Consider the following 54,675-nt stretch of genomic DNA (forward strand, 5'->3'; position numbering starts at 1 on the left):
AGCTTGCTCTAGTATAGAAGGCCCCCTTTTAGGGGGTAATCACAAAGCCACCTTCTTCAGAAGGTGGTTTTTTACTGCTATACCAAATTTTCGTAAAACAAAATGGCTGCTTTAGCTATTGTGGCCAACGCCAACACCGAAAATACGGTAACTACGGCCACATAAGTCAGCCAGCGCAAATTGCGCCCGCCATTATCCATACATGACCTTTTGTGTTAACCGATTTGTTCTAGTCCACCCATATAAGGGCGTAATATTTCTGGGACAGTAATACTGCCATCAGCGTTTTGATAATTTTCCAAAACGGCAACCAACGTACGACCTACGGCCAATCCTGAACCATTAAGGGTATGTAACAGTTTTGGCTTTTTGTCATCATTGCTGCGATAACGTGCTTGCATGCGCCGAGCCTGGAAATCTTTCATATTGGAGCATGAAGAAATTTCCCGGTAGGTATTCTGCGCTGGTAACCATACTTCGATATCGTACGTTTTAGCAGAGCTAAATCCCATATCTCCAGTACAAAGTACGATGACACGATATGGCAAGCCTAGTTTTTGCAGTACAGTTTCAGCGTCTTTGGTCAGACTTTCCAATTCGTCCATTGAAGTTTCTGGTTTTACCAATTTCACCAATTCGACTTTTTCGAATTGATGTTGACGGATTAGGCCACGGGTATCTTTACCGTATGAACCAGCTTCGCTACGGAAACAGGCAGTTTGCGCTGTAAGCTTAACCGGCAAATCATCTTCTTCGATAATCGTGTCGCGCGCCAAGTTCGTTAGTGGGACTTCAGCCGTCGGGATCAGATGCAGACTCTGTCCTTCTTCTGTTGCTGGCTTGGTGTGGAACAGATCTTCAGCAAATTTGGGTAACTGGCCAGTTCCCAATAAGCTGGCATCGTTCACCAACAATGGCACATAAGCTTCAGTATATCCGTGTTGCTGAGTATGCAAGTCCAGCATGAACTGCGCCAAAGCACGATGCATGCGGGCAATCTGTCCTCGCATTACCACAAAGCGTGCGCCTGTTAATTTAACGGCATTTTTAAAGTCTAGACCTTTAACTTGTTCCCCCAAATCCACATGGTCTTTGATAGGAAAGTCAAATGTTTTAGGCGTGCCCCAACGGCGGATTTCGACGTTCTGAGATTCATCTGGACCTACCGGAACTGATTCATCTGGCAGGTTGGGCATGCTCATCGCTATGGCGTTCAATTCATCCAGTAACTGGGACAGCTCTTGCTTTTTGGTCTCCAATTTACCACCGAGATCATTGACTTGAGCCATGATCTCGGAAACATCTTCACCTTTGGCTTTCGCTTGTCCGATAGACTTAGACATAGCGTTACGACTAGCCTGCAACTCTTCAGTTTCTACCTGCAGAGCTTTGCGTTTTTCTTCCAGCTTGGTGAGCCGGTCAACATCAAGAATAAAACCACGGGTAGCCAGCCGCTCGGCGGTGGTGGCAAGTTCATTACGCAGATATTTAGGATCTAACATCTTTTTTGTCTTTGGTTATTAAACGCGTGAAAAAATTAGTTGCTGACCTAAGAATACCATCAAAAGACAGATCCCCAGATTCAGCACCACATTTAAAAATGCCTTGAGCCAATCTCCAGCTTGCATAAGCAGCAAGGTTTCATTTGAGAAAGTTGAAAAGGTGGTCAGTGCTCCCAGAAAACCCACACCAATCAGCGCCTTTATCTCCGGACTGACATGACTCAACTGCCCCAGTGCGAAGACGACTCCCATCAAAAAAGAGCCCAGTACATTAACAGTCAGTGTACCAAAAGGAAAACTACTGCCAAATAGCTGGATCATAAATAACGAAATAAGATTGCGCAAAACTGCACCGGTCGCACCACCAAGGGCCACCCATAAAAGATTATTCATAACGTTTTCGCTCGCTTTGCGAATCGAGTTGTTCGAGTTGCTTAAGTTTTTCTGCCATGCGTTTTTCAAAGCCACGTTCAGTAGGGAAATAAAATTTGCTGTTTTTCAGTGGTTCTGGGAAATAATTTTCACCAGCAGCGTAAGCATTCGTTTCGTCATGGGCATAACGGTACTCTTTCCCCGCCCCCATCTCTTCAAGCAATTTTGTCGGTGCATTACGTAGATGCATAGGCACCGCTTCACCACCGGTTTCTCTTGCCAACTGCCGCGCGGCCTTGAAGGCGGTATACACTGCATTAGATTTTGGCGCTAACGCTAAGTAGACAATCGCTTGCGCTATGGCTCTTTCTCCTTCAGCAGGCCCTACACGATGAAAACATTGCCAAGCATTCAATGCTACGGTCATCGCCGTCGGGTCCGCATTGCCCACATCTTCCGAGGCGATGGCTAAAAGTCGACGACCAACATACAGGGGGTCACATCCGCCTTCCAGCATCCTGCAATACCAATACAGTGCAGCATCAGGCGCAGAACCCCTTATCGATTTATGGACGGCGGAGATCAGGTCATAATATTGGTCGCCATTTTTGTCAAATCGCGCTAATTGCTGGCCGGAAACCTGAACGAGTAGTTCTTCTGAAAATTCCTGCCCATCTGCCAGCATATCGCTCATCAGCTCCAGCAGATTCAACGCCTTACGACCATCGCCATCAGCAACATTTGCCAACTGTGACAACACCCGTTCAGGCATCTTTAATTGGCGTTTGCCAAGCCCTCGCTCGTTATCCTGTAGCGCTCGTTGGACTAACTCTGCGATTTCAGATTCTGCCAACTTATTGATGAGATAAACCCTTACGCGAGATAACAAGGCGTTGTTAATCTCAAACGAGGGATTTTCGGTTGTCGCCCCGACAAAAATTACCGTACCATCCTCAATAAAAGGTAAAAAGGCATCCTGCTGACTTTTGTTGAAGCGATGTACTTCATCAACAAACAACAAGGTGCGCTGCCCACGCGATTGTGCAACATTTTGAGCATGCTCAATCGCTGCTCGTATCTCCTTTACACCTGAGGACACGGCAGAAATTCTTTCGACATGCGCATTGGCATAATGTGCGATTAATTCTGCCAGCGTTGTTTTCCCAGTACCTGGCGGTCCCCAAAACATCATAGAGTGGGCCTTGCCTGCTTCAAGCGCTTTCCGTAAAGGTTGGCCTACCCCTAACAGATGTTTTTGACCGATATATTCTGCCAAGGTAATTGGCCGCATTCTTGCCGCCAATGGCCGAAAATCTGGAGCAAAATCAAAGCTCAGGCTGGACATAAATTATTGTCCGTCATGAGGACGCTGATCATCAACGGAAACACCATCTGGCGGCGTAAACGAAAACATCTCATTATCTTCTTTTGCCAAAGGTAATTGTGCTGACAGCGCAAAATGACTCTTGTTTCCTTGGGTATCATCGAGGCTGAGACTGGCCAGCTTATTGCCGTTAAAACAGACTTGCACCTGTTGTACACCGGTGTCTGCTGTTTTAGGGATGATATTAAAGCACTGATCTTTTTCACGGATGGTAAATTTTGACCAGGTTGATTTGTCTCGGTGTACCAGTAAAGTGATGGGCGATGCAGCGATGGCATCTTTAAGTCCCAATACACTGACCTCTTCAGCAAAGGGGTTATAGATCCAGACATCTTTGCCATCCGCGACAATCAAAGATTCGTCAGGTGCGGTCAGATGCCAATAAAAGCGATTAGGCTGCGCCAACGCGAGAGTTCCGGTACCGGACTGAATTTGCTTGCCGTTGATATCAGTCACTGTTTGCGAAAAATCAGCCCTAATTGCAGGATTTGCATCCAATTTAGCCTTTAAAGCTTGCTCTGGTGTCTGTGCATATGCCTGCATACAACTCAACAGCAATGCAGACAGTAATAATATTTTCATCAATACCTCTTAAATGCGGTTATCTTGGCGATGGCGGAGCAAGAACTTCACGATTACCATTATGCCCTTGAGCGCTGACAACGCCCTGCATCTCCATCTGCTCAATAATTCGGGCCGCGCGGTTATAACCTATCTTGAATTTACGTTGGACGCTGGAGATAGACCCACGACGGGTTTCGGTAACAAACGCAACCGCTTCGTCATAAAGTTCATCAAATTCTTCGTCACCACCTTCCGGCGCTTCACCTGGCAGTAATACCTGCTCGCCGTCGCTGGAACCTTGAAGAATATCCTCAATATACTGTGGCTTACCACGAGCATGCCAGTCAGCAACGACATTGTGGACTTCATCATCTCCGATAAATGCGCCATGGACACGAATTGGCACGCCAGTGCCTGGAGGCAGATACAACATATCCCCCATCCCTAGTAGGGTTTCGGCCCCTTGCTGATCTAAGATGGTGCGTGAATCAATCCGCGAAGACACCTGAAAGGCGATTCGCGTCGGAATATTGGCCTTGATCAGACCGGTAATCACATCGACAGAAGGTCGTTGTGTAGCCAGGATCAGATGGATACCTGCAGCACGGGCTTTTTGCGCGATACGAGCGATAAGCTCTTCCACCTTTTTACCAACAATCATCATCATGTCGGCAAATTCATCCACGACGACGACAATTGACGGTAGCTTGTCTAACTCACTTGGCGCATCTTCCATGCTCTGCCCTTCGCGCCATAGCGGATCAAGCAGCGGTTCGCCTGCGGCCTTAGCGTCAGCCACTTTGGCGTTATAACCTTTTAAGTTACGTACACCTACTGCCGACATCAATTTGTAGCGTCGTTCCATTTCGCCAACACACCAACGTAAGGCATTAGCGGCTTCTTTCATGTCGGTCACGACTTCACACAACAGATGTGGAATGCCTTCGTAAACTGAAAGCTCCAGCATTTTGGGGTCAATCATAATAAAACGGACGTCGTCGGGCCCAGACTTATACAGCAAGCTGGTAATCATGACGTTAACACCAACGGACTTACCTGAACCGGTAGTACCCGCGACTAGCAGATGGGGCATCTTAGCCAAATCAACGACGACAGGTTCCCCAGCAATGTCCTGTCCCAGTACCATAGAGAGCGTAGATTTATTGTCTTTAAACGCCTGAGAATCGAGTACGTCGCGTAAGAAAACCGTTTCACGGAATTTGTTGGGCAGTTCGAGACCGACATAGGCTTTTCCAGGTATCACCTCAACAACGCGAACACTTTCGGCTAACAACGATCGAGCCAAATCTTTTGAAAGGTTGGAGATTTTCGATGCCTTGATCCCGGGAGCCAACTCTAATTCAAAACGGGTAATCACTGGTCCGGGAAAAACGCCCACAACCTTTGCTTCAATATTAAAATCGGCGAGTTTTACTTCTACCAGTCGCGCAACCTGCTGCAGTTCATCCTCTGAAATGGGATTTTTTTTGCGGTCGGGCACATTCAACAAAGCGATACTTGGTAGCGGTTCCAAAGGACGACTAGGCGCACCACTTTCTTGCCCTGGTAATATGATAATGCCATTTTCTACTCTTGCGCCCTGGTATTTGAGCTTCTGACGTTTTGCCTGAACCACACTCGCATTGTCATTAGCGGGCGCTTCTGTGGTGAAAATATCCTCTTCGTCATCCTGATTATGCTCAACAAAATGAATCACCGGTTCCACCCGATCACTGGCGTCTTCCGCAATAACATCCGGCTGAGTCTTTCTACGAAAACGCGATAATAACTTTTTCGGTTCGGTATAAGGTTCATCGTCATTATCTTCAGCGTCATCGACATCGCTAACATCAGCGGTTTCTTGCTGGCGCCGCTGCCGATATTTATCCACTACCGACATAAATCCCTGAGTGTCTGCCGTCTCAGTGGGACGCTGGAATAATTTCGGTAAATGCCAAACTTTTTTAAGAAACCACAAGGTGCCGAGGCCCAGCATTTCAGCAATGGTAATCCAGCTGATGCCCGTCATTAGTGTAAAGCCCGCGCCGACGAAGCAAAGTAACAGTAACGTAGTACCCAATTGATTGAAGTAAGGCAGCATTCCTTGCCAAATGACATCGCCAGCCACGCCGCCGGCAGAAAACTCATAGATATCGTTGGCATTCATGCTGACGAGAGCCGCCATGCTAAGTAGCATCAGAATAAAGCCGACCAATCGTAACCCGACTGAAAAGTAGTCAACATCACTTAAGCGGTGTGCCCGTTTAAACAATAACCATCCGGTAGCGGCAATGACGATCGGCAGAATAAACGCGGTATAACCAAAGAAATAAAAAAGAATGTCGGCAACCCACGCGCCGACTTTGCCAGTGAGATTCGTTACCGTGCCTTGAAAATTAGTCTGGCTCCAGCCTGGATCGCTCGGGCTGAAACTGCTGAGGGCTAATAACACATACACAGCCATCATGCAGCATAGGATGAGTCCTCCTTCCTGCAATCGTTGTAAGCCGCTGAGTGTCCTGATGCTTTTTCCCTGAGACAAGTTAAACATCCATCGTTACATATGTGAATGGCAAATAAGATACCAGAAACTGCTTAAATGTGCAGTGTCGTCAACAAGATAAGCGGGAGTCGATAACACTTTGGTACAGCAACTATTAAGCAAAAAGCTACGGTTCGGTTTGACGGGTAAAAAAACCGGGTTGCCCCGGCTTTTTCTATTATCTTCATCCGTTAATTGCGATGCGGTTGGTATGCTTAACTTCCTCCATTACCACATACGTCCTGGTATCGGATACAGATGGCAATTTTAGTAGCGTTTCCCCCAATAACTTGCGATATGCCGACATATCCGATACTCGTGTTTTTAACAAATAGTCAAAATCACCGGATACCAGATGACATTCCTGAATATCGTCCAATAATTGTACTGCACGATTGAACTTATCGAACACCTCAGGGGTATCACGGGTCAATGTGATTTCAACAAAAATCAACAGTGATGCGTCCAAATAATGGGGGTTCACAAGCGCCGTATATCCATTTATAAAACCTTGTTTTTCAAGTCTTTTAACCCTCTCAAGACAAGGGGTTGGACTAAGCCCTACGCGTTTGGATAATTCTACGTTAGAAATGCGGCCATCGTTCTGAAGTTCTACTAATATGTTACGATCAATACGATCGAGATCTTTGATGGATATTTTTTTATTATCAGCCATTTTTTTAACCTTGTTTTATTTCTAAAACAGTTTTTTATGTTGCGTATGTTAAAAGTTTAGCAGCATAAACTGCACAAGCCAGTCTATACTAGATATTCCTGACTATTTAATAGCAGGTAAGCAATTATAACAAATATCCTACGCCCGTATTCGGGAAAAATTTATGTTGAGGCTCAAAAATGAAGATTGGTGTTCCAAAAGAGATAAAAAACCATGAATACCGTGTTGGCATGGTACCGTCCTCCGTACGCGAACTGACGATGCAAGGTCATGAAGTCTACGTTGAAACAAATGCGGGTCTCGGCATTGGGTTTAGTAACGATGACTATACAGCTGCTGGTGCTGCCATCCTGGACACTGCCGCAGAGGTATTTGCCATCGCTGAAATGATTGTCAAAGTAAAAGAACCTTTAGCCGTTGAACGGGCAATGTTGCGTCATGACCAAATCCTGTTCACATATCTGCATTTAGCACCAGATCTCGCACAGACTCAGGATCTATTAAAGAGTGGTGCTGTATGCATCGCCTATGAAACAGTGACTGATGCCAAAGGTGGTCTACCATTGCTGGCACCGATGTCTGAAGTTGCAGGCCGCATGTCCATTCAAGCTGGCGCGATGGCGCTTGAAAAATCACATGGCGGCCGAGGCATGCTTTTGGGGGGGGTACCTGGTGTAGAACCTGCCAAAGTCGTGATTATCGGTGGCGGTATGGTAGGAACTAATGCTGCACAGATCGCTGTGGGTATGGGTGCTGACGTGGTTGTATTGGATCGTTCAGTTGACGCATTGCGTCGCCTTAACATGCAATTTGGCTCTGCGGTGAAAGCTGTATACTCCACAGCAGACGCTATTGAACGCCATGTTCTGGAAGCTGATTTGGTTATTGGTGGCGTGTTAATTCCCGGCGCCCAAACACCAAAATTGGTTACCAAAGAAATGGTTAAAAATATGAAACCTGGTAGTGCCATCGTTGACGTGGCCATTGACCAAGGTGGTTGTGTTGAAACTTCGCATGCAACCACGCATCAGGATCCTACCTACATTGTCGATGATGTTGTGCATTATTGTGTTGCCAACATGCCTGGTGCGGTAGCCAGAACCTCAACATTTGCACTGAATAATGCCACCCTGCCCTACATTCTCAAATTGGCGAGAATGGGCTATAAGGAAGCCCTGCTGGATGACAAGCACTTATTAGCTGGCCTCAACGTGATGCATGGTAAGCTGACTTGTAAAGAAGTCTCTGAATCTCATGGTTTGGAATACACTGCGCCTGCCAGCCTGTTACAATAGTCAGGCAGTCTCGAAATAACCTTATTAAGGAGCCTGCTGGCTCCTTTTTTTCGATTGAGGCAATCTTGAATATTCAGGGAAGGATGCTTTACCACTCTCGTCAAATTACCTACAATCGCTGACAATTTTTAAAAGGCATGGAGAAATATATGAGCCAAGCTAAACATTGTCATCTGCTTATTCTGGGTTCCGGTCCAGCCGGATACACCGCTGCGGTTTACGCTGCTCGTGCCAACCTGAAGCCTGTGATGATTACTGGGATGCAACAAGGTGGTCAGTTAACAACAACGACTGAAGTTGAAAACTGGCCGGGTGATGCCGATGATCTTACCGGTCCGTTATTGATGGAACGTATGCAAAAGCATGCCGAGAAATTCAACACTGAAATTGTCTTTGACCATATCAATTCGGTGGATCTGCAACAACGACCTTTCCGCTTGATTGGTGATAACGCCGAATATACCTGTGATGCGCTAATCATTGCTACCGGGGCTTCTGCACGTTACCTGGGGCTACCTTCAGAAGACGCATTTAAGGGCCGAGGTGTATCAGCCTGTGCTACCTGTGATGGTTTCTTCTATCGTAACCAAAAGGTTGCAGTCATCGGTGGTGGTAATACAGCCGTTGAAGAAGCGCTGTATTTGTCCAATATTGCTGCTGAAGTTCATGTTATTCATCGTCGCGATAGTTTCCGCTCTGAAAAGATCCTGATTGACCGCATGATGGACAAAGTGGCAAACGGTAACATTGTATTGCACTTAGACAGCACCCTTGATGAAGTTGTTGGCGATGAAATGGGTGTTACTGGCGTTAAATTGAAAAACGTTAAAGATGGCTCTGTGAGTAATCTAGAGGTCGCGGGTGTTTTTGTTGCTATTGGCCATAGTCCCAATACTTCGATTTTCGAGGGACAACTAGAGATGAACCACGGCTATCTGAAAGTGAACAGTGGAATAAATGGCAATGCAACACAGACCAGTATCCCAGGTGTGTTTGCGGCTGGTGACGTTATGGATCAATATTACCGTCAGGCAATTACATCAGCGGGTACGGGTTGCATGGCAGCACTTGACGCTGAACGCTATCTAGACGCCCAGAAATAGAGTTACAACCCAGATAAAAAACCGGCCAAAGCCGGTTTTTTATCTGATACCAATCATGCTGCGGAAGCCACAATTTGATTATCATCCAAATATTCCTGATTGTGTCTCAGCATATCCAGCAATTCGTCAATATAGTCATCTTGGCGTTCGGAATAATTGACCAAACCGTAGACCAGCTTTTCAGCACTTAGTGGTTCCTTTTGTGCTCGTAAATCCGCTCTGATAGATCGGAACAAGCCATAAGCCGCATTGGAATTCAAATTTCGCATATAGGAAGCTACAGAGTCTTCAACACTACTGAATACCGCGACCTCATGAACTTGCCCTTGGCCGCGGGATTGTGGCACTAAGCCACAGCCTTCTTTAAAGCACCACTGACCAAAAAAGTTAAATCCTTCTTTGGCAAAACGAGAAGCTCCCCACCCAGATTCATTTGCAGCCTGGATCAACACCATGGACTCGGGGATCACATCAACCCGTCTAAGTAAACTTCTCAAACTAGCAGCATCTATATTACGAATTGCATATTCATATTTGTCTGCCAGTTGGTGCACTCGATATACCTCAGCATCATCAAGTGTGACATTGTTTTTTAGGTGATTTTGCACCTGCAACAGAAAACGTCTCTCTTCAGCAATAATGCGGTTTTGCTTTTTGACTGAAGGACGTAAAAAATCAAAAAATGCCTGCTTTTTTGCACTGACATCGTCAAAGGAACTAAAGTCCGGAATAAAGTTTACGCCCAACCGATTTTTTTTAATCAGTGGCGTACTACTATCAGTTTGGTTTGCAATGGGGATAAAGATGACCCTAAGTGCTATAACGGCAAGGATCACCACCGTCATCGCTAACATGGACGAACCTAATCTACCTGTTCTCAAACAGCCTCCTTTGAGGGATTCCTCTCAATGAATTCGGGCTGATTATAAAACAGGCATACGGTTTCACAAAATTTAGCGTCACTTTGGTGGCTTTTTAAACATTAAAAAAGGACGGCATATACCGTCCTTTAACATATTGAATTGGATTTAATTACAATACTTTGGCAATTGCTTTACAGATAACCGGAATATTGCTCTTCGTCATACCGGCGACACTGATGCGGCCAGAACCGACGATATAGATACCAAATTCTTCCCGAAGTCTTTCCACTTGAGCTTTATTGAGGCCAGAAAAACTAAACATCCCTTTTTGACCACAGATGAAACTGAAATCTTGTTCAACCCCTTCAGCCTTTAAGGTATCAACGAACAGCTGCCGCATTTCTGCAATGCGTTGCCGCATGCCGGTAACTTCATTCACCCATAACGCCTTTAACTCTGGGTCGGAAAGTACGGTGCTAACAATTAACCCACCATGTGCCGGTGGATTTGAGTAATTGGCACGAATAGTACGTTTGACTTGGCTGAATGCCTTTTGTACGGTTGCAGCGTCTTGAGCAACAACGGTTACTGCGCCAATACGCTCGTTATAAAGACCGAAATTTTTAGAAAATGAGTTCGCGACGATAAGTTCAGGCACGACGGCGGCAACGGTGCGCAGACCTTGTGCATCTTCTTCTATGCCATCACCGAACCCTTGATAGGCAAAGTCGAACAAAGGTAATAATTGCTTGGATAAACAAAGATCCGCAACAACAGCCCACTGCTCCGCTGATAAATCGATCCCGCTTGGGTTGTGGCAGCAACCATGTAGCAACACCAACTCACCGGCTTCTGCGCTTTGCAGATCAGCCATCATTGCATCAAAATTCAATGACTGAGTTGCAGCATCGTAGTAGCCATATTCTTTAATGCTAAGCCCTGCAGCGCTGAAAATATTTTGATGATTGGCCCAAGTAGGTTTGCTGACCCAAATAGTTTTACTTGCAGTGTTATTAACCACAAATTCAGCGGCAACTCTGAGAGAACCGGTACCACCTGGAGCCTGTGCAGTAGCGGCCAATCCTTCTTTCACTATCTTGCTGTCAGCGCCAAACAGCAATTCCTGAACGACCTTGTTATAGAGCTGAACACCTTCGATACCTAAATAGGTTTTGGAGGTTTCCGTTTCTAGCATTTTTGCTTCTGCCAACTTCACGGATTTCAATACGGGCGTTTGACCCGACTCGTCTTTGTATACCCCAACACCGAGGTTAACTTTGTCTTGACGAGGATCTTTCTTAAACGCATCAGTAAGACCTAAGATGGGGTCTGCCGGGGCCTGGCTTATCTGAGAGAAAATCATGTTTGGTACCTGTGCAGTTGCTGAATTCTGGGCAATAATCGAAGACACTTATACCACTGTGTGGGTAACCGCGACAGTCCTCTCAACAAATTCTGTGAACACTTTGGGATATGAATATTCATTAGCGAAAAGCCAATGCTTCGTATTGAAGAAAATGTAGAACGAGCAATCCATTAGTCACATTTGTGCACTGTGGGGGAAATGAATTAGTTGGCGCAATAAAAAACAAAACGGGAACCAGTAAGCTACTGATTCCCGTCTATTAAATATGGCGGTGAAGGAGGGAGTCGAACCCTCGAATCATCATAAATTTCATGAACCTATTAGAATTCAGTAGGTTATGCACCTTAATTTTCAGCTATTGTACTACGATTTTGTACCACTTAAATCTTCAATGTAGGCACTTGAAGTAATGGAAGTAGTATCGGTGTATCAAGTACTCGACCACTTAATGAGTATACATGTTCTCTAGCGTATGGGTACAAGATCATAGGGGCATTGTATTCAGCCCAATGCTCTATTTTATCTATAGGAAATTGCTCCTTATCAACGCTGAACTTAGCCAGAATATGTACTCTAAGATCAAGAGGTTCTTCACTTTTGGCTTCAGGAAGTTCAGGTGTTCCCATCTCAATAATTAACGCTACATTTACTGAAGATAATTCAACATCGAATTTCCCATGGGCAACTTTGAATTTAAATTTTCCTTCCCGAGCTTCAACAGTACCACTACTTGAGTTATTTCTAATGAACAACTCTTTTATCTTGATTCCATCTATTTGAATTGGGTGAAGTTTATGTTCTGAATTCATGCAGCTAAAGGCTCATTTGCAGACTGAAAATCCCGAACATCTTCGAAAGGACTAAGTCCATTGTGAGACAAAGAATATCCGTCATGTATACATTCAAAAGTTGTATATATTTCAATAGGTTCTACAGTTTGAGAATAAAAACACAGGTCATGCTCTTGATCAGAGAATTCAACAATTTCTCTGATCGCCGTTGCAAAATTTCCTGATTTTTTCTCTTTTAGCATCGCCAAAAAAGCTTCACTAGACATTGATTGAATTCTAGCGATAACTGTTTTGGATGCTTCAATTCTAGATGTACTCATAACTTTCAATCTCCTCGTACCCATCTATTGTAATGCATGATGGATCAAGAACAACTATTGACTCTACTGATGCCCCAAAGTATAAGCCAATTTTCCCTCCGGCCCCTTTGGGTACTGCCAAATCAGCAATAACTAACTTGTATGCGATACTTTCTTCTTCACCAATTTCATCAACATAGGACTGAAAGACTGAGGAAATAACGTCCTCTTCTGTCATATCTTCAGGTAATCCATTATCGGATATCCAAATCAATGATGACTTGACTAAACCTCTGACATGTTCTTTCAGTTCTCCGTGACTTATATCCAAGACTTCTGCATCTTCTACTTGAAAACTGGATTTTATAATCGCACATTTTTTTCCGTCAGCATTTCTCGCAGCTTTAGCGTAGTTGCCTTTCCTTGACTCGCTCTGCCACCATCGAAAAGCCATAAAATTTGCGTATGTTGAATCTTGAACATAGCGCCAAAAATAACAACCCGGTCCAGCTCGACCGGGGTCGGATACGTTGAACCCTTCTTTACAAATGTCGTCCCCCCAAGATCGACATGTGCCATGAGTTCCTTTGTACAAAATGTATCCTCACTGCTTGTTATTTGGTCTGTTTAGCAAGGAAGGCTACACGATTTTGCTCTATAAGTTCAAGAACTAACTACAAAAAATCACTATCGATAACGGGTGATTATGTTTATAGAATGATTTTTAGTTATGTCCAGTTCACCCTCAGGGATGATGGATAGAAGAGTGGAAGAGGATTTCAGCATATTAGATCATTACACTCATCTAGGTTCGCTGGGCTGAAATGCGTTGAACATGGAGTGGACCTCGTTCAGTAGACATCCTATGACCAAAATGACTGCTTCAACAGGTTAACTTTCTTTTAAATTTAAACGTCACTTTAAAAGACCAAATTAAAATCCTTAATACTGGATAAGCAAGAAATGCCCATGCTCCTCCTAATACGCCCACATGATCGAAAAGAAAAGACTTCAGACCATACTCACAGTCGTACATAACCTCTCCCAATAGTAGAGTTTCCTTAAAAGCAATTGAGCTACACTTCTCCACTGTCGGAGTGGAAAACCATTCGATTAGAAGATATAGAATCCAAAATACTTCGGCAAAAACTACTACAACCACCCAAAGAGCTAAAAACCTCAGAATCATTTGCCAAGTATTCTCGAAATTCATTATGTAAATCTCTAGTTATCCGTGATTGATAATCAAGTTATTTTATTGTTGCCAAAAAGCAACCCTAGGATTGCTGTTTTGCGATTCGCTGAACACTAGAAAGTGAAATTCCAAGCCGCTTGGCTATTTCCGTCTTATGCACTTGCTGAGCAATAAGTACTCTAACCTCATCCTTTTTAAACATCGCTGTCGGAGCCCTGCCCTTATATTTCCCTTTGGACTTGGCTATAGCAATCCCTTCTGCTTGCCGTTCCAGCATCAGTTCTCGCTCAAAAGTTGCGATAGCACCGACCATCGTTAGCATCAACTTTCCTGTCGGTGTTCCTGTATCAATCCCAAGGTTCTGGATTTTCAATGTGACTTTCTTAGTGGCTAGGAACTCAGCAATTTCTAGTAGGTGGCGGGTATTCCTTGCCAGTCGGTCTAGCTTGGTAACGACGACTGAATCACCTTCACGCACAAACTCTAGCATAAGCTTGAGCTGCGAGCGGTCATCCTTAGCACCGCTGACTTTCTCCTGAAATACCTTATCGCATGTGCTCAGGGCGGCGAGCTGGGCATCTAGGCTTTGTCCTGTGGTTGATACTCGAGCATATCCAATGGTTGCCATATTGGCTCTCCTTAGTTGGTCAATAGGGTCTAGGTTCACTGACCAAACGTGTCAAAAGTCGGAAAGGGACCCATGTGACACGGTCTTAGCGTCCGTTATCACTATGTCACATGGGCTTGGTCTATTGACTTGAACAGTCAGGGCTTAGGAAATTTCCGTTCCATCGCCCTCTTCGTCCAAATCATGGTTTGGTGGTTGGTTAACCCAAGGTTCTTCGTCCGAGAGATATCGGTCGGCAAACGCCTGGATCAGAATGGGCACTATGGTCAGTAATGCAGCTTTAGCGACCTGCTTCATGAGTTCGTTGATGATGGTTCTCCTTACTTACTGGTAAACGCCCAGCACAGTACCCACCGCAATGCTGCAGTGTGACTATGACGAGCAGTGATGAATTAATCCCAGGTAATGGTTATCCGGAAGATGTTGCTGTTGAGATAGCTGCGGAAGTTGCCTTCCCACATTCGGTATATGCCGCTGAAGTTTCTCAGCGGGTAATAACCGACAAATGCCTGATACCCTTCACCGGTGGCGAAGTTGAAGTCGATATCCTTTTCCAGCTCAGGATAAGGTCGGCCAAAGAAGGCGAAGTCGGTGATATAGCTAAGTCGCCAAGGTCCATCTTTAGCTGTTGGCTGCAGCCGAATTTCCACAGGATGAAATCCACCTGATTCAGCTGAATAGCTAGGGTCACGGAAATTCAATGTGACTCCTGCCGGTTGCTCTGCAGGTATATTCGCCGCCAGCAGAGCCTCCAGCTTGCCCACCAGCATTCTCGTCACTGGCAACCAGCGTCTGGCAGACATCGCATCAATGGCGATAGCGATAGCTTTCTCTTCGCTCATAGCCAGCCCCTTTCTGCGAAAGACACCACATCAAGATGCCCCACGACTAGATGGTCTAGCGTCGACACATCAATCGTCGCTAAGGCTGTCTTTAATCGCTCTGTGATGCGTCTATCGGCGTCCGATGGCTCCGCATAACCCGATGGATGGTTATGGGCAAAGATCACCGCTGCAGCGTTCTTAGCGAGCACCAGTTTGACGACTTCCCTTGGATAGACAGATGCGGCGTCTATAGTGCCAAAGAACAGCTCCTCATAGCTCAGCAACCGATGTTGGCTATCAAGTAGAAGCACGGCAAAGACCTCACGCTCATAGCCACTCATACGAAGCCGCAAGTAATCTCTGACTAAGTCTGGCGAGGTGAAAACCTCTGTGGGGTGTTGTCGATTCTGGTAGCGGGCATCGAGTATCGCTAATGCCTCTCTGATGACCAGAGCCTCTGACTTAACGCCGTCAAAAGCTGGGTTTGATAGTTCTGACATATAAGAATCCTAAGTGTTGATTTACTTCAGGTTTCTTATGCCAAATGTCGTAGGGAAAATTGATGGTATAAGCAAGTTGAGGCCAACTTGATCCGATTAAAATAGAAATAACGGTAGTGACAAATCCTGCCCCTACCAAAACACTATCTGGAGAAAACTCATGAATGCAGAAGTCGCATTATCTTATCCCGCATTACTCGTTGATGGTCGTTTTTCGCAGCATTTGCGAGACCATCAGTACTATGAAGCCTATAAAAATGAGCTTCCGTTCTTCACCGTGGAAATTGTTCCCGATAAAAATGGGACCGACCAAAAGATGATGCACTTACAAGGTGAAATGGTGATGGGAACAGGACTATTCAGAGAGCCAGAAGCCATTAAAGCGTTTCTGATTGATAAAGGATTCATCCCCGAGTCAATCTTGTTAAGCAAAGATGGGAAACTCTACGCAACACATCCAAAGCAACACCTGCCCTATATGCACTGGATCGTCAGATTACTGATGCATTTCCAACAGTTTGGCGAGTGGTTAGCTGTGAACTACTGGTATGGCGATTACCCTGATAGATAACTTCATCCGCTTGAAATAGAAAAGGTAGCCTTTGGGCTACCTTAGCGAAACCGAATCAGCAACTACCGCATGGCCGCAGCTTGCTCTATTACTTTTTGCTGCTCTTTTGCTGCAGTTCTTAGGGCTTGTGTGAACACGGCCAGCTTTTCTTGGTAAGACGCATTGCGTACAAAATTGGCTAAGGGTGAAATTTCCTCAACATAACTTTCTCTGTTTAACTCATGAGTCAATTACGTGCTCCTTAAATTTGTTACGTTGTAGTGCCTTCATCATAGCTACCTTTAAGTTGGAATCTCCGCTTCAGCAACGCTAGTCCATGTTCCACATCGTCACGGATGCGGTCAGCCTTCCTCGGAGATCGCTAAGTTGAAGCCAAATCCAGCTTGAGATGAGCAATTACATCGGCGTCATCGACGACAAACGCTCGGCTAAAAGATGATGTAGCCATCAAACACCTCCTCGAAACATTTGTGAGTTTACCCCCGCAGCTCTTTACCAAAGCCTTTCAGCAAAATATCCAGCAGGATGTTCTGTATTGCTTTGGCGGCTTCTGGGCGAGAAAGATAGTCCATCGACATACTGTTCTGGGTGTCCATTCGCTCTATAACTGCTTGGTCAGCAGCTCCAGGGAAATCCCCTTGCATGATCGACTTGCGATCGTTGTTCTTGATCTGCGCCATAACGATCTCATTTTCGGAAATCTTCGTGGCCATACCATGCAACCAATCCAGCTTATCGCCGTCGGTGACGTCTTCGCCGAACAGGTCATTGAGCTTCGCCAGAATTTCCGAGAGAAAGTCTTTTTTATCGTGCTTAGGTTTCGCCGAGCCAAGTCCTGTGATCCCATCTAAGCCTTCGCCCTGACCTTCACGCAGTTCAAGGTCTTGGGTGCGTTTCTCTTTCAGCTTGTAATGGCTCAGCACTAATCCATCAAGGTCGATGTCATCATCATCGAGTTCCTCTTCCCGCAGCAGCGGCAACAGGTGCTTAGCAAAGGTGCTTAGCTGTTCTAAATCTGCCGCATCAAACGGCGTGATTTGCGAGGCAAACTCATAGAAACGAATGTAGCTGTTCAAGTCTTTCTTGAACATCACCATTTGGTTTTTGGCTTCCTCGGCCTCTGTCACACGTTTTTCTGCGTTCGCCTTATCAACGTCAGTCCCCGTTTGCTTAATCAGCTTGAGCTGCTGTTTGGCAGCTCTTAGGGCATCGATAGCTAACTGATAGCGTTTACGGAATCGATCTCGTGCCGGTGCCAAGTAGTGCAGCATGTAATCGGTGCCCCGTTTGGGGTCAAAGTAACACTCGGCAAAAGCTTCAACTTCACTCCAAAGGAAGATGTTTTCGTTCACCAGCTTGTGCTTCAAGTCATACACCAAGTTAGGGTCAGACACAGTCTCGAGCTCAGCAATCTCGTAGTACTTCTGGAACTCGGTCAGTACATCTTGCGGATCATTGACGAAGTCCAGTACAAAGGTACGGTCTTTACCTGGATAAGTGCGGTTAAGCCGTGACAGCGTCTGAATGCAATCTACGCCAGTCAGCTTTTTATCCACGTACATGGCACACAGTTTCGGTTGGTCAAACCCTGTTTGAAACTTATTGGCCACCAGCATCAACTGGTAGCTGTCGGTATCAAATGCCTTTCGCATGTCCTGACCATTCAAGTCAGGGTTCATGCTACGTTCGGTATGTCCAACGCTGGTATCGGGGTCAACCACTTCGCCCGAAAACGCCACCATGGCATGAATATGATGATAGCCCTGTTCTCTAACATACTTATCAAACGCCAGCTTATACTTCACCGCTTCCAAGCGGCTGCTGGTGACCACCATCGCTTTTGCTTGCTGGTTGAGTAGCTGAGCCACGTTGGCTCTGAAGTGCTCCACAATCACCTGCACTTTCTGACCAACGTTATGAGGATGCAATCGCACCCAACGATTAAGCACCTTTTTGGCTTTCTTGCTGTCCACTTCCTGCTCGGCGTCACCGTTGGCCATGGCCATGCGATAGGCCAAGCTGTAGCTGGTGTAGTTCCGCAGTACATCGAGGATAAAGCCTTCCTCAATGGCCTGCCGCATGCTGTAAACATCAAATGCTTTAGGTTTGTTGTTATCACTCAGCGGCATCATAGGGTTTTCAGGCCGACCAAACAGCTCCAACGTTTTGCCCTTTGGCGTCGCCGTAAAGGCAAAGTAGCTGATGTTATTGCTACCGCCGCGAGCTGCGAGCGTCATGTTCATTACGTCTTCAGCACTCAGCTCGTCATTCTCATCAAGCTGTTCCGCCATCAACACTTCCCGCAATTGTCTGGCGGTGCTACCGCTTTGGCTCGAATGAGCTTCATCAGCAATCACGGCAAAGGTGTTGTCCTTGAGGCTCGTAGTTTCTTGAATTGCTTTGAGCACATGTGGGAACGTCTGAATGGTGACCACAATAATTGGCGTACCGCTGGCGAGTGACGCGGCAAGTTGCGACGATTTGCTGCCCTCACCTTCATCACGGTTGATGCTACTGATCACGCCTTCAGCATGTTCAAACTGTGAGATAGTTTCCTGCAGTTGGCTATCAAGCACTGTGCGGTCGGTAATCACAATCACCGACTTAAAGAATTTATTGCCGTTAGCTTGATACAACGACGCCAATTGATGGGTTAACCAGGCTATTGAGTTGGACTTGCCTGAACCTGCAGAGTGCTGAATAAGATACTTATGTCCAGTGCCTTCTTGTTGCACTGTGTTGAGTAGCTTTTGCACCACATGCCACTGGTGATAACGCGGAAAGATCATGGTCTCTTTTTTAACGATTCGCCCAAGAGCATCTTCATCACGTTTCACTTCAAGGTGGATGTAACGCCCAAGAATTCTCAGCCAGTTATCAGGTGAAAATATTTCATCCCACAAATACTCAGTTGCAAAGCCTTCACCCGCTGCAGGAATATCATTACCCGCCCCACCGGCTGCCGTACCGCGGTTAAATGGCAAAAAGAAGGTACTATCACCGGCCAATTTGGTGGTCATTGCGACTTCAAACTGATTCACAGCAAAATGCACTAACGCACCACGGCGAAACTTAAGTAATGGCTCATCCTTAGTGCTGGTCTTAACGGGGCGATCTTTACGATACTGCTGTTTGGCGTTCTCAAGACTTTGCTTAAAGCAAGACTTCAGCTCCAATGTTGCCACTGGCAAACCATTCAAGAACAGCGTCAAGTCTAAACGACCATCGTAACCATTTGGGCTATACACCAACTCAGGTACCACACGTAAACGGTTAGCTTGATAACGAGCCATTAGCTCAGGGTTTAGACCGTGATCAGGCTTAAAGGTCGCCAGTCTCAGTCTCGCACCACGATCTTCCAGATGATTTCGCAGTAGCCACAGCGTCCCTTTGTCGCTATGGTCTAAGTGCCTGACTACCGCGTTAAACAGATGCTCATTGGTATCTTGCGGATAAATCTTGGCGAACTTACTCCAAGCGTCAGGTTGGCTTTGTTGCAGATAGTCCAACAGGTCCTCGGGATAGATAGCACGCTGTTTGTCATAGTGGGCAGAATCCCCAACGAGCCAACCTTGCTGGGCTAACTGCTTAACGATGTGATCTTGAAATGCCTTCTCGCGGGCTTTTGCTTCCATGCTCATGGATGATTAACTCTCCTGCTGTGCCAGCCAATTGAGGCCTTGTTCGGCAAAGGTAAATAACTGGTCGGTATAGCTTTGGGCGATCACGCTACGTATAATCTCTGGGTCAATGTTCAAGTAGTCATGCACCAGAGCGTTTCTCAGTCCTATTACTTTACGCCAGCCGGTTAGGCCATCCACGGGTTGCTGACCACGTTGACAGAGGATCTCGAATGCTTGATAGGCATCTTGTGGGCTGTGTCCCGCCAACGCTTTCGCCCAGTGCTTGGCTATCCCAATACACGCTTCTATCGATACCTGCAGCGTTCGTTCTGCCGCTCGATACTCTAGGTTAGATAAAGCCCGTTCACCGAGTAAGCTCTTAATCTCAGATAATTCCGCTTGGTAGCGACTAAGGCTCTGTCGCAATGAGGTGATATAAGCGTTGTCAGACATTATTCGCTAGTTCCTTGTTTGAGAGAGCCTTTAGCATTGAGACCATGGTTAGCTTGGCTTGCAGCAGAAGATGGATGAACGGCGTTTGCAGCTTGGAGATAGTCCAGCTCCATCTTTGACATAATTCGGGCTTCTTCCTGCAAACGGCGTCCGTCATCACGGCAGTAGATCACCTGGTTAGCGTTGATGATTTCAAACGCCAGTGGAATAGGCGCCAGATTAATGTCCACCAGCGATAACTTACCTTCAGGCAAACCAAGTTGCCGTTGCCAATCGAGTGCCAGCAGCTCGGCCCGCAAGCGGTTATCGAGTGAATCTGCCAGTTTCACCGGATTAAACGCCACCGCCAAATCCCAATCACTTTGCTTGCTGGCGTTGCCTTTGGCTCGTGAGCCGTAGAGCCACAGAACGGCAATGTCTGCTTGGCGCTTAGCAAGTGCCACTAATGCTGCGTTAATTGACGACATGGAATCTCCCGCTGACATTCATTGGGTCAGCATAACAACTTACCGCCGTTATCGGGAAGATTAACGCTAAGTTCATGCCGCATCACTCGCTGTTGCTTCTGCTGGTTTAACCCAACCACGCACATCGATTTTGCCAGTGACTGCTGCGGATATTAGAGCTATTCGGCGTTCTTGAAGCAACGTTAATGAATACTGTGCCTTGGATTCGACCGACTCAAAGTTCATCATCTCCTTGGTCAGACACTCTACTAATGTGTGCTGCTCTTCGACTGGAGGTATCGGAATTCGCATGTTTCTAATATCACCGATGAGCAAAACAGGCTGCATTCCAGAAGTGTTGTTATGATCAACCATTGTTCTGAAATTACTACTGGTCAACCAATAAGATGCGTACTCTGGCAAGACAGTAGCATCAAATGTAAGCTTCGCGATATTCTGATTTATGTGAAATGTATCATTTGAAGGTATCACGGCAGCATTCCCTAATGTGCCAGTACAAGGCAGAACTAAATCACCTGCGTTTAGCTTTGAGCGAGCAAGTCGATTTGATAGCTCTTTCGATATTCTCTCTGTGCCCTTTTCCAGCTCCAGTTTTCTCTCGCCAATATTATAGCCACGTAGCGCCACCACATCTCCAAGGTCATCTGTAGACCAATGATTGGTATACTCAAACCCAGTTAGTTTCGTTACCTGACATAAATATCCTAGCTTCTGGACTTTCCAATGCTCTGGAACTTGACCGAGCCACTCGACACCTGAGTCTTTCATTGGAGCGTCAGGATTGAGGCCTTTAGTGACAGCATGGGAGATCACCGCTTGTCGTTTCTCTTTGAGCAGCTCAATCAGCCGCTGTTGCTTTTCTATCAGGCAGTCGATTCTGGCGGTTTCGTAGTCGAGAAAGGCGGCTATAGTGCGTTGTTCCACCTCACTAGGTAGAAGGATTGAATTAGTACCAACCTCTTCAACCGTTATCTGTGGGATCGCTGTCTGCGTAAACCTGAAAAGATTCTTCCGATTCCCAAGCATGTAGTAAAAAGCATACTTAGCCACCAAGCGATTAGTTATGTGCTTACAGTAAATTGTTGTCTGAGTAGTTGTTGCTTTCTGATCTACAAGCTTGACCGCACCAATGGAGTTGCCACGAGCAGGTATAACTAAATCACCCACATCGAGACGGACTTGAGGTCCATTGATGTAACCAAAAAAATGATTCCCTTCAGTAGCTGAGTAAACTGGCCACAATCCATCATCAACCAACTCCTCTCTCAAAATCGTCTGCCCCATAGCAATTTTGAAAAAGCGTGTAGTCTTTGTAATTGTCCAATCTGTGGGTACTTGCCCTAGCCATTCAACACCAGATTCCTTGTACTCGGGATACGCAAGATACTTGTTGCTCATACTCTGCTCCCAAATACGGATTTTGAGTTCAGGGCAAGGCGTCGAGATGCACAGCGAACGAGCACAGCTACAACGCCGCCATTAGCACTAGAGGCCATTGGAAAAGCCATCATGAATGCACCTCACTGAGTAAGCTCATGATCTCTTTGGCAACGGCATCCAGATCGGCATCGATCTGCGCTAATGGTCGGGGCGGCTGGTACTGGTAGAAATGGCGGTTAAACGGGATTTCATAGCCGACAACGCCCACTTGTTCATCAAGTGGATCAGTCTTGCTGGTATCAATCCAGGCTTCTGGCACATGGGGTAACACTTCCCGTTTGAAGTAAGTGTTAATGTCTTCACTAAGCGGTACGTTTTCGTAGTCCCGCAATTCAGTGGCTGGCTCAGTGACACCTTTGGTTTTACAAATCTCGGCCGTTTCATCCTGCTCGCCGAGATTCGTCCACAGCAGTTTAACGACAGCGGCAGACAACTTGCTGGTGGAATTGGCGGCAAAGGTTTTGTTAAAGGCCTTCTTGAATACTTCACGAGACAGGTACTTATCATCAGGCAACGCGGCGAGAGCAGACAGCAACGCGTGTTTAAGCTCGTCATCGAGCTTGTGCCAGGCTTTTTGCTCAGTCAAACTGCTGAGTTTATCGGCATCATGGGGATAGATAGCCAGCTTCATTGGCCGCTCAACGGTAATGCGGCGATAGCCAAAGTCGGTGGTATTGAAAATCTTGGCGATCGGACTTTGCTCATAGCGGCTATACAACTCAACGATGGTGTTAATCGCATCGTCATCAAGGAACTTACGTTTGCTACCGAGGGATTTACGCATGCTGGAGTGCATGTCGCTGGCATTGATCAGCAGCACTTTGCCTTTACGCTCAGCGGGCTTGTGGTTAGACAGCACCCAGATGTAAGTGGCAATGCCGGTGTTGTAGAACATGTCGTTAGGTAAAGCGACTAACGCATCGAGCAGATCATTCTCAAGAATGTAGCGGCGGATTTCACTCTCACCACTGCCTGCACCACCGGTAAACAGCGGTGAGCCATTCAGGATAATGCCAATACGGCTACCGGCAGATTTATCGCTGACGGGCTTCATCTTGCTAATAAGGTGCAGCAAGAACAGTAACGAGCCATCAGACACCCGTGGCAAGCCTGGGCCAAAGCGACCATTAAAGCCCTGCTTTTTGTGCTCGTTGTTCACTTGGGTTTCAACTTTCTTCCAATCCACGCCGAACGGCGGGTTAGACAGACAATAATCAAAGCGTTCAAACGCCAGTTGGTCATCTGACAGGGTATTACCCAGCTTGATGTTGCTGATCTCCTGCCCTTTGATCAGCATGTCCGCTTTACAGATAGCGTAGGATTCAGGGTTCAGCTCTTGGCCAAAGGTGGCTAAGCGAGCCTGCTGGTTAATCTCGTTCAGGTATTCCATGCCCGATGACAAGAAGCCGCCCGTACCAGCGGTTGGGTCGTAGATAGAACGCACTACGCCAGGCTTAGTTAGCGCATCATCATCGCCACTAAACACCAATGAGGTGGTTAACCGCACGATATCACGCGGAGTAAAGTGCTCCCCTGCAGTCTCGTTAGAACTTTCAGCAAAACGGCGGATCAGCTCTTCAAACACTAAGCCCATGTGGTAGTTGTCTACCGCGGTTGGCGACAGGTCGACCTCACGGAATTTTTGCACCACTTGGTAAATCAAGTCGGCGTCATCAAGGGCATAGATGGTATTGACGAAACTGAAGTGCTCGAAAATCTCCCGAGCATCCTTGGAGAACGCCCGTACATAGGCATCAAGGTTATCAGCGGTGTGGGTCTCCCCCAGCACACTCAGGTTCAGCGGTGACGCGTTATAGAACTTTTGACCAGAGGCATTGAGCAGCAGTTTTTCACGAGCAACATCGGGCATCGCTTTAGTGGCTTCCGCCTGGGCTAAGACCTTATCTTTGCTGGCTTCTAACACGCACTCCAAGCGGCGTAACACCGTGAATGGCAGAATGATGCGACCGTACTGAGATTGTTTGAAATCACCGCGAAGAATATCGGCAACTGACCAGATAAAACTGGCTAAAGAACTGATGCTGGTTTGTTCCATGATGGCCCTGTTCGCTGCTTTGCTTATTCCGTGAGCAGCTCTATAAAAACAATAACTAAGAGTTGAAAGTGTACCAACAGGCCTATGGGCTGAACAGGCGTAATTTCACAGTTCCCTTATCTAGTAGACGGTATTGGGCTCGGCTCCAACACACTCTCACATTCCCCTGCCGATTTTCCCCTATAACCATTTTCCATAAATCACCGAACTACTGGGCTTAATGCTTAGCTAGAGCTATTTCTCTGCTGATTTTTCAGCAAATTTATAAAAGTGCTATAGGGAAAATAAGTAGGAATACTTTAGTGAACTTGCTGATTTTTCGGCAGAGGTGGCAAGGGAGATTGATGGTTGATGATGGAGAAAAACTCATGCATTCATATATATGCATTTAACGAATACATTGTCATATTTCTATGGATATATTTCATTCATCTTTTTTAAAGCAATAGTTCTGCACTATCTCTGATTCTGTTCCTTATGGCTGTTTTACAACGTTCAACACTAATTCAAAACGATTAAATTAATAGTGACGGTGTGATGACATGAGAGACACCGCAGGAGTTTGAGATGCACAACCAGGAAACCTTAGTGACAGAGTTACCAAGCCAACTGAGCAACATCAAAGTAGCTTATCGAATGCCCTATGAGCTGTTCAATGATCAGCTTGGTCAGACGATGTATGAGATAAGCCGTATGCCGCTGGTGGACGGTTTGTTGATGGGGGGCAAAGTGAGCTTAGCTAAGACCTTGGTGAAACGCTGTGGTTATTCATTGAGAACAGCACGGCGGCATATCAAACGACTGGAACAATCAGGGCTGCTGGTCAGCTCAAAAACGCTATCTTCTGCGGGATTGCAGGGGATTAATCTTTATCGCCGATTATTCGATTGATTGAGATCTCCTCGAGACATTTCATGGTAAGAGGATGTCATCGAGGAGAGCCCTTTGGCGGGCGAAACGGTTCAAAACAGACTAAATACCTAACACTTTTATTTTAGTCCGAGCCGAACAAGAGGAGATGTCGAAAATGACATCATTTTATTTCAACAACCCAACTTTAGACGAAATCGGATTCGAAGGCGTAAAAGCCAAGTTTGATTTACCAGAAGTAATAGCTTCACTTCTTGATAATTCAATCAAACCCACCCAAAGCGACTATTGCCAGCTTGAGGACGATGAGTGTCCTTTCTGCGGACATCAGGGCTGCTTTAAGATTTTTCACGGTGATCCAGACGATCAACACTATCACTGCTTTTCATGTGGAGAGAGTGGCGATATTTTTAACTTCCTTGTTGCCAAGGATTTAGCAAAAAATGGATATGATGCAGCCAACAAACTGCTCAACGGTGAGATTGAAGGAGCGTCTATCGTTACTACACCTCGCCCCAAGAAAGCTAAGCCTGAACCAATCATGCTGACACCAGAGCAATATCAGCGAAGACAAGCTTTGCTGAAGGCAGTTGAGGAATATTACTTTGGTCAGATGATTGATGGTGACGCTTTTCCGTTTGAACAACTGATGACAAATCGTCAGCTCAGTCAGTCAACGCTGTTGGATCACTATGTAGGTTACTCTCGGAGAGAGTTATGGCGTTATCTCGTCGCTCAGGGCTTTGAACTACAAGAGCTTTATGAATCAGGCCTTGTTATAGAGGAGATAATGGGTCCTCGGGACTATTTTCCAAAGAACGTTTACATCTTCCCTCACTATGATGAGTCGGGGGATATTTGCCGGTTTACCTTCAAATACCCGGAAAAGAGAGAGGGAAGAAATCCGTTTCAACTACCTAAACGATTTTGGCTGAACGACATTCAATTCTATGGTCAGGATTCAATGACCAGAAAAGGAGCAGTAGCACTTGTTGAAGGTGAACACGACCTACTGGCGTTATACGAGCATGGATGGCAGGGACCGATCTTAGCCACCAATGGCTCTATCGGGCAAAGCCAATTAGATTGGATAGCTGAGCACCTGCATAACCGTGATGTTGTCACCTTTTTTGATAGCGATCCCGCTGGAAAAGGGTACCGTGAGAAGTTGCAGAAACTTGGTTTGCCATCGCTGATTCAGGTGACTATTCCTGAAGGTCAAGGAAAAGATATCGATGACTATCTCCGGACAGAGAATCATCTGTCTTTGATCGAGTTAGTCAAGCAACACGGCATTGATTGCTCCAGCGTGGAGGAAATGGCCGAGAGTGAAGCGTCGGAAATCGATGAATCCGAGAATGTTAAAGTGGAAACTGCTTCATCTACCCCCGCTGTTCGTGAGCCAGCCCCCCCTTCTGCTCTGCCATCTATCTGGCAAGGCTTTGATGAAGACACATTAAACGATGTGGGCAATGCTGACCGTCTGGAAGACTTAACCAGAGGTACTCTTAAATTTGTTCCAGAATTAGGTGGTTATTACGGTTTCATTGGGAACAAATGGCAATCGACCCAAGGGAGTGAGCAAATTGCCTGTCGAAAAGTGGGTGAAAATATCATATCCCAGGCACAAGAGTTAATGAATGACGCTTTATCCAAGAAAGATGGTGCCAAGATGAAGCAGGCAGAGAAGTTACAAACATTCGGACGTAATTCACTGAACCGTAAAAAGATCGCAGATATGTTGGAGTTGTTTAAGTCCGGGAATAGTCTTTCAGCCAATGTGTTTGATGCAGACCCAATGTTGCTTGGTGTTGGGAATGGCGTCCTTGACCTTGAGAATGGCACATTGATCCCTTCACACAAAGACCTGTATATCAGCCGCTTTAGCGATGTTAGCTTCGATGCTACTGCGACCTGCCCACGTTGGTTACAGTTTATTCAAGAGATCACCTGTGGTGATAAAGCTTATGGCGAATTTCTACAACGAATTGTGGGCTATATCCTCACAGGCCGTACCGACGAGCAGGTGTTCTTCTTCCTACATGGTCATGGGTGCAACGGCAAAAGCTCCTTCATGAACGTTATTCAGCGGTTAATGGGAAATTATTACAACCAGATTAACAGTGATGTGTTGCTTCAGAGTAAAGGAAATAGTAGCGGCCCTAACCCTTCACTGGCAAAACTTCCTGGCAGCCGCTTGGTGGTTGCCAACGAACTTCCTGAAGGCTCTCGGATGGACGAAAACTTAGTTAAGTCGATTACGGGTGATGATGTGATTGTTGCTCGACAACTTTACGCCAAAGCAGAGCACGAATTCCGTCCGAAACTTAAGCTGTTTATAGTTGGCAATCATAAGCCAGTGATCAGAGATAGCAGCCCCGGGATGTGGCGTCGTATGGTCTTATTGCCATTCAATGCTAGTTTCACTAAAGAACAGCTAGATCCTCGATTAATGGACAAGCTGTATGCAGAACTTCCAGGCATTCTTAACTGGGCGTTAGCAGGTGTTGGTAACTGGTTAAATCAAGGTATTAAGTCCTCAATGCCTGCCAACATTAGAACCTCAATCAATGAATATCGTCATGAATCTGATCAGATGGCGATGTTCATTGAGGAATGCACTTGTAGCGGTGAATATGTTTACATTGATGAACTGTACGATGCTTTCAGTAATTGGGCTCAACGCGGAGGTGATTGGCAAATGAAGAGAACTATCATGACCAAACGCCTTGAGGAAAAGGGATATGCCAAAATCCGCAAACACAATAAGGCTTCATTCGCAGGGCTCCGCCTGAAAACGCCTTATGAAAATCTTCCGGACGATGAAGCTAACGGATCAGATGTATTCATTAGCGACAAAGACCATGAAGCAGCAACAAAATACCAAGTCTGAATTATCCTTTAGTGCATGAGAAAGAGGCCATTTCGGCCTCTTTTATTTTTATGGATGCCACTTGGGGATATTAATCACTGGCATTTTATTGATCGCTGCGTGCAACTCTTGGTATGAGCCATAAGTTCGCCCGACATTGCCCGCATTTGAGTGACCAGTAATGGCATTTTGCACGTCTTCTCTCATATCCGTTTTACGGGCTTCAGTGATGAAGCGATGGCGGAACGCATGTAGTGGTTCAAGCTCTTCGAAATGGGGGATGTTGCAGCTTTCAAACTGGGCTTTGAGGTATTTAGCCAACGCGGCATGATACTTCCCTTTGCTACCACTCTTAAGTAACGGGAAAAGTCTTCCGTCTGCTGGAACAGTCTTCAGGTATTCGAAGAAACCTAACTCGATAATTGATTGAGGGATCGGTACCTTGCGTGATTTATCGCGTTTTACCGATTGATCTGCTCTAGCTGCTCTAATATGGAAATACCATTCGTCCTGTTTCTCAGCATCCCGCTCAATATCGGCTACATATAACTGGGCTATCTCCTCAGCCCTAGCACCTGTGTACACAAGGATAACCGGCAACCAATAAGGAGCCTCACCATAGCGAGCTTTGATTTTGGCTGGTATTTCACAAAAAAGTGGCAATGCGAAGATAGCTGCGACATCCGTATTGGTGTAACCAGGCTCACGCATTGGTGCTTTCGGAGTGATATCGATAGACACACCGTGACAAGGATTATTCGAGATAAGATCTAACTTGACGGCCAGTTGAAAATAGCCCGATAGCAGCTTGATTTCTTTGTTTGCAGTTCGAAGTGATACCCGAGCTAGGTTTTCTGCATTAGCAATCTCAATCTGCTTTTTCATAGGCAAACTTCTGACGTGCATTTTCGGCTGGCTTGGGCATTGCGTGATTAACCCAAGCAGTGTTCGCATATCGAGTTTGCTAATTTCTCCAATGGGCCTGTTACCGAAATATTCAGATGCTCGACTGCAGGCTTTGTTTCGCTCAGCTATCCATTTACTGAGGCGATCCCCTAACTCGATCTTCTTTTGCAAGTGTACCCACTCAATTAACTGTGACAACGTAGAGTTCTTGGATATTTGGACATCTGAAGAAGCGTTAGCTTGGGAAGAAACGTCGGCATCGAGGACTGTAAATCCCATAGAAGTGAGCGATTGTTGAATCGTTGAAGTTGATTGAATTGACGTTTCGAGATTGCCAAACCGAACAGCTTCTCGCCTGAGTAGACCTTGTTTATCAACGGCGGAATTGCATAACTTAATGGCTTCTCTGGCAATCCTTTCTGCGAGGTAAAGACGTGGCTTATGCGTTGATAGTTGGCAGGATGAAAGTGCCAACGCTTCATCAACGAACGCTTCCATGTGTCTCAGAAACCTCTGTTCAACGACTGTCTGATTATCACCTGATGCATTAGTGAGTTCCAGGAGCGGGTCACTGAACCATTCAGGGACAGATTCAAGCCCTGCATCAGTTTCAAGCGTATACCGAGATAATATATCTGGCTCAGCGATACGCTGACGTTCTTTGATAAGCCATCGACTAACAATGACATCAAGATCCGCATAATTTATCGCTGATTCTCGTTCAGAATGCTCTTTGCGAAGTCGAGCCTCAGTTAATATCCCGTAGAGTTCACTAGAGACCGCTGGAGCCCTTGCTTTAGCTTCTTGATAGTCTTTGGTATAGAGACTTCGCTTTAGCTCTTTTTTTCCAACAAACGGCACGAGTTCAGAGGGAATTCCCAACCGAAGTTTCCAAACGCCAGTCTTAGGATCTTTGTATGGTTGAATCATAAAAGCCATCGCTTTGTACCACCCTTTTGTACCACCCCAAGGTGCCAAAGGTTGGTGAGCCATTGGATTAAGCTACTATAATTCCGTAGGTTTTTGATAGGTAATAAAAAACCCGACCATGAGATCGGGTTCATAAAATATGGCGGTGAAGGAGGGAGTCGAACCCTCGATACGTTTCCGTATACACACTTTCCAGGCGTGCTCCTTCGGCCACTCGGACACCTCACCACAGGATGTTTTATAGATGTTCACCCAACATCGCATTGGCATATAGTCAAGGCTGACTAGCTTGCCAACGGAGCGGTACTTTACGCAAAAGCATTTCGAGGGTCAAGCGAAAATCTAAAGCATAGTGTTATCTGGGCAATTGCTGAGCAAGTAGCTGATTTTAATCTTATGACACCTTAAATCTGCTGACTTCTTTACTCATTTTTTCGGCTTCATCAACCAGCATAACGTTAAGTTCTCGAAACTCTTCAGCGATCTGTTGCGTATTCCGATAGATATCACTGATTTTCATTGCATTACGATTCACTTCTTCGGCTACCACTGATTGTTGATGGGTCGCAGCAGCAATTTGCTCATTCATACTTTCAATCAAATCGACATGGGTTACGATCTTATGTAACTCCCTCCCCGCCTGTTGCGCTTCGAGCACACTATCGCTAGCCATTGTCTGACCTTTAGAAATTGCATTAAGTGCGTTAACCGCACCAACTTTGAGGCGTTCAATCATTCCGCGAATATCTTCGGTTGAAGATTGGGAACGCTGAGCGAGATTTCTGACTTCATCGGCAACTACCGCAAAGCCACGCCCCATATCCCCGGCTCTGGCCGCTTCAATTGCTGCATTAAGTGCCAACAAGTTAGTTTGTTCCGCAATGCCGTTAATGACCTCCAGCACACTTACAATACCATGGATATCACCATCTAGCTGCCTGAAAGCCGAGGCGGCGTCTTCAATTTCTTCCGCTAAATCTGACATCGCTTTGGCGGTTTTGAGTACTTCCTCATTACCCTTTTTAGCTTCTTGTGAAGCATTGCGGCTGGCGTCTGATACCTGTACGGCATTGTTGGCAATCTCTTGAACGGTAGAACTCATCTGCGTCATAGCAGACGCGACTTGTTCAGTTTCACTGGAGCCGGCGGCGACATCTCCATTAATCTGCGTAGAATGCTCGTCAAGTTTATCCACTACATGTCGTAGTGTTTTACTACTTGCCCGCACATTCGTAATAATTCGTTCGAAATCTGACATCATTTCGTTAAATGCGACAGCTACGGTGCCTAATTCATCGGTGCTTTTAAGATGGATACGCAACCTAAGATCAAAATCTTTTCTTGCCGTTGTCATTCCTTGATGGATTTTGCTCAGTCCTGAGCTAATTGCTTTTTGTATTGAAAAGGAAATGAATCCTGCGGTAATGACACCGGAGATAATCACGATAGCCAATATCCAACTTTCATTGAGTAATTTTTGATGTAATGCTTCTGTATTGCTGATCATCTTGTCCGATAGCATTTTTTCAAAATTACGCATGAGTTCGATACGTTTTGTCGAAGCGGTAAACCATGCTTCGGGCGATTGTGTACTGATTTCCTGCTTATTCTGGCTAAGGGCTATTGCTCGGAATTTATCTACTTCAGCGATAGCCGGTTGTTGTAGCAACGTTTGATAATCTGCCAAGGTGGAACTGTCTGTAAGTGCCATAAAACGCTTTTGGAAACTATTCTGTTCTGCAACTAACGTGACAAATCGGGTAAAAGCATTTTCTTTAAACCCCGGTTGACCAAAAGTAGAACTGAGGATTGCCCGCTCAATACCCGCGCGCTCTTTCATTTGCAGGTATGCGGAGAATGCGGCCGCATCCACTGCGATTTTTTTATCACTTCCCGCTTTCACCGTGTCATCAACGATAGAAAGCAGTAGTGCATTTAGCTGTGTGTAATAGGCAACTTCATCGGCGACACTGATGGTGAGGAAGGATACGTCACGGCGAATACTGGATAATTTATCCAATTGTGAGGTCGCTTTGCGAAGTTCATCAACAAAACTTGGTGGCAGACTGTGCTCTCTGACGAATGTACGAAAAACACTCAATTGGTTATCAGTCAGTTTTTGTTGCGAAGGTAAAGTATCTGAGAACGCCTGACCTTTTGCGCCAATAAACCCAGCGCTCATGCCGCGTTCTTTTTGCAGCTCATGAACCAGATCGCTGTTCACTTTGGCCAGTTTGCTGAGTGCAATCACATCGCTTGCACTCGCTGCCTGAGACAAAAACTGATAAACCAAGACGCAACCGAATATGGTCGCAAATAAAAACGAAGGAATAATGACGAGAAGAAATTTCAGTCGAAGCGGAAGGTTGCCAATCCATTGCCAATACATAAATGTTCCTCTGGGCTTTTTATACTGTCACAGTGACATTAAATTCAGTATAGCCAGCTTTAGCTTTATACAAGTTCATTTGTAAAAATACCCGGATTATCCGGGTATTATGTCATTTCTTAATTTCAGGCATTACCCTTAACTTGCAACTTTAGTTGGGTCGCAAATTCGAGCATACGCGTCAGTGGTATTAATGCTTTTTCCCGTAACGTTTCATCAACGTAAATTTGGTGTTGTGCAGGTTGTATATTTTCTAGCGCGTTTGCAATTGCCTTAAGACCGTTCATCGCCATCCACGGGCAATGTGCGCAACTGCGGCAAGTGGCCCCTTGGCCGCCGGTGGGCGCCTCAATCAGCAGTTTTCCAGGCACTGCCTGCTGCATTTTGTAAAATATGCCCTTGTCGGTAGCTACGATGAAAGTTGAATTTGGCAGGGACTGTGAGGCTTTGATTAATTGACTGGTTGAGCCAACTGCGTCAGCCAGTTCGACCACACTGGCCGGAGACTCTGGATGAACCAGAATAGCGGCGTCAGGATATTGTATTTTCAGTTCCCGCAACGCTTTAGCCTTAAATTCATCGTGCACCACACACTCACCTTGCCACAATAGCATGTCAGCGCCGGTCTGCTTTTGAATGTAGCTACCAAGATGGCGATCCGGTCCCCAGATGATCTTTTTACCCAGGCTATCCAGATGTTCAACGACTTCCAGCGCAATGCTTGATGTCACCACCCAATCTGCCCGAGCTTTTACCGCAGCAGAGGTGTTCGCATAAACGACTACCGTGTGTTCAGGATGAGCATCGCAAAAGGCACTGAAATCATTGACCGGACACCCCACATCTAATGAGCACGTGGCGTCTAGTGTCGGCATCAACACAGTCTTCTCCGGGCTGAGGATCTTTGCCGTCTCCCCCATGAATTTGACCCCGGCCACAATCAAGGTTTTGGCCTGATGTTCTTTGCCAAAGCGCGCCATTTCCAACGAGTCAGCAACGCAACCACCGGTTTCTTCCGCCAGCGCCTGAATTTCAGGGTCGGTGTAATAATGGGCAACCAACACTGCATCTTTTTGCTTTAATAACTGTTTGATATGTGCGCGAAAACTCGACTTTTCTGCGTCAGTCAAGGCCACAGGCTTAGGAGGAAATGGATATTGATATGAAACGGTATTTACGGCTGACCTTTGCATAACAGACAACTGGACGACAAATCGTTTGGTAAGTATACGGAAAATGACAGCATTTCGTAACTATTTTGTGACATTACGCGGGATATCCAGACCAAAGTTGTCACTATACACCAGTAAAAAGCCCCTAAAAGGGGCTTTAATCGCTTACTTCATCGCTAACAACATTTCCTGAGGTTGCTCAAGATACTGCTTCCATAAATTACAGAAGCGCGCAATAGTCCCACCATCGATTACACGGTGATCGCCAGACCAACTCACCTGCATAATCTTGCGGGCTTCGACCTCGCTTTTAGCATTAAAACGCGGCAGGATCTGCAACTTACCGAGCGCAACAATAGCCACCTCTGGCTTGTTGATTAGCGGCGTTGCGACGGTACCGCCAAGCGCACCGATATTAGAAATTGAGATGGTGCCATCTTTCAGATCTGCCGGCGCGACTCGACCACTTCTGGCAGCATCTGTGAGTCGGGTAATTTCGGCAGCGATTTCTAATATGGATTTAGCCTGCACATCCTTAACATTCGGCACCAATAAGCCCACTTTAGAATCCACCGCCATCCCAATATTGTGGCGCGTAAGATACGTGAGCTCCGTGCAATCCGCATTTACCCGACTGTTGACTACCGGGAATTGCGTCAATGCCAACGACAAGGCTTTCATAAAAAATGGCATCATGGTCAGTTTCAGCGTATCAGAAGCGTATTTCTGCTTTAGCTGCTCTCTTAACGCAACTAAATCGGTGATATCCAGTTCTTCACAATACGTAAAATGGGGAATAGTCGATACTGAGTCCATCATCTGTCGTGCCATCACCGCCTGTACGCCTTTGATTGGCACAACCTTATCCGCTACTGATGTTGACACGGTAACCGGCGTCACGACCGGGGCAGGCTCAATAACCGCTGACGGGCTCGATACTGAAGCATTTTTTACATAGCGTTCAATATCTTCTTTATATACTCGACCATGCTTACCGCTGCCGGGGACATCGGCGATATTTACATCAAGACTGCGAGCCAAGCGGCGGACTGCTGGGCTGGCCAGCGCTTTGCCCTGTTCTACTGGCGTCGTGACCACATTGCTCGCCTCGTTGGCGGTAGACGCTGCCTCAACAACCGTTTCTGCAACAGCACCTTCCGCATCAGTTTCAATAGCAAACAACGGGGCGTGTACCTTAGCCACTTGCCCTTTGTCATAATAAAGTTTTACGACTTTCCCTGACTTGATTGCCGGGATCTGGACCAGCGCTTTATCGGTCATCACATCGCAGATCGGTTGATCTTCTTCAATCAGATCCCCTTCTGCGACTAACCAATCCACCAGTTCACATTCGACGATTCCTTCACCAATATCAGGTAACAGAAAATCTTCTACGAGCTTACCGCGACTTGCGGGCATGGCTTTTGGTTCTGAGGGTTTTGTCGCCACTGCCTCAGTAAAACCTCCTTCATCCATCGTTACCGCATACAACGGTGAATGTACTTTGGCGACTTCGCCCTTAGCGTAATAAAGCTTAGCGATGACACCAGAAAATGGCGCAGGGATCTGCACCAAAGCCTTATCGGTCATGACTTCGCAAACCGGCTGATCTTCTTCGACCCGCTCGCCTTCGGCTACGAGCCATTCCATCAGTTCACACTCAACGACACCTTCGCCGATATCTGGCAGAATAAAATCCTTAATCATGCGCGACTCCTAGAAATTCACCGAGGCTTTGATAGCTTCAAAGGTTTTTAGCGCATCCGGCATATATTCCTTCTCATGGATCAATGGGTATGGCGTATCCAGACCACAGACACGGGCGATTGGGGATTCCAGATACAAGAAACATTCCTGTTGGATAGTGGCCGCAATTTCACCAGCGAATCCGCCGGTCAGTGGCGCTTCATGGTTTACGAGCAGTCGACCGGTCTTCCGTACCGATAATGCCACGGTTTCTACATCCCAGGGAGCTAAGGTGCGTAAATCAATCACTTCGCAATCAATACCTTCTTCTGCGGCCATGTCCGCTGCCTTTTCGATAGCGTCCATCTGGGCACCCCATGCCAGCAAGGTAATATCCTTACCTTCGCGAACAACTTCCGCCTGACCTAGTGGTAGTTCATAGGCATCTTCTGGCACATCATTTACTGACGCCCGATACAATCGTTTTGGTTCAAAAAACACTACGGGATTAGGATCGTGAATGGCCGATAACAATAAGCCTTTAGCCTGATAAGCATTGCGAGGCACCACCACTTTAAGACCGGCAACCTGCGTAAAATACGCTTCTGGCGATTGTGAATGGTAATGACCACCGGCAATACCGCCACCATACGGGGTACGAAATGTCAGTCCGGCCACGTTGAATTGGTTACCACTGCGATAGCGAAACTTGGCGGATTCATTCACGATCTGGTCAAATGCTGGGAAAATGTAATCAGCAAATTGGATTTCGGCTACTGGTGTCATGCCATTAGATGCCAGACCGTTGGCAAAACCGGCGATCCCCTGTTCGGTTAAAGGCGTATCGAAACAGCGATCTTTGCCAAATTTATCCTGCAACCCTGATGTAGCACGGAATACGCCACCAAAATGACCAACGTCTTCACCAAACACCAGCATCTTGTCATCGGCTGTCATTGCCAGCATCAGCGCGTTATTAATGGCTTGCAACATATTCATTTTAGCCATGCTTATAACCTCCCAGAGGTCTTGGGATAAGCTTTGGGATATTTGGCAACATGTGCTTTCAATTCTGCCAGTTGTTTTTTGAGGTTTGTGGTTGGCACGTCGTAAACATCCTCAATCATCTCATCGAGCTTGGGTGATGGTACTTTTTCTGCCACTTTCAGCGCATCTAGCACTTCCTGTCTGTAACGGCTGTGAAGTTCTGTATCATCCTCTTCGGTGAGCCAGCCTTTGTTGATCAGCCACAATTTGAAACGTTTAACCGGATCGTGCTGCTGCCAACGTGCTTCTTCATCTTTAGAACGATAGCCTGACGGATCATCTGAAGAAGAGTGCGCCCCAAGGCGGTATGTCATAGCTTCGATTAATACCGGTTCACTATGTTCTATCGCCCAAGCTCGGGCTTGCTGGGTGGCAGACAAAACCGCCAACATATCATTGCCATCAACCCGAATGGTATGCATGCCATAACCCAAACCGCGACTGGCAATACCATTGCCGGCATATTGCTCTTCGGTAGGGGTAGAAATGGCGTAACCATTGTTTCGACAGAAAAAGATTACCGGCACTTTATGGACAGAAGCCATATTCAAACCGGCGTGGAAATCGCCCTCTGATGCTGCACCCTCACCAAAATAACAGATGGCAACATTGCGTTTTCCCTGCATTTTTAACGAGTAACCGACACCGGATGCCTGGGGGATCTGCGTTGCTAATGGGGATGAAATGGTCTGAAAATGCAGTTGATTACTGCCGTAATGGATCGGCATTTGCCGACCTTTGCCCAGATCTTTTTCATTGCTGAACATCTGGTGCATAAACTGCTCAGTGGTGAACCCACGGTAACGTAATGCTGCATGTTCTCGGTATTGGGCCAGGATGATGTCTTCAGGATCGAGTGCTGCCGCACTGCCAATGACAGCAGCTTCTTCACCAGTACAAGTCATATAAAAACTGATACGTCCCTGACGCTGTGCAGCCAACATGCGTTCATCCAGCGTTCTGATAAATACACAGGCATCAAAAATTTTCCGCGACAGCGCTTCATCAATCTGGGGAAGCACGGCGTTTTCGAAGGTGGTGCCATCTGCTTGCAGTAGTTTCAGGATCGGAATAGTTAGTGAGTCCCGTTCGAGAAATGTTGCACGATGGACAACCTGTTGGGTAAACGTTGCGTTGCTCATGATGTGCTCTTTTATTTTGATTAGGCGGGCTTACTCCCGCCATTGATTTCTATGCTCGTCCAGCACACTAGGGTAACTTTAAGCGGCTGGCAATCTCTGTGATCTGGCTATCATCAACTTTGATTATTATGACGCGTATATCTAGCTTTACATATTACGCAAGCGTGATGGCATCATCGGCGATAACGCACAACGCGGCACGTTGGCCGATCGGTACCTGTGCATTAGGAAAGACTATCGCTTCGCCGGCATATTCTGCCGTTATTGGTTGATTGTTTTCGTAAGCTAACACCTCACCTTTGGCAAACTGAGTAAAATTTGGCAGATCGTTACTGAAGGCAAACGTAAAATCCGCAAAATGCTTGTTTAAAGAACGGCAAACGCGATATAGCACCAGGTTCTCAGGTTGATAGGTCAATGCCGGAAACTCACTCTCAGAAATCACCCGAATCAACATCTCACGGGTGGCGGCGAGCTGAGACAAATCGTTCTGCCCAAAAGGCATCACTTTACCCAGTTCGACCGTAAAGGCTTCAGCCTGATATTTCACAGATGAGGCATAACTGAAGGTGGTTGTGGCTTCATGATGCATTAAAAAAGCATCAACTCCGGCAGCATTTAAAAATGCGAGCTGCTGCTTTAAATGGGGTTTTTCGTGGCGAAACGGACAAATGGCAAATCGTTGATGGTGTGAACGACGAATCGCCGTATGCAGATCATAATGAAATCTTGAACGCCCACCAGACTGAAAGAAGCGTTGGACATAGGATTCTAACTTTGCGGCGCGTTGTCTTTCTTCATTAGTGGCAACACTTGGATTTGCATATTCGCCGTTAAACAACCGATTCAGGTTTTCGGTAACAAAACGCGTCCCCTCAATCATGGCGGGTGGATTGCCGAAAATAAACATCAGCCGTTGTTGCAGCACTATCTTCTGCTGGAGAATATCGTGAATTAATTGGTTACAGAGTTCAATCGGAGCGGTTTCATTTCCATGAATGCCACTTGAGAGCACGATATCTTCAGTCGGCACCGTTTGCAGCGGCGTAAACACCAATACCCCCGTATCCCAAAGTTCTACTCGGGTATGATCAGCTATAGCAGCTTGTTCCTCGGCCATAAATGCAGGGTTAGCAAGGGTCAGTTCCAGAAAATTCGCCTGTTGCAGAAGTTGCTGCAGCACGGTTTACTCCTTATTTAATGAAGCCTTACGTACTGATAGTAACACAGCGACTAATCGCGAGTCGTGATGGCTTATTCTTAAAAGGCTATTGCAAGCTATTGCGTCATAGTAGATAATTTTTAGCCATCTAGACATCTAATAGAGTGTTATAATGGCGATTGCAACTTTTGGCGCTGGCTGCTTCTGGGGCGTCGAATATTTTTTCCGGCAAGTGCCCGGTGTACTCAATGCCACCAGTGGCTACATGGGCGGTGGTGATAAAGCAGTCACCTATGAGCAAGTGAAAAAAGGGACTACCGGTCATGCAGAGGTAGTTCAGGTCGAATATGACGCATCACAAGTCAGTTACGATGAGTTATTGCAGGTCTTCTGGAAAAACCACAACCCTACCAGCCTCAATAAGCAAGGTGCGGATATGGGGACACAGTATCGCAGTGTGGTGTTTTTCCATGATAAAGAACAGAAACAACTGGCAGAAGCCTCCAAATTGGCGCTGATGCGCAGTGGCAAATGGGGCATGCGTCAGATTGTCACCGAAATTGTGCCAGCACAAACCTTCCATAAAGCGGAAGACTATCATCAGGACTACATTCGCAAAAATGACCTGCCCAGTTGCCATATTGAATATTGATTATAAGATCAAATATTAATTGATATCCGGACATAAAAACGCACTCTAATGAGTGCGTTTTATGTTGCGATGGTTGAGCAGCAAGCATTAACCTTTTAACGCCTCTTTTATGATTTGTTGTGCTTCTGCCATTAAGCGATCAAGATGTTGTTCACTGACAAAACTTTCGGCATAAATTTTAAATAATGCTTCAGTGCCGGACGGTCTGGCCGCAAACCAACCATTGGCAGTCGTCACCTTAATACCGCCAATAGCCGCATTATTGCCAGGAGCATGGGTCAGTACCGCGGCTATTTTATCGCCAGCGATAGTGTCTGCGCCCAGTGTATCTGCGTTCAAACTGCCAAACCGAGCTTTTTGTTTGGCATTAATCGGACTGTCAATGCGCCGGTAATAACAGCGACCGAATTCTGCCACTAACTCTTCATAGCGCTCGGCGGGCGTTTTGCCGGTAACCGCTATGATCTCCGCAGCAAGCAACCCTAATATAATGCCGTCTTTGTCGGTACACCACGTAGTGCCATCGCGTTTGAGGAAGGCTGCACCAGCACTCTCTTCACCGCCAAAGGCGAAACTGGCATCTGCCAACCCATCAACGAACCATTTAAAGCCCACGGGAACTTCACATAACTGTCGTTGGTGTGACGCTACGATTTTGTCAATGAGCGCGCTGGATACCAGTGTCTTGCCTATCTTCAATGCTTCAGACCACTGCGGACGATGACTCAGAAGATAGTCGATGGCCACCGCTAGGTAATGGTTGGGATTCATCAAACCACTGCGCGGGCACACAATACCATGGCGGTCGTAGTCCGGATCATTACCAATACACACATCAAATTCATCCTGATGTTTCAGCAACCCAGCCATCGCGTAGGGTGACGAACAATCCATACGGATTTTGCCGTCCTTGTCCAGCGGCATAAAGCCGAACGTCGGATCGACCTTATCGTTTACCAGGGTAATCTTTAAGCCGTAAGTCTTAGCGATATTTTCCCAATAAAAGATACCGGAACCACCTAAAGGATCAACACCGATATTCACCCCAGCTTTGGCGATGGCCTCCATATCAATTACTTCTTCCAACGCGGAAACATAAGGCGTGATCAGATCCTGTTGTTTGACCAACCCAATGGCGACTGCCGTGCCATAGTTAAGCTTTTTCACCCCTTCCAACTGGCACTTGAGATATTCATTCGCGCGTGACTCAATCCAACTGGTGACGGAACCTTCGGCCGGTCCGCCATGTGGCGGATTGTATTTAATGCCACCATCTTGGGGCGGATTGTGCGAAGGAGTGATGATGATACCATCACTCAGGGTCGGATCATCTTTGGCTTTGCCGAGATTTGCTGCCACGATTGCCTGGGAGACAACCGGCGTTGGCGTAAAACTTTCGTTTTGTTGCACTACCACTTGCACATCATTGGCCAGCAATACTTCCAGTGCTGAAATATAAGCGGCCTGCGATAGCGCATGCGTATCCATCCCCAAGAATAACGTGCCATGAATCTGTTGCTGCTGTCGATAATCAACCACTGCTTGGGTAATGGCCCAGATATGATTCTGGTTGAAACTGCTGGCAAACGCCGAGCCTCTGTGGCCAGACGTACCGAAACTCACGCGTTGAGCTGGATTTTCAACATCAGGTATAAGCCGATAATAAAAACTCATCAGCTTGGGAATATTGACCAGATCATGCTGTTGTGCCGGTTTGCCCGCGCGTTCATGAATAGCCACGTTGCTCTCCTTGTCCGATTATCTTTGCTGCTAACTTTAAGCCTGGGGTAACGCTTCATCGGCAATGGTTTTAGCGCGAATAGCTCCACAACCGAGTTTTTGCAGTGCTTCGAGTAAAATCGCGTGCTTCTTGCCAGTGTTATTATTCGTGGTTACCCAATAACCACTATTGCCAATCTCTTTGGGATTGGCAGACTGACTGGCTGCCAGTAAAGCTTCTTTTGATGTCGCAAAATACAGACGGTCGCGCCCCTGTACCTGCAGTACCTTTTCAAACTGTTGCGGCATTTGCTGATAGAGTGCTTCAAGTACAAACAGAAACCGCCCAACGGCACCTTTCTGCGCTTCCAACATACTCGATGCGTAGAGCTGTTCAAAATTGATGACTTCATTAACAGGTGGCAAATTATTGGGAATATATGACGATTCCATGCCTGGATGACTCACGGCTACTGGAGGGACCTCAGTCTCGAGACTCAGCGCATCCAATCCCAACAACCGTCGTAAGATATCTGATGCACTTTCACCGATACGTTCTGTTTTCCCGGCAATAAAGCGATAGAGTTCTTCGTCAACTTCAATGTATTTCATGCCTTTATTCCTGTGACTTATTAAAGATCGTGGCATTTAAGGCCACGATCCACAGCGATCGTATGGTTCAAAAGTATGCCACAATCCCGATTTTGTAACACAGCAAATCGACGAAAAAACGCTGAAATACACATAGTTTTTATAGGGTAAGAATTTTCTGTTTGAAAAGCAGACAACTGTTGTTGTAAAAGTCATCAGCACTTGTATTGATGTGAGCTTTGCCGCAAAATTTTTGCTCCAAGATTAGCTTATTTCGGCAGGTTTTATTGAGTTCGCCGAAATCGGAGAAATAATGTTTTTTACAGAAAGTGGTAGCGGTGTTCCGGTAATTCTTATTCACGGTTTATTTGGTGATGGTGACAACCTCAAAGCGTTAGGACACGATCTGGAATCCAATTACCGGGTGCTCCGCGTAGACTGCCCCAATCATGGCCGCAGTGAACATCTGCCTGATATGAGTTATCCGGCTGTCGCCAAGATGCTGATCGCATTACTTGATCAACTTCAGATTGAAAAGGCACACATAGTGGGCCATTCGATGGGCGGCAAGATTGCAATGGCTACGGCGCTATTGTTTCCAGAGAAGGTTTTATCCGTAGTCGCTGCAGATATCGCCCCTGTGGGCTATTCCAATCGACATGATACCGTGTTTGCCGCGATGAAAAGTTTGCCGCTTGATGCCAATGATCGCCGAGTAGCGCTGCAACATTTATTAGATCACGGTGTTGATGAAGCCACTGCGCAATTTTTGCTGAAAAGTCTGCGGCGCAATGAAAGTGGCTTTGAATGGAAACTGAATTTATCAGGACTTATTGATAACTACCCGTATATCATCGGCTGGTTTAACGATACAGCAAGTAAAGACTACCTTACCTTTGGCGGCCCGATCCTGTTTTTGCACAGTGCTGACCCAACATATGTTAACGCCAACTACCGGGAAGCGATTGTTAAACAGTTCCCACGCGCTGAATCGAAAGCCATAGAAGGCACCGGACATTGGTTACATGCGCAGAAGCCGACGATATTCAACCGCCTGGTGCATGAGTTCCTTGATAAGCATGTTTCGGGACAGTAAAGCAAACGTCCTTATATAGCGACTGCGGGACCAATGTGCTATAGTCGCGCCTCTTTTATGCCCGATAGCGCATTCCTGTGATCTTAATGGAACCTCTGGCGACATTCATGGTCATTTCGGGTGACGAGATGCACATTTCGGTACCGGGCGACGGAATACAGGTTTTAGCAATAACTTCCAGCAAGTGGGTACGCGGACAGCGACGTCCGGTGAAAAGAACAATATAAATGGCAAAAGAATCATCTGACAGAACGACCATCGACCTTTTTGCCAGCGAGAAGCGTCGGGGCCGTCCGAGAAGTAATCCTCTTCCCAGAGAACAGCAATTACGGGTAAATAAACGTAATCAGGTGAAACGGGATAAGGAAAAAGGATTAAAACGAATTGAGTTAAAGGTGTCACAAGATTTATATGACGCCTTGAACGAAAAGGCTTCGGCCAGTAACATCAGCCGCAGTCAACTGATCGAACAAGTTTTGCAGCAAAGCATTGAAGATATTTGCTAACGGTACTCGGTCGGGATTGTATAACAAAATTAGATAGTTGAATTAAAGGAAAGACGATGGCAACTGTAGGTCTTTTTTTCGGAAGCGACACCGGTAACACCGAAGCTGTAGCCAAAATGATCCAGAAAAAACTGGGTGAAAAAATGGTTGAGGTGAAAGACATCGCCAAAAGTACCAAAGACGATATCGCCGCTTATGATCTGCTGATCCTCGGCATTCCCACCTGGTATTACGGTGAATCACAGTGTGACTGGGACGATTTTTTCCCAGAGTTGGAAAAAATCGATTTCACTGACAAACTGGTTGCGATCTTTGGTTGTGGCGATCAGGAAGACTACGCAGAATATTTTCTGGATGCCATGGGCACTTTGCGTGACATTATTGAACCCCGTGGCGCGATTATCATCGGCAACTGGCCCACTGAAGGTTATGAATTTGAAGCCTCGAAAGCATTAGTGGACGATAAACACTTTGTTGGCCTGGGTATTGATGAAGATCGTCAGCCAGAATTGACCGAAGAACGTGTAGATACTTGGGTTAAGCAGATTTACGACGAAATGTGTCTGGCCGAGTTAGAAGACTGATTCATCCCCTATTTCGAGAAAGGCGGCGACAATGCCGCCTTTTTTATAGGTAAATTACACATGCAATCCATTCAACGTCATTGGGATATCTTTTGTACCGTCGTCGATAACTATGGCGATATCGGTGTCACCTGGCGTCTGGCAAGACAACTGGCACACGAGTACAACTTGGATATCAATCTGTGGGTTGATGACCTGTTGAGCTTTGCCCATATTTTACCGGAACTCGATCCAACGGCACTGACTCAACAATTTTACGGGGTCACCGTCATTCATTGGACGCAACCATTACAGCAGCATTGGACTGCTGGCGCTGTGCTTATTGAGGCGTTTGCGTGTAAATTGCCTGATGAAATACAGCAACTATTGCCGCAACTGCCCTCGCCGCCAGTCTGGTTTAATCTCGAATATCTCAGTGCTGAATCCTGGATTGATGACTGTCACGGCCTTGGTTCGTCAGCGCTTCCCGGCGTAAAAAAGATTTTCTACTTTCCTGGCTTCACCGCGAAATCAGGTGGTTTGATTTGCGAGCAAGGGCTGTTTGATAAACGTGAACATTGGCAGCGACAGCCACAAACCAAGTTATCTTTGTGGCAATCTTATGGGCTCACCAACATCAACGCCGATGACATGGTGATCAGTCTATTTTGCTACGAAAACGCCGCACTGAATCATTTATTAGCACTATGGAGTGATAGCCCCGCCAAGCTACATCTGCTGGTTCCTCGTGGTAAGGGCTTGGCAACAGTAAAAACATGGCTTAGCACTCAAAGTGATGTAACGACATCGGAGCCCCGTAGTTATTTGGTCAAAAATCTTCATATTCATGAATTGCCCATGACAGATCAGCAGGGATATGACCAACTGCTTTGGAGTTGCGACTTCAATATCGTCCGTGGAGAAGATTCGTTTCTGCGAGCACAGTGGGCGGCGAAACCGTTTATCTGGCACATATATCCGCAGGAAGAAGATACCCATTTGATAAAATTGGATGCTTTTATGCGTCGTTATTGCCATAATCTCGCTCCAGCCGTGGCAGAAGATTGGCAACAGCTCAATCTCGCGTTTAATCAACAAGATGGCCCGGCAGTTTGCCGATACTGGCAAAAATTGGGTCTTGTCAATGGGGTGCTGTCGCAACATGCAAAACAATGGCCCGTTGACGCAATAAATGACGCAGATCTTGCAAACAGGCTAGTGAAAATGGCTAAAAACCGCTAAGATGCTGCGCTGAACTGAAAAACCGTGAAATATAGGAATCTACGTAATGAAAACTGCTCAGGAAATCCGCGCAGGTAACGTGATCATGGTTGATGGCAACCCTATGGTTGTACTGAAGACCGAATACAACAAATCTGGCCGTAACTCGGCAGTTTGTAAAATGAAACTGAAGAACCTGCTGTTAGGTTCAGGTACTGAAACTGTATTCAAAGCGGATGACAAACTGGATGATATCCAGTTAGAACGTCTGGAATGTACCTATTCCTACTTTGCCGACCCAATGTATGTTTTCATGGATGCTGAGTACAACCAGTACGACGTAGAAGCTGAGAACATGGGCGATGCTATCAACTTTATCGTCGACGGTATGGAAGAAGTTTGTCAGGTAACTTTCTATAACGGTAAAGCTATCTCTGTTGAACTGCCTACCACTATCGTACGTGAAGTTGGTTACACTGAACCTTCTGCCCGTGGTGATACTACTGGTAAAGTAATGAAGCCAGCCAAACTGATCGGTACCGACATGGAGATCATGGTTGCAGACTTCGTTAAAGAAGGCGACAAAATCGAAATCGATACCCGTACCGGCGAATTCAAGAAGCGCGTGTAATCGGTATTGAAAATAAAAAAGCCAGCAATTTGCTGGCTTTTTTATTTGGTGAATCCGGAGAGGTCACAACTGAACCGCTCGACTGAATTCAAATCAGGCGATTAGAATAAATCCGAAAAACGCGATTACCGCGGCTATTAACGCATAAGGCAACTGGGTGACAGCATGGCTCACCAAATTACAGCCAGAACCTTGTGCTGCAAGCACAGTCGAATCTGAATAGAAACACGCCTGACTGCCAAATGAAGCTGCCGATAGCAATGCCCCTACTACAAGTGGAATATCTGCGCCAACAGATTTTGCCAGTGGCATAACAATCGGAATCGTTACTGCAAAAATTCCCCAACTCGACCCCGTTGCGAAGGCCAGGATCGCCATGGCAACAAACACCAGAGCAGGCAACATCTGCGCCGTCATGTAAGGACTCAGCACCTCAATGACATACTGTGGCAACATCAACTGGTCGCAGACGTCTTTAAAAACAAAAGCCGCAATCACTGTGCCGATGGCTGGTAGCATACTTTTAAAACCATCAATCATCTGATCCATCATCTCTGCGAAAGGCATCAGGCGTTGAACGGCATAATAAGGAATGGTAACCACCAATGTTGCCAGCAACCCTTTCCAGACATCAATATCGAAATAAACAGTAAATGCGACCAACAGCAGCATCGGCACTAAAAAGTTGTGCAATTGTCCCTGTTTATCCGCATGTTTGAATTCCGCTTCCAGTGCTCTCACCGCATAATCGTCTGAAGTTAAAACTTCATCGACTTTCGCTTGTTCTTGGGTCGGCATTCCGGTTTTGGCAGCAAGTTCTGCTTTTTTCATTGGACCAATAGCAGGCACAATGCCGGCGGACACCAATAACACCATCAACACCGCCAGCCAGGCGTAAAGCATGTAGGGAATAGCTTGCATATACACATTTATCCCCTCACCTTTGGCCGCGACACCATTGTCAACCAACAAGCCGCCAAAGAATACGGCCCAGGTAGACACAGGGACAATCACACACACTGGCGCTGCGGTTGAGTCAACAATATACGCCAGCATTTCGCGGGATATTTTAAACCTGTCGGTTACTCGCTTCATGGTCTCACCCACAGTTAACGCATTCAGGTAATCATCAATAAAGATGACAATCCCTAATACAAACGTCATCAGCAAGGATGAGCGTGGACCTTTGGCAAAACGCATGGCATTTCTTCCGAAGGCCAAAGCGCCACCGGTACGCACAAGTAACGCGATTAAAGCACCGAAACTACCACATACTAATATCAGCCAACCGATGGTTTCATCGGCCATGACTTTGAGTGATGCATCTGCAAAGCTGTTTAGCACCTCTGCCGGGTTAATTAGTACTAAGCCGGTTACCGCTCCGATAATTAACGCCAAAATTGGACGTCGCAGCAAAATGGCACAAACCAACACCACAATAGGTGGGATTAGACTTAACGCTGTCGGTTCAGACATGCACTTAGGTCCTCAAATTTAAAGGGCCGCAAGGCCAAATAGTTTAATGGTGCTTTGTTGTTATTCCGTTGCACCCGTTAACTGTCTGGTAGGTTATTCCTTGAGCAATTAAGCATCAGGACACCATCCCAATAACATCTGGCTGAAAATAAATCGCTTATGAACACTAGTCAACCAAATATCTATGCTTAACGACACAAGTGCTTAAGCTCTCGCTAACATTAACCACTTTACAAGTTAATTCAGTTCATTAACTGACCATGCCATGCAATTTTCAATGGGGTACTGTTGGGTAATTATACGAGTTTAACGCATATAGATTTATTCATTGGCCTGACGGTTTATTAGTGGAAAATCTCCCAACATGTGAAAATGTCAGCACTATATTTTGCATCTATGAAATTATTTTGAAATTGGCGGATAAATCATCTGAAAAATATAGATATTTTTTTATTTACCTCTTTTTATATGCTTTGAAATTCGCTATTGTTCTCCGTCCAATCTATTTGTTTTAAGCCATCAGCTTCGAGGTAATATGCGGCCCGTAATAAAATCCCATAAACTGGACAGTGTTTGTTATGACATTCGTGGTCCAGTTCATAAGGAAGCCCGCCGCCTGGAAGATGAAGGTCACCGAATCCTCAAGCTCAATATCGGGAACCCAGCCGTTTTTGGTTTCGAAGCCCCCGAAGAAATTGTCCGTGATGTGATCCTGAACCTGCCATCTTCTCAGGGTTATTGTGAATCAAAAGGTCTGTTCTCCGCTCGTAAGGCGATTGTGCAGCATTATCAGTCCAAAGGTATTCACGGCGTGGATATCGAGGATGTTTATATCGGTAACGGTGTATCTGAGCTCATCATGATGTCTATGCAGGGTTTGCTAAACACTGAAGACGAAATACTGTTGCCCTCACCTGACTATCCTTTATGGACTGCGGCGGTGAATCTGGCGGGCGGCAAAGCTCGGCATTATATTTGTGATGAAGAAGCGGACTGGTTCCCGGATCTAGATGATATTCGCAGCAAAATCACCCCTCGCACACGTGGTATTGTAGTCATTAATCCTAACAACCCAACGGGTGCGGTTTATCCGAAAGAGCTTTTGTTGGAAATTGTAGAGATTTGCCGTGAGCATTCATTAATTCTGTTTGCCGATGAGATTTACGACAAAATTCTGTATGACGGTGTACAGCATACTCATGCTGCCAGCTTATCGGATGATATCCTGACCGTGACCTTTAATGGTCTTTCAAAAGCCTATCGTGCTGCGGGTTTCCGCGTCGGCTGGATGATGTTGTCTGGCAACCTCAAGGCGGCAAAAAGCTATATTGAAGGGCTGGAGATGCTGTCCTCAATGCGCCTTTGCGCCAACGTGCCTAATCAGCACGGTATCCAAACGGCATTAGGTGGTTATCAGAGTATTAATGAACTCACTGCGCCCGAAGGCCGGTTAACTTTACAGCGTGATACTTGTTACGATCTGCTGAATCAGATCCCTGGGGTGAGCTGTAAAAAACCTAAGGGAGCCATGTACGCGTTTCCGAAATTAGACGCTAAGCGTTTTAGCATTCGTGACGACGAACGGCTAGTGCTCGATCTGTTAAGAGAGAAGAAAATATTATTAGTACAGGGAACCGCCTTTAACTGGGCAGAGCCCGATCATTTACGAGTAGTATTCCTACCGTACAAAGAAGATCTACAACGCGCCTTGTTCGCCTTTGGAGATTTTCTCGGGCATTACCATCAGTAATCTGTCAAAGAAGCCGTGCCCGTCACGGCTTCTTATTATTGTCACCACGTCACTGCCATTCCCCTTGCGCTTGCGTTAAAGTACTTAAAAATTCAGTATCATCAAAGAGGATAAGATGAGTCATCTGTTTGCCCACCTCGCCAGGATGAAACTCATTCAGCGTTGGCCGCTAATGCACAATATTCGCCAAGAGAATGTACAGGAACATTCGCTGCAGGTTGCGATGGTAGCCCACGCGCTCGCCATTATCAGTAATCGTCTTTTTAATGGCGCTTACTCACCTGATCGCGCGGCAACGTTAGCCATCTTTCATGATGCCAGTGAGGTGCTGACCGGTGATTTACCCACGCCAGTGAAGTATTTCAACAAAGATATTGAAACTGAATACAAAAAAATTGAAGCCATTGCCGAAGAGCGACTGTTGCAGATGGTACCGGCAATCTTTCGGGAAGATTATCAGGCATTATTTATCAGTGATGAAAATGAAGCCGATTATCGTAAATTGGTAAAATCGGCGGATACCTTGTGTGCTTATCTTAAATGTCTGGAAGAAAAGCATGCGGGCAACAGTGAATTTAATTCAGCGAAAAAACGTCTGGAAGAGATGCTGGATAACAATCCCGATCCGGCTGTACGTTATTTTCGTAAAGAATTTATCCCCAGTTTTACTCTCGACCTAGACCAGATCAATCAGCTGTTATAAACAGGGACGCTATCAATGGAAACTAATCCTTGGCTAGAACGCAGAGAACAAGACCTTAGCCAACGACGAAATGATCATCGGTCACCTTATCAGCGAGACCGAGCTCGTATCATGCACTCGGCTGCATTTAGACGACTGCAGGCCAAAACCCAGGTTTTGGGGGTAGGCATGAACGACTTTTATCGCACTCGCCTCACTCACTCGCTGGAGGTGTCTCAGATAGGGACTGGTATTGCTGCGCAGCTTAAACAGCGTTATCCAGAAATGGAGCGCTGGCTCGATTCTATGAGTCTGATTGAATCTTTATGTTTGGCTCATGATATTGGTCATCCACCTTATGGTCATGGTGGCGAAACCGCACTCAACTATATGATGCGAGATCATGGCGGTTTTGAAGGCAACGGCCAGACGTTTCGCATTCTGACCAAGTTAGAACCTTATACCGAACACTATGGTATGAACCTGACCCGTCGCACTTTGTTGGGGGTGATGAAATATCCAGCCCTGGCGGAATCGCTGAGAGCCAAGACCACTCAGGCAGCAGTGGTTAATTATCGACAACTGAAACCCAGTGAATGGCCACCGGTAAAAGCAATATTTAACGATGATTGTGCCGTGTTTAACTGGGTACTGGCGCCACTCACTGATCATGATCGTGCGGAATTTATTCGCAGCACAGAAACTGCAACAGGCCAACATCAGCGTACCCTCCACAAATCATTTGACAGTACCATTATGGAATTGGCGGACGATATCGCCTATGCCGTACATGATCTGGAAGATGCGATAGTGATGGGCATCGTCAACCGTGAACAGTGGCTAGAGTTTGTGTCTCCTAGGTTGTCCTGTTTGCAGGAGCCGTGGATAAAGGAACAATTGGATAACATTGACGGTCGCCTGTTTTCCAGCAAGCATTACCGCCGTAAAGATGCCATTGGCACACTGGTAAACGCCCTAGTCACCGCGATTTGTATCAAAGAAATCAGTGGGTTTACTGAACCGCTATTGCGCTATCAAGCAACGATTGAAGCGCCATATGATGAATTGCTAGAAATTCTCAAACAATTTGTACTGAAATATGTCGTGCGTAAGCCGGAGATTCAAATGCTGGAATACAAAGGACAACAGATTGTCATGGAATTATTTGAAGCGCTGGCATCCGATCCATTGCGGCTATTACCGTTCAATACCCAGGAGCGCTGGCAATCCGCACAACGGCATGGCGGAAATAGTCTGCGAGTTATTGCGGATTATATTGCCGGAATGACAGATGAATTTGCCGCCCGACTGCATCAACAACTGTTCAGCCCTCGGGCAGCGTCACTAATGGAATTTAGTCACCTATAAATCACTAGCCTAGCAAACTTGGGAAAAGCCCTTTTAAGCCGGCAGCCATGACTTCAATGCCGATGGACAACATCAGCAATCCCATCAAACGGGTAATGACGTTAATGCCGGTTTTACCTAACAGTTTGTTTATTGCGGTGGCCATACGAAACAAGGTAAAGCTAAGTAATCCAAACAACACCACCGTTACTGACATCGCCAGCACATTAAGAATGCCTTTGTGCTCAGCGGCAAAGACGATGACAGAGCTAATGGCACCCGGGCCCGCCATTAACGGTAAGGCTAATGGCACAACAGCAACGGAATCCATCATTGAGGCTTCGCGGTCTTCCTCTGGATTACGCTTAACTTCACTGAGTTTTCCTTGCAGCATCGACATAGCGATGATGGCAATCAAGGTGCCACCGGCAATACGAAATGCGGACAGTGAAATACTGAACATATTGAGGATCAGTTGGCCAGCGACAATAGTACTCAGCAAAATTATCACTACTGCAAAGTTAGCAACTTTAGCGGTTTGGTCACGTTCAGCGGCCGATTGATGGCTGGTAAGACTGACAAAGACAGGCAAGAGTCCGATAGGATTGATAATTGCCAATAAACCCAAAAAGAATTTCACGTAAAGAGTGAGTTCCACTTTGTTAACCCTTACAAGACACCAGAATAAGCCACCACGGCATTTCGAGGCGCATAATCTACTCCAGCTTGGGTTAATTACAAAATGAGATTTTTTGTAGTTTTTCCCTTAATTTCTTTATGGATAAATTCACTGGGAAAAGACGCACGATCTCGCAACAACATACACTTCCGAATAAACAAACGGCTCCATGAGAAGCCGCTTCGCCTTGATTACCACATCAGATCGTCTGGGATCACATAATCCGCATAGGGATCTTCATCATCATCTTTACTTGGTTGGTCTGCCTGCGATTGCCATAAATAACCCACCCACTCTGGCACTAACATGTAAACGCGTTCCGCCAATTTATGAGGTACCAGGTAACTGTGCTCTTCGATTCGCGCAATGCCGAGCTTTCCGTTCAATAACTGCTGCTGTTGTACATTATCAATGTACACGGAATAAATTTTATTAAGTAAGGTGTAATTAAATTTAATATCACCTTCTTTAGCTAAGGTAATTGCCTGTTTTTTGACCTCATTAACCAGACCTTTAACCAGACCTTTTTCGGTCGCTTCTGCAAAACGCTGTTCGTTTAGCTGTTTATCACGCTTGGCCTGTTCCGCCTTTTGCGCTGCAACCTGTTGCTTCAGGGCTTCGCTACCATCGTCGATATTAGACTTCCGATTGCGCTTTTTTTGCGTTTTTACATCTTTAATTTTTTGCTTATTCGTCAAGCCGGCTTTGAGTAACTGTTCCTGTAATGCATTAGCCATATTTACGACCTTAAGCCAATCGAATGATAAATCGCTTCAAGTGTAGCCAGAGGCTCCTCAGCCTGAGTAATTGGGCGGCCGATGACCAAATAATCCGCACCGGCATCCAAGGCTGCTTTAGGTGTCATTATCCGCTTTTGATCGGCAGCGTCGCTGCCGATTGGACGTATTCCCGGAGTCACGAGTTTGAAATCTTCCCCAAACTGGGTTTTTAATGTGCGTGCTTCCTGTGCTGAACATACAACCCCATTGAGCCCAGCCTCATAGGTGAGCTTCGCCAGACGTTTTACCTGCTCTTCAGCACTGGCGTTAATCCCTAACATTTGCAGTTCTTCACTGCTCATCGAAGTTAGCACGGTTACCGCTATCAGTAATGGCGCATTCTCTCCATAGGGTAACAGGGCTTTACGCGCGGCTTCCATCATCGCCAAACCACCACTGGCATGGACGTTTACCATCCATACCCCGAGTTCTGCGGCTGCAGTTACTGCTTTGGCGACAGTATTCGGGATGTCATGAAACTTCAAATCAAGAAATAAATCAAAACCCCGATTTTGAATGTCACGCACCAGTTGCGGGCCAAACAGAGTGAACATCTCTTTGCCAATTTTCAACCGACATAGATTAGGATCTAGTTTATCAACGAGTTGTAGTGCATTGAATTTATTGTCAAAATCAAGTGCCACTACAATAGGTTTTTCCAACATTTGAACTCCAATGGATCAGTAATTCCAGTGGTCTATTCACCATCAAGACCACGAATACGTTTAATGCTGCCCCAATTTTTACAAGAGGGACAATGCCAGTAAAGAGTATGTGACGGAAATCCGCATTCCCGACAACGATAACTGGGCCGAAATTTTATTTGCTGTTCGACTAACTGCTCAAGCATAGCCAAGCTATCACGCGCCTGCCCTTTTTCAGCCTGTTGAATATGCATTTGCATCAATAATTGAAAGCCGCGCATGGTCGGGTGACGATATAGCTTGTCCAAGACCATTGCCTCCGCCGCTTTCGGTTCACCTTTCTCAATCATATTCAATGCTAAGGCGACGACAACTGACGCGCCGGCACCACTACTTATTGCGCGCGCCAATAACTGCTGATATCCCGCTTTGTCACCGGTGGCTTGGGTCATTTGCTTGGCAAACCCCAATCCATCTGCAAACAACTCAACATCGGCATCAATCAACTTTTCTAGCATCTGTCTGCATTCATCAAATTGTTCGAATGCCAAATAGATACCCGCGAGTTCCAACAATGCCCGTCCACATTGCAGATCGAGTTTTAGCGCCTGACGTAACAGTTTGATTTTTCCTGCCTTGTCAGGATTTTCTTCCGCAAGTTGACAATAAAAATGTGCAATGACAGGTTTTAATGCTTGCTGACTTTTACGAGGCAGTCGGCGCGTAATATCAATGGCCTTTTGCCACTCCTTGGTCATCTGATAGATAGCAATAAGTGCATTTTCGGCATCTTCAGAATGATCTTCCTGACCAGCAAGATTCAAAAAGATCTCTTCAGCGCGGTCATAAAAACCTGCGGCGAGGTAATCCTTTCCCAACTCCATCATGGCTAAATCACGCTGTTCGTTTGATAGAGACGGCCTAGCAATAAGATTTTGATGAATGCGTATAGCTCTATCAACTTCGCCGCGTTTACGAAACAGCGAGCCTAATGAAAGATGGGTATCTATGGTTTCGTCATCGACATCCAACATACTGATAAACAGATCAACGGCTTTATCAGATTCATTGGACAACAAGAAATTAAGCCCGGTGAAATAATCACGGCTCAGCTTTTTTTGCTGTAAATTCTGCTTTTGTCTCAGATTGCGTCGGCCCATATACCAGCCATAAGCGGCGGCTATGGGCAACAGCAGGAAAAGCAGTTCCAACATATCAGGCGTCTTGCTCCTGCTGTGAAGCGGTTAAGGCCATAATTTTTTTTCGGGCGCTTTTCAGCGAAAACTTCAACCGTAGTATGTAATAAAACGCGATGAACCAACTAACCAAAAAGCCAGCTAAAAACACTACGGCAAGTACAATAGGCAACCGATATTCACCTTGTGCGACAAAATAACTGATTGTGACTACTTGTTCGTTACGGGATCCAAAGATCAACGCCAGCACAAATAACAGTGCCAACAGTATAGTGGCAATAAATGACTTCATATCTGACTCCGGAAATCGTCACTTTCAATCTCCTGATTATCCAGTAATTTGCAGGTACTGACCAGTGTTGCCTTATCGTAGATATAAAAAACCACCTTCTGAAGAAGGTGGCTTTGTGATTACCCCCTAAAAGGGGGCCTTCTATACTAGAGCAAGCTCAG

General features: G+C 46.1%; 50 protein-coding genes and 1 tRNA gene. 14 read left to right on the forward strand and 37 right to left on the reverse strand.

Annotation, left to right across the window (positions count from 1 at the left end; translation table 11 throughout):
* Nucleotides 1–215: 215 nt before the first annotated feature.
* The 6 genes from serS to lrp all read right to left on the reverse strand — a co-directional run bounded on the left by serS (nt 216) and on the right by lrp (nt 7,040).
* Nucleotides 216–1,502 (reverse strand): serine--tRNA ligase, encoded by a 1,287-nt coding sequence (serS, locus tag PY479_RS15155; RefSeq protein ID WP_212593442.1) that lies wholly within the window; start codon nt 1,500–1,502, stop codon nt 216–218.
* 18 nt (nt 1,503–1,520) lie between these two features.
* Nucleotides 1,521–1,895, reverse strand: a complete 375-nt coding sequence (gene crcB / locus PY479_RS15160) for a fluoride efflux transporter CrcB (protein WP_212593443.1) — start codon at nt 1,893–1,895, stop codon at nt 1,521–1,523.
* A complete protein-coding gene (locus PY479_RS15165) occupies nt 1,888–3,219 on the reverse strand; it encodes a replication-associated recombination protein A (RefSeq protein ID WP_275484249.1) in 1,332 nt (443 codons plus the stop codon). The genes crcB and PY479_RS15165 overlap by 8 nt, the downstream gene beginning before the upstream one ends.
* Nucleotides 3,220–3,222: 3 nt before the next feature.
* Nucleotides 3,223–3,840 carry an outer membrane lipoprotein chaperone LolA gene (gene lolA, locus PY479_RS15170; protein WP_275484250.1) on the reverse strand — a complete coding sequence of 206 codons (618 nt, stop codon included), beginning with the start codon at nt 3,838–3,840 and terminating at the stop codon, nt 3,223–3,225.
* Between the two features lie 19 nt (nt 3,841–3,859).
* On the reverse strand, nt 3,860–6,364 hold the full coding sequence (locus tag PY479_RS15175) for a DNA translocase FtsK 4TM domain-containing protein (protein ID WP_275484284.1): 2,505 nt from the start codon (nt 6,362–6,364) through the stop codon (nt 3,860–3,862).
* A 184-nt stretch (nt 6,365–6,548) separates the two neighbouring features.
* Entirely contained in the window at nt 6,549–7,040 is a 492-nt protein-coding gene (gene lrp / locus PY479_RS15180; protein ID WP_212593446.1) for a leucine-responsive transcriptional regulator Lrp, read from the reverse strand.
* Nucleotides 7,041–7,219: 179 nt separating this feature from the next.
* Between lrp and ald the strand changes: the two genes are divergently transcribed.
* Nucleotides 7,220–8,335, forward strand: coding sequence for an alanine dehydrogenase (gene ald / locus PY479_RS15185; protein WP_275484251.1), 1,116 nt, complete (start codon nt 7,220–7,222; stop codon nt 8,333–8,335).
* Between the two features lie 149 nt (nt 8,336–8,484).
* Nucleotides 8,485–9,438: a thioredoxin-disulfide reductase gene (gene trxB / locus PY479_RS15190; protein WP_212593448.1), complete on the forward strand. Its 954-nt coding sequence runs from the start codon at nt 8,485–8,487 to the stop codon at nt 9,436–9,438.
* A 53-nt stretch (nt 9,439–9,491) separates the two neighbouring features.
* Here the strand turns inward: trxB and PY479_RS15195 are convergent, their stop codons facing one another.
* The 9 genes from PY479_RS15195 to radC form a co-directional block, all read right to left on the reverse strand.
* Nucleotides 9,492–10,319 (reverse strand): glucosaminidase domain-containing protein, encoded by an 828-nt coding sequence (locus tag PY479_RS15195; protein WP_212593449.1) that lies wholly within the window; start codon nt 10,317–10,319, stop codon nt 9,492–9,494.
* Nucleotides 10,320–10,470: 151 nt separating this feature from the next.
* Nucleotides 10,471–11,664 (reverse strand): amino acid aminotransferase, encoded by a 1,194-nt coding sequence (locus PY479_RS15200; protein ID WP_212593450.1) that lies wholly within the window; start codon nt 11,662–11,664, stop codon nt 10,471–10,473.
* Nucleotides 11,665–12,047: 383 nt separating this feature from the next.
* Nucleotides 12,048–12,476: a hypothetical protein gene (locus PY479_RS15205; RefSeq protein WP_275484252.1), complete on the reverse strand. Its 429-nt coding sequence runs from the start codon at nt 12,474–12,476 to the stop codon at nt 12,048–12,050.
* The gene (locus PY479_RS15210; protein ID WP_275484253.1) at nt 12,473–12,778 is read right to left on the reverse strand and encodes a hypothetical protein; all 306 of its coding nucleotides are present in this window, start codon (nt 12,776–12,778) and stop codon (nt 12,473–12,475) included. Before PY479_RS15210 ends, PY479_RS15205 begins: the two co-directional genes overlap by 4 nt.
* Nucleotides 12,765–13,352 (reverse strand): hypothetical protein, encoded by a 588-nt coding sequence (locus PY479_RS15215; RefSeq protein ID WP_275484254.1) that lies wholly within the window; start codon nt 13,350–13,352, stop codon nt 12,765–12,767. Before PY479_RS15215 ends, PY479_RS15210 begins: the two co-directional genes overlap by 14 nt.
* Before the next feature lie 682 nt (nt 13,353–14,034).
* Nucleotides 14,035–14,580, reverse strand: coding sequence for a recombinase family protein (locus tag PY479_RS15220; protein WP_275484255.1), 546 nt, complete (start codon nt 14,578–14,580; stop codon nt 14,035–14,037).
* Nucleotides 14,581–14,724: 144 nt separating this feature from the next.
* A complete protein-coding gene (locus PY479_RS15225) occupies nt 14,725–14,877 on the reverse strand; it encodes a hypothetical protein (protein ID WP_275484256.1) in 153 nt (50 codons plus the stop codon).
* 95 nt (nt 14,878–14,972) lie between these two features.
* Nucleotides 14,973–15,422, reverse strand: coding sequence for a DUF2787 domain-containing protein (locus tag PY479_RS15230; RefSeq protein WP_275484257.1), 450 nt, complete (start codon nt 15,420–15,422; stop codon nt 14,973–14,975).
* A complete protein-coding gene (radC, locus tag PY479_RS15235) occupies nt 15,419–15,904 on the reverse strand; it encodes a DNA repair protein RadC (protein ID WP_343377255.1) in 486 nt (161 codons plus the stop codon). The genes PY479_RS15230 and radC overlap by 4 nt, the downstream gene beginning before the upstream one ends.
* 160 nt (nt 15,905–16,064) lie before the next feature.
* On the opposite strand from radC, the gene PY479_RS15240 reads away from it, so the two are divergent.
* Nucleotides 16,065–16,475, forward strand: a complete 411-nt coding sequence (locus PY479_RS15240) for a hypothetical protein (protein ID WP_275484258.1) — start codon at nt 16,065–16,067, stop codon at nt 16,473–16,475.
* 62 nt (nt 16,476–16,537) lie between these two features.
* On the opposite strand, the gene PY479_RS15245 is transcribed toward PY479_RS15240, so the two are convergent.
* The 6 genes from PY479_RS15245 to PY479_RS15270 form a co-directional block, all read right to left on the reverse strand.
* On the reverse strand, nt 16,538–16,705 hold the full coding sequence (locus PY479_RS15245) for a hypothetical protein (RefSeq protein ID WP_275484259.1): 168 nt from the start codon (nt 16,703–16,705) through the stop codon (nt 16,538–16,540).
* Between the two features lie 246 nt (nt 16,706–16,951).
* Nucleotides 16,952–20,116 (reverse strand): DEAD/DEAH box helicase family protein, encoded by a 3,165-nt coding sequence (locus tag PY479_RS15250; protein ID WP_275484260.1) that lies wholly within the window; start codon nt 20,114–20,116, stop codon nt 16,952–16,954.
* Between the two features lie 6 nt (nt 20,117–20,122).
* The gene (locus PY479_RS15255) at nt 20,123–20,551 is read right to left on the reverse strand and encodes a DUF86 domain-containing protein (protein WP_275484261.1); all 429 of its coding nucleotides are present in this window, start codon (nt 20,549–20,551) and stop codon (nt 20,123–20,125) included.
* The gene (locus tag PY479_RS15260; protein ID WP_275484262.1) at nt 20,551–21,018 is read right to left on the reverse strand and encodes a nucleotidyltransferase domain-containing protein; all 468 of its coding nucleotides are present in this window, start codon (nt 21,016–21,018) and stop codon (nt 20,551–20,553) included. Before PY479_RS15260 ends, PY479_RS15255 begins: the two co-directional genes overlap by 1 nt.
* Before the next feature lie 72 nt (nt 21,019–21,090).
* On the reverse strand, nt 21,091–22,416 hold the full coding sequence (locus PY479_RS15265) for a restriction endonuclease subunit S (protein WP_275484263.1): 1,326 nt from the start codon (nt 22,414–22,416) through the stop codon (nt 21,091–21,093).
* Between the two features lie 109 nt (nt 22,417–22,525).
* A complete protein-coding gene (locus PY479_RS15270) occupies nt 22,526–24,514 on the reverse strand; it encodes a class I SAM-dependent DNA methyltransferase (protein WP_275484264.1) in 1,989 nt (662 codons plus the stop codon).
* Nucleotides 24,515–25,081: 567 nt separating this feature from the next.
* On the opposite strand from PY479_RS15270, the gene PY479_RS15275 reads away from it, so the two are divergent.
* Together PY479_RS15275 and PY479_RS15280 are read left to right on the forward strand one after the other, a co-directional pair.
* The gene (locus PY479_RS15275) at nt 25,082–25,405 is read left to right on the forward strand and encodes a helix-turn-helix domain-containing protein (protein WP_275484265.1); all 324 of its coding nucleotides are present in this window, start codon (nt 25,082–25,084) and stop codon (nt 25,403–25,405) included.
* A 136-nt stretch (nt 25,406–25,541) separates the two neighbouring features.
* Nucleotides 25,542–28,277 carry a phage/plasmid primase, P4 family gene (locus tag PY479_RS15280; RefSeq protein WP_275484266.1) on the forward strand — a complete coding sequence of 912 codons (2,736 nt, stop codon included), beginning with the start codon at nt 25,542–25,544 and terminating at the stop codon, nt 28,275–28,277.
* Between the two features lie 48 nt (nt 28,278–28,325).
* On the opposite strand, the gene PY479_RS15285 is transcribed toward PY479_RS15280, so the two are convergent.
* The 8 genes from PY479_RS15285 to astE form a co-directional block, all read right to left on the reverse strand.
* Nucleotides 28,326–30,101: a DUF6538 domain-containing protein gene (locus PY479_RS15285; protein ID WP_275484267.1), complete on the reverse strand. Its 1,776-nt coding sequence runs from the start codon at nt 30,099–30,101 to the stop codon at nt 28,326–28,328.
* 131 nt (nt 30,102–30,232) lie between these two features.
* Nucleotides 30,233–30,320: transfer RNA gene (locus PY479_RS15290), tRNA-Ser, on the reverse strand.
* A gap of 166 nt (nt 30,321–30,486) precedes the next feature.
* A complete protein-coding gene (locus tag PY479_RS15295; protein WP_275484268.1) occupies nt 30,487–32,481 on the reverse strand; it encodes a methyl-accepting chemotaxis protein in 1,995 nt (664 codons plus the stop codon).
* A 125-nt stretch (nt 32,482–32,606) separates the two neighbouring features.
* On the reverse strand, nt 32,607–33,674 hold the full coding sequence (gene nadA, locus PY479_RS15300) for a quinolinate synthase NadA (protein WP_212593451.1): 1,068 nt from the start codon (nt 33,672–33,674) through the stop codon (nt 32,607–32,609).
* A gap of 144 nt (nt 33,675–33,818) precedes the next feature.
* On the reverse strand, nt 33,819–35,360 hold the full coding sequence (locus PY479_RS15305; RefSeq protein WP_275484269.1) for a dihydrolipoyllysine-residue acetyltransferase: 1,542 nt from the start codon (nt 35,358–35,360) through the stop codon (nt 33,819–33,821).
* Nucleotides 35,361–35,369: 9 nt separating this feature from the next.
* Nucleotides 35,370–36,347: an alpha-ketoacid dehydrogenase subunit beta gene (locus PY479_RS15310; RefSeq protein ID WP_275484270.1), complete on the reverse strand. Its 978-nt coding sequence runs from the start codon at nt 36,345–36,347 to the stop codon at nt 35,370–35,372.
* Between the two features lie 2 nt (nt 36,348–36,349).
* Nucleotides 36,350–37,528 carry a thiamine pyrophosphate-dependent dehydrogenase E1 component subunit alpha gene (locus tag PY479_RS15315; RefSeq protein ID WP_275484271.1) on the reverse strand — a complete coding sequence of 393 codons (1,179 nt, stop codon included), beginning with the start codon at nt 37,526–37,528 and terminating at the stop codon, nt 36,350–36,352.
* Between the two features lie 154 nt (nt 37,529–37,682).
* On the reverse strand, nt 37,683–38,711 hold the full coding sequence (gene astE / locus PY479_RS15320) for a succinylglutamate desuccinylase (RefSeq protein WP_275484272.1): 1,029 nt from the start codon (nt 38,709–38,711) through the stop codon (nt 37,683–37,685).
* Nucleotides 38,712–38,862: 151 nt separating this feature from the next.
* Between astE and msrA the strand changes: the two genes are divergently transcribed.
* Nucleotides 38,863–39,342 carry a peptide-methionine (S)-S-oxide reductase MsrA gene (gene msrA / locus PY479_RS15325; RefSeq protein WP_212593456.1) on the forward strand — a complete coding sequence of 160 codons (480 nt, stop codon included), beginning with the start codon at nt 38,863–38,865 and terminating at the stop codon, nt 39,340–39,342.
* Nucleotides 39,343–39,429: 87 nt separating this feature from the next.
* Here the strand turns inward: msrA and pgm are convergent, their stop codons facing one another.
* Together pgm and seqA are read right to left on the reverse strand one after the other, a co-directional pair.
* Nucleotides 39,430–41,082, reverse strand: a complete 1,653-nt coding sequence (gene pgm / locus PY479_RS15330; RefSeq protein WP_275484273.1) for a phosphoglucomutase (alpha-D-glucose-1,6-bisphosphate-dependent) — start codon at nt 41,080–41,082, stop codon at nt 39,430–39,432.
* 36 nt (nt 41,083–41,118) lie between these two features.
* The gene (seqA, locus tag PY479_RS15335; RefSeq protein ID WP_275484274.1) at nt 41,119–41,673 is read right to left on the reverse strand and encodes a replication initiation negative regulator SeqA; all 555 of its coding nucleotides are present in this window, start codon (nt 41,671–41,673) and stop codon (nt 41,119–41,121) included.
* A gap of 292 nt (nt 41,674–41,965) precedes the next feature.
* Here seqA and PY479_RS15340 point away from each other — a divergent pair, with 292 nt between their 5' ends.
* The 5 genes from PY479_RS15340 (at nt 41,966) to efp (ending at nt 45,669) form a co-directional block, all read left to right on the forward strand.
* The gene (locus tag PY479_RS15340) at nt 41,966–42,748 is read left to right on the forward strand and encodes an alpha/beta fold hydrolase (protein ID WP_275484275.1); all 783 of its coding nucleotides are present in this window, start codon (nt 41,966–41,968) and stop codon (nt 42,746–42,748) included.
* Nucleotides 42,749–42,975: 227 nt separating this feature from the next.
* Nucleotides 42,976–43,254 (forward strand): LexA regulated protein, encoded by a 279-nt coding sequence (gene ybfE, locus PY479_RS15345; protein ID WP_212593460.1) that lies wholly within the window; start codon nt 42,976–42,978, stop codon nt 43,252–43,254.
* Between the two features lie 56 nt (nt 43,255–43,310).
* Nucleotides 43,311–43,838 carry a flavodoxin FldA gene (gene fldA, locus PY479_RS15350; protein WP_212593461.1) on the forward strand — a complete coding sequence of 176 codons (528 nt, stop codon included), beginning with the start codon at nt 43,311–43,313 and terminating at the stop codon, nt 43,836–43,838.
* A 60-nt stretch (nt 43,839–43,898) separates the two neighbouring features.
* Nucleotides 43,899–45,059: an elongation factor P maturation arginine rhamnosyltransferase EarP gene (gene earP, locus PY479_RS15355; protein ID WP_275484276.1), complete on the forward strand. Its 1,161-nt coding sequence runs from the start codon at nt 43,899–43,901 to the stop codon at nt 45,057–45,059.
* Nucleotides 45,060–45,105: 46 nt separating this feature from the next.
* Nucleotides 45,106–45,669, forward strand: a complete 564-nt coding sequence (efp, locus tag PY479_RS15360; protein WP_212593463.1) for an elongation factor P — start codon at nt 45,106–45,108, stop codon at nt 45,667–45,669.
* A 93-nt stretch (nt 45,670–45,762) separates the two neighbouring features.
* On the opposite strand, the gene PY479_RS15365 is transcribed toward efp, so the two are convergent.
* Nucleotides 45,763–47,145 (reverse strand): Na+/H+ antiporter NhaC family protein, encoded by a 1,383-nt coding sequence (locus tag PY479_RS15365; protein ID WP_275484277.1) that lies wholly within the window; start codon nt 47,143–47,145, stop codon nt 45,763–45,765.
* A gap of 535 nt (nt 47,146–47,680) precedes the next feature.
* Here PY479_RS15365 and PY479_RS15370 point away from each other — a divergent pair.
* The 3 genes from PY479_RS15370 to PY479_RS15380 all read left to right on the forward strand — a co-directional run bounded on the left by PY479_RS15370 (nt 47,681) and on the right by PY479_RS15380 (nt 50,945).
* On the forward strand, nt 47,681–48,895 hold the full coding sequence (locus PY479_RS15370) for a pyridoxal phosphate-dependent aminotransferase (protein WP_212593465.1): 1,215 nt from the start codon (nt 47,681–47,683) through the stop codon (nt 48,893–48,895).
* Between the two features lie 115 nt (nt 48,896–49,010).
* Entirely contained in the window at nt 49,011–49,598 is a 588-nt protein-coding gene (yfbR, locus tag PY479_RS15375; protein ID WP_212593466.1) for a 5'-deoxynucleotidase, read from the forward strand.
* Between the two features lie 15 nt (nt 49,599–49,613).
* Complete coding sequence (locus tag PY479_RS15380) at nt 49,614–50,945, forward strand: anti-phage deoxyguanosine triphosphatase (RefSeq protein WP_275484278.1); 1,332 nt, start codon at nt 49,614–49,616, stop codon at nt 50,943–50,945.
* A gap of 4 nt (nt 50,946–50,949) precedes the next feature.
* Here the strand turns inward: PY479_RS15380 and PY479_RS15385 are convergent, their stop codons facing one another.
* The 5 genes from PY479_RS15385 to PY479_RS15405 form a co-directional block, all read right to left on the reverse strand.
* Nucleotides 50,950–51,582 carry a YchE family NAAT transporter gene (locus PY479_RS15385; RefSeq protein WP_275484279.1) on the reverse strand — a complete coding sequence of 211 codons (633 nt, stop codon included), beginning with the start codon at nt 51,580–51,582 and terminating at the stop codon, nt 50,950–50,952.
* A 212-nt stretch (nt 51,583–51,794) separates the two neighbouring features.
* Complete coding sequence (locus tag PY479_RS15390) at nt 51,795–52,340, reverse strand: DUF2058 domain-containing protein (RefSeq protein ID WP_275484280.1); 546 nt, start codon at nt 52,338–52,340, stop codon at nt 51,795–51,797.
* Nucleotides 52,341–52,342: 2 nt separating this feature from the next.
* Nucleotides 52,343–53,047 (reverse strand): orotidine-5'-phosphate decarboxylase, encoded by a 705-nt coding sequence (pyrF, locus tag PY479_RS15395; protein WP_275484281.1) that lies wholly within the window; start codon nt 53,045–53,047, stop codon nt 52,343–52,345.
* A gap of 32 nt (nt 53,048–53,079) precedes the next feature.
* Nucleotides 53,080–54,240 (reverse strand): lipopolysaccharide assembly protein LapB, encoded by a 1,161-nt coding sequence (gene lapB, locus PY479_RS15400; protein ID WP_275484282.1) that lies wholly within the window; start codon nt 54,238–54,240, stop codon nt 53,080–53,082.
* A gap of 1 nt (nt 54,241) precedes the next feature.
* The gene (locus PY479_RS15405) at nt 54,242–54,514 is read right to left on the reverse strand and encodes a LapA family protein (RefSeq protein ID WP_275484283.1); all 273 of its coding nucleotides are present in this window, start codon (nt 54,512–54,514) and stop codon (nt 54,242–54,244) included.
* Nucleotides 54,515–54,675 lie beyond the last annotated feature (161 nt).

This window comes from Shewanella sp. A32, assembly GCF_029167175.1.
GTDB lineage: Bacteria > Pseudomonadota > Gammaproteobacteria > Enterobacterales > Shewanellaceae > Shewanella > Shewanella yunxiaonensis.

Coding starts and splice junctions, on each gene's coding strand:
- PY479_RS15165 (WP_275484249.1), bottom strand. CDS start 3,219: ATGTCCAGCCTGAGCTTTGATTTTGCTCCAGATTTTCGGCCATTGGCG.
- PY479_RS15280 (WP_275484266.1), top strand. CDS start 25,542: ATGACATCATTTTATTTCAACAACCCAACTTTAGACGAAATCGGATTC.
- serS (WP_212593442.1), bottom strand. CDS start 1,502: ATGTTAGATCCTAAATATCTGCGTAATGAACTTGCCACCACCGCCGAG.
- earP (WP_275484276.1), top strand. CDS start 43,899: ATGCAATCCATTCAACGTCATTGGGATATCTTTTGTACCGTCGTCGAT.
- PY479_RS15370 (WP_212593465.1), top strand. CDS start 47,681: ATGCGGCCCGTAATAAAATCCCATAAACTGGACAGTGTTTGTTATGAC.
- lapB (WP_275484282.1), bottom strand. CDS start 54,240: ATGTTGGAACTGCTTTTCCTGCTGTTGCCCATAGCCGCCGCTTATGGC.
- lrp (WP_212593446.1), bottom strand. CDS start 7,040: ATGGCTGATAATAAAAAAATATCCATCAAAGATCTCGATCGTATTGAT.
- efp (WP_212593463.1), top strand. CDS start 45,106: ATGAAAACTGCTCAGGAAATCCGCGCAGGTAACGTGATCATGGTTGAT.
- PY479_RS15380 (WP_275484278.1), top strand. CDS start 49,614: ATGGAAACTAATCCTTGGCTAGAACGCAGAGAACAAGACCTTAGCCAA.
- nadA (WP_212593451.1), bottom strand. CDS start 33,674: ATGCAAAGGTCAGCCGTAAATACCGTTTCATATCAATATCCATTTCCT.
- fldA (WP_212593461.1), top strand. CDS start 43,311: ATGGCAACTGTAGGTCTTTTTTTCGGAAGCGACACCGGTAACACCGAA.
- radC (WP_343377255.1), bottom strand. CDS start 15,904: ATGTCAGAACTATCAAACCCAGCTTTTGACGGCGTTAAGTCAGAGGCT.
- lolA (WP_275484250.1), bottom strand. CDS start 3,840: ATGAAAATATTATTACTGTCTGCATTGCTGTTGAGTTGTATGCAGGCA.
- PY479_RS15225 (WP_275484256.1), bottom strand. CDS start 14,877: ATGAAGCAGGTCGCTAAAGCTGCATTACTGACCATAGTGCCCATTCTG.
- PY479_RS15230 (WP_275484257.1), bottom strand. CDS start 15,422: ATGAGCGAAGAGAAAGCTATCGCTATCGCCATTGATGCGATGTCTGCC.
- PY479_RS15285 (WP_275484267.1), bottom strand. CDS start 30,101: ATGGCTTTTATGATTCAACCATACAAAGATCCTAAGACTGGCGTTTGG.
- PY479_RS15295 (WP_275484268.1), bottom strand. CDS start 32,481: ATGTATTGGCAATGGATTGGCAACCTTCCGCTTCGACTGAAATTTCTT.
- PY479_RS15205 (WP_275484252.1), bottom strand. CDS start 12,476: ATGAATTCAGAACATAAACTTCACCCAATTCAAATAGATGGAATCAAG.
- ald (WP_275484251.1), top strand. CDS start 7,220: ATGAAGATTGGTGTTCCAAAAGAGATAAAAAACCATGAATACCGTGTT.
- PY479_RS15365 (WP_275484277.1), bottom strand. CDS start 47,145: ATGTCTGAACCGACAGCGTTAAGTCTAATCCCACCTATTGTGGTGTTG.
- PY479_RS15250 (WP_275484260.1), bottom strand. CDS start 20,116: ATGAGCATGGAAGCAAAAGCCCGCGAGAAGGCATTTCAAGATCACATC.
- PY479_RS15265 (WP_275484263.1), bottom strand. CDS start 22,416: ATGAGCAACAAGTATCTTGCGTATCCCGAGTACAAGGAATCTGGTGTT.
- PY479_RS15305 (WP_275484269.1), bottom strand. CDS start 35,360: ATGATTAAGGATTTTATTCTGCCAGATATCGGCGAAGGTGTCGTTGAG.
- ybfE (WP_212593460.1), top strand. CDS start 42,976: ATGGCAAAAGAATCATCTGACAGAACGACCATCGACCTTTTTGCCAGC.
- yfbR (WP_212593466.1), top strand. CDS start 49,011: ATGAGTCATCTGTTTGCCCACCTCGCCAGGATGAAACTCATTCAGCGT.
- seqA (WP_275484274.1), bottom strand. CDS start 41,673: ATGAAATACATTGAAGTTGACGAAGAACTCTATCGCTTTATTGCCGGG.
- PY479_RS15405 (WP_275484283.1), bottom strand. CDS start 54,514: ATGAAGTCATTTATTGCCACTATACTGTTGGCACTGTTATTTGTGCTG.
- crcB (WP_212593443.1), bottom strand. CDS start 1,895: ATGAATAATCTTTTATGGGTGGCCCTTGGTGGTGCGACCGGTGCAGTT.
- PY479_RS15255 (WP_275484261.1), bottom strand. CDS start 20,551: ATGTCTGACAACGCTTATATCACCTCATTGCGACAGAGCCTTAGTCGC.
- PY479_RS15310 (WP_275484270.1), bottom strand. CDS start 36,347: ATGGCTAAAATGAATATGTTGCAAGCCATTAATAACGCGCTGATGCTG.
- msrA (WP_212593456.1), top strand. CDS start 38,863: ATGGCGATTGCAACTTTTGGCGCTGGCTGCTTCTGGGGCGTCGAATAT.
- PY479_RS15210 (WP_275484253.1), bottom strand. CDS start 12,778: ATGAGTACATCTAGAATTGAAGCATCCAAAACAGTTATCGCTAGAATT.
- PY479_RS15240 (WP_275484258.1), top strand. CDS start 16,065: ATGAATGCAGAAGTCGCATTATCTTATCCCGCATTACTCGTTGATGGT.
- pyrF (WP_275484281.1), bottom strand. CDS start 53,047: ATGTTGGAAAAACCTATTGTAGTGGCACTTGATTTTGACAATAAATTC.
- PY479_RS15200 (WP_212593450.1), bottom strand. CDS start 11,664: ATGATTTTCTCTCAGATAAGCCAGGCCCCGGCAGACCCCATCTTAGGT.
- PY479_RS15275 (WP_275484265.1), top strand. CDS start 25,082: ATGCACAACCAGGAAACCTTAGTGACAGAGTTACCAAGCCAACTGAGC.
- PY479_RS15315 (WP_275484271.1), bottom strand. CDS start 37,528: ATGAGCAACGCAACGTTTACCCAACAGGTTGTCCATCGTGCAACATTT.
- PY479_RS15390 (WP_275484280.1), bottom strand. CDS start 52,340: ATGGCTAATGCATTACAGGAACAGTTACTCAAAGCCGGCTTGACGAAT.
- PY479_RS15220 (WP_275484255.1), bottom strand. CDS start 14,580: ATGGCAACCATTGGATATGCTCGAGTATCAACCACAGGACAAAGCCTA.
- PY479_RS15340 (WP_275484275.1), top strand. CDS start 41,966: ATGTTTTTTACAGAAAGTGGTAGCGGTGTTCCGGTAATTCTTATTCAC.
- trxB (WP_212593448.1), top strand. CDS start 8,485: ATGAGCCAAGCTAAACATTGTCATCTGCTTATTCTGGGTTCCGGTCCA.
- PY479_RS15270 (WP_275484264.1), bottom strand. CDS start 24,514: ATGGAACAAACCAGCATCAGTTCTTTAGCCAGTTTTATCTGGTCAGTT.
- PY479_RS15260 (WP_275484262.1), bottom strand. CDS start 21,018: ATGTCGTCAATTAACGCAGCATTAGTGGCACTTGCTAAGCGCCAAGCA.